This window comes from Thermoplasmatales archaeon (genome assembly GCA_026127925.1).
GTDB lineage: Archaea > Thermoplasmatota > Thermoplasmata > Thermoplasmatales > Thermoplasmataceae > JAKAYB01.
The window spans coordinates 57,672-111,071 of sequence record JAJSLM010000006.1; the positions used below are offsets into that span (position 1 = coordinate 57,672).

The 53,400-nt window shown below is 39.5% G+C and carries 61 protein-coding genes and 2 tRNA genes (1 of these 63 cut by a window edge); 19 read left to right on the top strand and 44 right to left on the bottom strand.

What is annotated here, in order from left to right; genetic code table 11:
• The 3 genes in view from LVQ96_06525 to LVQ96_06535 are tightly spaced (at most 12 nt apart) and all read right to left on the bottom strand, a layout consistent with a single transcriptional unit that may run on beyond the window.
• A protein-coding gene (locus tag LVQ96_06525; GenBank protein MCW6170810.1) for a tRNA pseudouridine(54/55) synthase Pus10 crosses the window boundary here: on the bottom strand, positions 1 to 90 show its start. 1,068 nt of this gene lie to the left of the window's left edge; the window shows 90 of its 1,158 coding nt (coding positions 1-90); its start codon is at positions 88 to 90; its stop codon lies beyond the left edge, outside the window.
• A gap of 12 nt (positions 91 to 102) precedes the next feature.
• On the bottom strand, positions 103 to 234 hold the full coding sequence (locus LVQ96_06530; protein MCW6170811.1) for a DUF1922 domain-containing protein: 132 nt from the start codon (positions 232 to 234) through the stop codon (positions 103 to 105).
• Complete coding sequence (locus LVQ96_06535) at positions 227 to 487, bottom strand: 50S ribosomal protein L37ae (protein MCW6170812.1); 261 nt, start codon at positions 485 to 487, stop codon at positions 227 to 229. The genes LVQ96_06530 and LVQ96_06535 overlap by 8 nt, the downstream gene beginning before the upstream one ends.
• 357 nt (positions 488 to 844) lie before the next feature.
• Between LVQ96_06535 and LVQ96_06540 the strand changes: the two genes are divergently transcribed.
• The 3 genes from LVQ96_06540 to LVQ96_06550 all read left to right on the top strand — a co-directional run bounded on the left by LVQ96_06540 (position 845) and on the right by LVQ96_06550 (position 3,371).
• Positions 845 to 1,441 (top strand): IS607 family transposase, encoded by a 597-nt coding sequence (locus LVQ96_06540; GenBank protein ID MCW6170813.1) that lies wholly within the window; start codon positions 845 to 847, stop codon positions 1,439 to 1,441.
• Between the two features lie 214 nt (positions 1,442 to 1,655).
• Positions 1,656 to 2,666, top strand: coding sequence for a transposase (locus LVQ96_06545; protein MCW6170814.1), 1,011 nt, complete (start codon positions 1,656 to 1,658; stop codon positions 2,664 to 2,666).
• A gap of 57 nt (positions 2,667 to 2,723) precedes the next feature.
• Positions 2,724 to 3,371 carry a hypothetical protein gene (locus LVQ96_06550; protein MCW6170815.1) on the top strand — a complete coding sequence of 216 codons (648 nt, stop codon included), beginning with the start codon at positions 2,724 to 2,726 and terminating at the stop codon, positions 3,369 to 3,371.
• 118 nt (positions 3,372 to 3,489) lie between these two features.
• Here LVQ96_06550 and LVQ96_06555 read toward each other — a convergent pair whose 3' ends face one another.
• The 11 genes from LVQ96_06555 to LVQ96_06605 form a co-directional block, all read right to left on the bottom strand.
• A complete protein-coding gene (locus LVQ96_06555; protein MCW6170816.1) occupies positions 3,490 to 4,284 on the bottom strand; it encodes an exosome complex protein Rrp42 in 795 nt (264 codons plus the stop codon).
• A complete protein-coding gene (locus LVQ96_06560) occupies positions 4,284 to 5,030 on the bottom strand; it encodes an exosome complex exonuclease Rrp41 (GenBank protein ID MCW6170817.1) in 747 nt (248 codons plus the stop codon). The genes LVQ96_06555 and LVQ96_06560 overlap by 1 nt, the downstream gene beginning before the upstream one ends.
• Positions 5,031 to 5,702, bottom strand: coding sequence for an exosome complex protein Rrp4 (locus LVQ96_06565; GenBank protein MCW6170818.1), 672 nt, complete (start codon positions 5,700 to 5,702; stop codon positions 5,031 to 5,033).
• Between the two features lie 272 nt (positions 5,703 to 5,974).
• A complete protein-coding gene (mtnC, locus tag LVQ96_06570; GenBank protein ID MCW6170819.1) occupies positions 5,975 to 6,712 on the bottom strand; it encodes an acireductone synthase in 738 nt (245 codons plus the stop codon).
• Between the two features lie 5 nt (positions 6,713 to 6,717).
• A complete protein-coding gene (locus LVQ96_06575) occupies positions 6,718 to 7,281 on the bottom strand; it encodes a cupin domain-containing protein (protein MCW6170820.1) in 564 nt (187 codons plus the stop codon).
• Positions 7,282 to 7,396: 115 nt separating this feature from the next.
• Complete coding sequence (mtnB, locus tag LVQ96_06580) at positions 7,397 to 7,972, bottom strand: methylthioribulose 1-phosphate dehydratase (GenBank protein ID MCW6170821.1); 576 nt, start codon at positions 7,970 to 7,972, stop codon at positions 7,397 to 7,399.
• Positions 7,973 to 8,221: 249 nt separating this feature from the next.
• Entirely contained in the window at positions 8,222 to 8,914 is a 693-nt protein-coding gene (locus LVQ96_06585; protein ID MCW6170822.1) for a hypothetical protein, read from the bottom strand.
• The gene (locus LVQ96_06590) at positions 8,889 to 9,725 is read right to left on the bottom strand and encodes an ABC transporter ATP-binding protein (protein ID MCW6170823.1); all 837 of its coding nucleotides are present in this window, start codon (positions 9,723 to 9,725) and stop codon (positions 8,889 to 8,891) included. Before LVQ96_06590 ends, LVQ96_06585 begins: the two co-directional genes overlap by 26 nt.
• Positions 9,726 to 9,730: 5 nt before the next feature.
• Positions 9,731 to 10,555 (bottom strand): hypothetical protein, encoded by an 825-nt coding sequence (locus tag LVQ96_06595; GenBank protein ID MCW6170824.1) that lies wholly within the window; start codon positions 10,553 to 10,555, stop codon positions 9,731 to 9,733.
• 41 nt (positions 10,556 to 10,596) lie between these two features.
• A complete protein-coding gene (locus LVQ96_06600; protein ID MCW6170825.1) occupies positions 10,597 to 11,118 on the bottom strand; it encodes a hypothetical protein in 522 nt (173 codons plus the stop codon).
• A 497-nt stretch (positions 11,119 to 11,615) separates the two neighbouring features.
• Positions 11,616 to 12,314 (bottom strand): ribosome assembly factor SBDS, encoded by a 699-nt coding sequence (locus LVQ96_06605; GenBank protein ID MCW6170826.1) that lies wholly within the window; start codon positions 12,312 to 12,314, stop codon positions 11,616 to 11,618.
• Positions 12,315 to 12,668: 354 nt separating this feature from the next.
• Here LVQ96_06605 and LVQ96_06610 point away from each other — a divergent pair, with 354 nt between their 5' ends.
• A complete protein-coding gene (locus LVQ96_06610) occupies positions 12,669 to 13,241 on the top strand; it encodes a hypothetical protein (GenBank protein ID MCW6170827.1) in 573 nt (190 codons plus the stop codon).
• Positions 13,238 to 13,990 carry a nucleotidyl transferase AbiEii/AbiGii toxin family protein gene (locus tag LVQ96_06615; protein ID MCW6170828.1) on the top strand — a complete coding sequence of 251 codons (753 nt, stop codon included), beginning with the start codon at positions 13,238 to 13,240 and terminating at the stop codon, positions 13,988 to 13,990. Before LVQ96_06610 ends, LVQ96_06615 begins: the two co-directional genes overlap by 4 nt.
• Before the next feature lie 170 nt (positions 13,991 to 14,160).
• On the opposite strand, the gene psmA is transcribed toward LVQ96_06615, so the two are convergent.
• The 6 genes from psmA to LVQ96_06645 form a co-directional block, all read right to left on the bottom strand.
• Positions 14,161 to 14,871, bottom strand: coding sequence for an archaeal proteasome endopeptidase complex subunit alpha (gene psmA / locus LVQ96_06620; GenBank protein ID MCW6170829.1), 711 nt, complete (start codon positions 14,869 to 14,871; stop codon positions 14,161 to 14,163).
• Between the two features lie 141 nt (positions 14,872 to 15,012).
• The gene (locus tag LVQ96_06625) at positions 15,013 to 17,721 is read right to left on the bottom strand and encodes an AAA family ATPase (GenBank protein ID MCW6170830.1); all 2,709 of its coding nucleotides are present in this window, start codon (positions 17,719 to 17,721) and stop codon (positions 15,013 to 15,015) included.
• Positions 17,708 to 18,925 (bottom strand): exonuclease SbcCD subunit D, encoded by a 1,218-nt coding sequence (locus LVQ96_06630; GenBank protein ID MCW6170831.1) that lies wholly within the window; start codon positions 18,923 to 18,925, stop codon positions 17,708 to 17,710. The genes LVQ96_06625 and LVQ96_06630 overlap by 14 nt, the downstream gene beginning before the upstream one ends.
• Positions 18,864 to 20,396 (bottom strand): ATP-binding protein, encoded by a 1,533-nt coding sequence (locus LVQ96_06635; protein MCW6170832.1) that lies wholly within the window; start codon positions 20,394 to 20,396, stop codon positions 18,864 to 18,866. Before LVQ96_06635 ends, LVQ96_06630 begins: the two co-directional genes overlap by 62 nt.
• Positions 20,377 to 21,408, bottom strand: coding sequence for a DNA double-strand break repair nuclease NurA (locus LVQ96_06640; GenBank protein ID MCW6170833.1), 1,032 nt, complete (start codon positions 21,406 to 21,408; stop codon positions 20,377 to 20,379). Before LVQ96_06640 ends, LVQ96_06635 begins: the two co-directional genes overlap by 20 nt.
• Positions 21,409 to 21,472: 64 nt before the next feature.
• Complete coding sequence (locus tag LVQ96_06645) at positions 21,473 to 22,558, bottom strand: site-2 protease family protein (protein ID MCW6170834.1); 1,086 nt, start codon at positions 22,556 to 22,558, stop codon at positions 21,473 to 21,475.
• Between the two features lie 327 nt (positions 22,559 to 22,885).
• On the opposite strand from LVQ96_06645, the gene LVQ96_06650 reads away from it, so the two are divergent.
• Positions 22,886 to 22,958, top strand: a tRNA-Val gene (locus LVQ96_06650).
• A 222-nt stretch (positions 22,959 to 23,180) separates the two neighbouring features.
• Here the strand turns inward: LVQ96_06650 and LVQ96_06655 are convergent.
• Positions 23,181 to 23,591, bottom strand: coding sequence for a hypothetical protein (locus tag LVQ96_06655; GenBank protein MCW6170835.1), 411 nt, complete (start codon positions 23,589 to 23,591; stop codon positions 23,181 to 23,183).
• A 169-nt stretch (positions 23,592 to 23,760) separates the two neighbouring features.
• Here LVQ96_06655 and LVQ96_06660 point away from each other — a divergent pair, with 169 nt between their 5' ends.
• Positions 23,761 to 24,282, top strand: coding sequence for a hypothetical protein (locus tag LVQ96_06660; protein MCW6170836.1), 522 nt, complete (start codon positions 23,761 to 23,763; stop codon positions 24,280 to 24,282).
• A gap of 72 nt (positions 24,283 to 24,354) precedes the next feature.
• Here LVQ96_06660 and LVQ96_06665 read toward each other — a convergent pair whose 3' ends face one another.
• The 9 genes from LVQ96_06665 to LVQ96_06705 form a co-directional block, all read right to left on the bottom strand.
• Positions 24,355 to 24,516 carry an AbrB/MazE/SpoVT family DNA-binding domain-containing protein gene (locus LVQ96_06665; GenBank protein ID MCW6170837.1) on the bottom strand — a complete coding sequence of 54 codons (162 nt, stop codon included), beginning with the start codon at positions 24,514 to 24,516 and terminating at the stop codon, positions 24,355 to 24,357.
• A gap of 258 nt (positions 24,517 to 24,774) precedes the next feature.
• Entirely contained in the window at positions 24,775 to 25,323 is a 549-nt protein-coding gene (locus LVQ96_06670) for a hypothetical protein (protein ID MCW6170838.1), read from the bottom strand.
• 335 nt (positions 25,324 to 25,658) lie between these two features.
• The gene (locus LVQ96_06675; protein MCW6170839.1) at positions 25,659 to 26,555 is read right to left on the bottom strand and encodes a site-specific DNA-methyltransferase; all 897 of its coding nucleotides are present in this window, start codon (positions 26,553 to 26,555) and stop codon (positions 25,659 to 25,661) included.
• 2 nt (positions 26,556 to 26,557) lie between these two features.
• The gene (locus tag LVQ96_06680) at positions 26,558 to 28,012 is read right to left on the bottom strand and encodes a phospholipase D-like domain-containing protein (protein MCW6170840.1); all 1,455 of its coding nucleotides are present in this window, start codon (positions 28,010 to 28,012) and stop codon (positions 26,558 to 26,560) included.
• Between the two features lie 93 nt (positions 28,013 to 28,105).
• On the bottom strand, positions 28,106 to 28,414 hold the full coding sequence (locus tag LVQ96_06685; protein MCW6170841.1) for a hypothetical protein: 309 nt from the start codon (positions 28,412 to 28,414) through the stop codon (positions 28,106 to 28,108).
• Positions 28,415 to 28,520: 106 nt separating this feature from the next.
• Positions 28,521 to 28,868: a hypothetical protein gene (locus tag LVQ96_06690; protein ID MCW6170842.1), complete on the bottom strand. Its 348-nt coding sequence runs from the start codon at positions 28,866 to 28,868 to the stop codon at positions 28,521 to 28,523.
• 56 nt (positions 28,869 to 28,924) lie between these two features.
• Positions 28,925 to 29,092 carry an AbrB/MazE/SpoVT family DNA-binding domain-containing protein gene (locus LVQ96_06695; GenBank protein MCW6170843.1) on the bottom strand — a complete coding sequence of 56 codons (168 nt, stop codon included), beginning with the start codon at positions 29,090 to 29,092 and terminating at the stop codon, positions 28,925 to 28,927.
• 535 nt (positions 29,093 to 29,627) lie between these two features.
• A complete protein-coding gene (locus tag LVQ96_06700; protein ID MCW6170844.1) occupies positions 29,628 to 30,587 on the bottom strand; it encodes a hypothetical protein in 960 nt (319 codons plus the stop codon).
• 248 nt (positions 30,588 to 30,835) lie between these two features.
• Positions 30,836 to 31,417, bottom strand: coding sequence for a methyltransferase domain-containing protein (locus LVQ96_06705; protein ID MCW6170845.1), 582 nt, complete (start codon positions 31,415 to 31,417; stop codon positions 30,836 to 30,838).
• A 147-nt stretch (positions 31,418 to 31,564) separates the two neighbouring features.
• Between LVQ96_06705 and LVQ96_06710 the strand changes: the two genes are divergently transcribed.
• Positions 31,565 to 32,077 (top strand): DUF4382 domain-containing protein, encoded by a 513-nt coding sequence (locus LVQ96_06710; protein MCW6170846.1) that lies wholly within the window; start codon positions 31,565 to 31,567, stop codon positions 32,075 to 32,077.
• 597 nt (positions 32,078 to 32,674) lie between these two features.
• Positions 32,675 to 32,917 (top strand): sulfurtransferase TusA family protein, encoded by a 243-nt coding sequence (locus LVQ96_06715; GenBank protein MCW6170847.1) that lies wholly within the window; start codon positions 32,675 to 32,677, stop codon positions 32,915 to 32,917.
• 122 nt (positions 32,918 to 33,039) lie between these two features.
• On the opposite strand, the gene LVQ96_06720 is transcribed toward LVQ96_06715, so the two are convergent.
• The 3 genes from LVQ96_06720 to LVQ96_06730 form a co-directional block, all read right to left on the bottom strand.
• A complete protein-coding gene (locus tag LVQ96_06720; GenBank protein ID MCW6170848.1) occupies positions 33,040 to 33,300 on the bottom strand; it encodes a hypothetical protein in 261 nt (86 codons plus the stop codon).
• Between the two features lie 26 nt (positions 33,301 to 33,326).
• Positions 33,327 to 33,569 carry a winged helix-turn-helix domain-containing protein gene (locus LVQ96_06725; GenBank protein ID MCW6170849.1) on the bottom strand — a complete coding sequence of 81 codons (243 nt, stop codon included), beginning with the start codon at positions 33,567 to 33,569 and terminating at the stop codon, positions 33,327 to 33,329.
• A 125-nt stretch (positions 33,570 to 33,694) separates the two neighbouring features.
• On the bottom strand, positions 33,695 to 34,696 hold the full coding sequence (locus LVQ96_06730) for a hypothetical protein (GenBank protein ID MCW6170850.1): 1,002 nt from the start codon (positions 34,694 to 34,696) through the stop codon (positions 33,695 to 33,697).
• 267 nt (positions 34,697 to 34,963) lie between these two features.
• Between LVQ96_06730 and LVQ96_06735 the strand changes: the two genes are divergently transcribed.
• Positions 34,964 to 36,199 carry an MFS transporter gene (locus LVQ96_06735; protein MCW6170851.1) on the top strand — a complete coding sequence of 412 codons (1,236 nt, stop codon included), beginning with the start codon at positions 34,964 to 34,966 and terminating at the stop codon, positions 36,197 to 36,199.
• A gap of 57 nt (positions 36,200 to 36,256) precedes the next feature.
• Here the strand turns inward: LVQ96_06735 and LVQ96_06740 are convergent, their stop codons facing one another.
• Positions 36,257 to 36,409 (bottom strand): hypothetical protein, encoded by a 153-nt coding sequence (locus LVQ96_06740; GenBank protein MCW6170852.1) that lies wholly within the window; start codon positions 36,407 to 36,409, stop codon positions 36,257 to 36,259.
• Positions 36,410 to 36,520: 111 nt separating this feature from the next.
• Here LVQ96_06740 and LVQ96_06745 point away from each other — a divergent pair, with 111 nt between their 5' ends.
• Entirely contained in the window at positions 36,521 to 37,012 is a 492-nt protein-coding gene (locus LVQ96_06745; GenBank protein MCW6170853.1) for a GNAT family N-acetyltransferase, read from the top strand.
• A gap of 39 nt (positions 37,013 to 37,051) precedes the next feature.
• On the opposite strand, the gene LVQ96_06750 is transcribed toward LVQ96_06745, so the two are convergent.
• The 3 genes from LVQ96_06750 to LVQ96_06760 all read right to left on the bottom strand — a co-directional run bounded on the left by LVQ96_06750 (position 37,052) and on the right by LVQ96_06760 (position 39,182).
• Positions 37,052 to 38,644, bottom strand: a complete 1,593-nt coding sequence (locus tag LVQ96_06750) for a long-chain-fatty-acid--CoA ligase (protein MCW6170854.1) — start codon at positions 38,642 to 38,644, stop codon at positions 37,052 to 37,054.
• Positions 38,645 to 38,756: 112 nt separating this feature from the next.
• Positions 38,757 to 38,930, bottom strand: coding sequence for a hypothetical protein (locus LVQ96_06755; GenBank protein MCW6170855.1), 174 nt, complete (start codon positions 38,928 to 38,930; stop codon positions 38,757 to 38,759).
• Between the two features lie 18 nt (positions 38,931 to 38,948).
• Positions 38,949 to 39,182, bottom strand: a complete 234-nt coding sequence (locus tag LVQ96_06760) for a hypothetical protein (protein ID MCW6170856.1) — start codon at positions 39,180 to 39,182, stop codon at positions 38,949 to 38,951.
• Between the two features lie 218 nt (positions 39,183 to 39,400).
• Here LVQ96_06760 and LVQ96_06765 point away from each other — a divergent pair, with 218 nt between their 5' ends.
• Positions 39,401 to 39,931 (top strand): hypothetical protein, encoded by a 531-nt coding sequence (locus tag LVQ96_06765; GenBank protein ID MCW6170857.1) that lies wholly within the window; start codon positions 39,401 to 39,403, stop codon positions 39,929 to 39,931.
• Between the two features lie 99 nt (positions 39,932 to 40,030).
• Positions 40,031 to 40,423, top strand: coding sequence for a hypothetical protein (locus LVQ96_06770; GenBank protein MCW6170858.1), 393 nt, complete (start codon positions 40,031 to 40,033; stop codon positions 40,421 to 40,423).
• A gap of 320 nt (positions 40,424 to 40,743) precedes the next feature.
• Here the strand turns inward: LVQ96_06770 and LVQ96_06775 are convergent, their stop codons facing one another.
• The 3 genes from LVQ96_06775 to LVQ96_06785 all read right to left on the bottom strand — a co-directional run bounded on the left by LVQ96_06775 (position 40,744) and on the right by LVQ96_06785 (position 42,332).
• Entirely contained in the window at positions 40,744 to 41,202 is a 459-nt protein-coding gene (locus tag LVQ96_06775; protein MCW6170859.1) for a MarR family winged helix-turn-helix transcriptional regulator, read from the bottom strand.
• Positions 41,203 to 41,214: 12 nt separating this feature from the next.
• The gene (locus tag LVQ96_06780; GenBank protein ID MCW6170860.1) at positions 41,215 to 41,664 is read right to left on the bottom strand and encodes a hypothetical protein; all 450 of its coding nucleotides are present in this window, start codon (positions 41,662 to 41,664) and stop codon (positions 41,215 to 41,217) included.
• 104 nt (positions 41,665 to 41,768) lie between these two features.
• Positions 41,769 to 42,332: a dihydrofolate reductase family protein gene (locus tag LVQ96_06785; protein MCW6170861.1), complete on the bottom strand. Its 564-nt coding sequence runs from the start codon at positions 42,330 to 42,332 to the stop codon at positions 41,769 to 41,771.
• Positions 42,333 to 42,492: 160 nt separating this feature from the next.
• On the opposite strand from LVQ96_06785, the gene LVQ96_06790 reads away from it, so the two are divergent.
• The 5 genes from LVQ96_06790 to LVQ96_06810 all read left to right on the top strand — a co-directional run bounded on the left by LVQ96_06790 (position 42,493) and on the right by LVQ96_06810 (position 46,386).
• On the top strand, positions 42,493 to 43,686 hold the full coding sequence (locus tag LVQ96_06790; GenBank protein ID MCW6170862.1) for an acetyl-CoA C-acetyltransferase: 1,194 nt from the start codon (positions 42,493 to 42,495) through the stop codon (positions 43,684 to 43,686).
• 1 nt (position 43,687) lies between these two features.
• On the top strand, positions 43,688 to 44,815 hold the full coding sequence (locus LVQ96_06795) for an acyl-CoA/acyl-ACP dehydrogenase (GenBank protein ID MCW6170863.1): 1,128 nt from the start codon (positions 43,688 to 43,690) through the stop codon (positions 44,813 to 44,815).
• Positions 44,812 to 45,849 carry an acyl-CoA/acyl-ACP dehydrogenase gene (locus LVQ96_06800; protein ID MCW6170864.1) on the top strand — a complete coding sequence of 346 codons (1,038 nt, stop codon included), beginning with the start codon at positions 44,812 to 44,814 and terminating at the stop codon, positions 45,847 to 45,849. Before LVQ96_06795 ends, LVQ96_06800 begins: the two co-directional genes overlap by 4 nt.
• A 43-nt stretch (positions 45,850 to 45,892) precedes the next feature.
• Positions 45,893 to 46,081, top strand: a complete 189-nt coding sequence (locus tag LVQ96_06805; GenBank protein ID MCW6170865.1) for a division/cell wall cluster transcriptional repressor MraZ — start codon at positions 45,893 to 45,895, stop codon at positions 46,079 to 46,081.
• A 146-nt stretch (positions 46,082 to 46,227) separates the two neighbouring features.
• A complete protein-coding gene (locus LVQ96_06810) occupies positions 46,228 to 46,386 on the top strand; it encodes a hypothetical protein (GenBank protein MCW6170866.1) in 159 nt (52 codons plus the stop codon).
• 710 nt (positions 46,387 to 47,096) lie between these two features.
• Here LVQ96_06810 and LVQ96_06815 read toward each other — a convergent pair.
• On the bottom strand, positions 47,097 to 47,588 hold the full coding sequence (locus LVQ96_06815; protein ID MCW6170867.1) for a helix-turn-helix domain-containing protein: 492 nt from the start codon (positions 47,586 to 47,588) through the stop codon (positions 47,097 to 47,099).
• 1,180 nt (positions 47,589 to 48,768) lie between these two features.
• On the opposite strand from LVQ96_06815, the gene LVQ96_06820 reads away from it, so the two are divergent.
• A tRNA-Ile gene (locus tag LVQ96_06820) sits at positions 48,769 to 48,842 on the top strand.
• 220 nt (positions 48,843 to 49,062) lie between these two features.
• Here LVQ96_06820 and LVQ96_06825 read toward each other — a convergent pair.
• The 3 genes from LVQ96_06825 to LVQ96_06835 form a co-directional block, all read right to left on the bottom strand.
• A complete protein-coding gene (locus LVQ96_06825) occupies positions 49,063 to 52,038 on the bottom strand; it encodes an N-6 DNA methylase (protein MCW6170868.1) in 2,976 nt (991 codons plus the stop codon).
• Between the two features lie 543 nt (positions 52,039 to 52,581).
• Positions 52,582 to 52,731 (bottom strand): hypothetical protein, encoded by a 150-nt coding sequence (locus LVQ96_06830; protein ID MCW6170869.1) that lies wholly within the window; start codon positions 52,729 to 52,731, stop codon positions 52,582 to 52,584.
• Positions 52,728 to 53,051 carry a hypothetical protein gene (locus tag LVQ96_06835; GenBank protein MCW6170870.1) on the bottom strand — a complete coding sequence of 108 codons (324 nt, stop codon included), beginning with the start codon at positions 53,049 to 53,051 and terminating at the stop codon, positions 52,728 to 52,730. Before LVQ96_06835 ends, LVQ96_06830 begins: the two co-directional genes overlap by 4 nt.
• Between the last annotated feature and the right edge of the window lie 349 nt (positions 53,052 to 53,400).

Below are 53,400 nucleotides of genomic sequence, written 5' to 3' on the forward strand. Positions count from 1 at the left end.
TCCACGTTCTAAATTAGATTCACCATGCCCTTCTAGAGCAAAACAGCGCCCGAAGCATCTTTTGCATATTTTACGGTAATTCGATGTCAAGAGATATGCTGATCATTTTGTGTATACTACTTTCTCTATGCTTGGTCTTTCCTTAACAAAAACTCTGGAACCACATTCGCATTCTATATCGGATGTCCCGTACGACTTTTCCAGCGGGCGGCCACATCTGATACACTTATACACTCTCTGCCACCTCTTGTTTCTTCGGTGCCTGGATAAATTCAGGAGTATAAGATCCACCGGCGAATTTGTATCCGCAATGTCTGCATTCCCAAATGCCAGAAGACAATCTCTTCACCTTTTTCTGCTTACACGATGGACACGTATAAGCAGCGATTTTCTGCTTTTCGATCTCATTCCACGCTTTTCTTATCGTTACTCCGTAGCGAGGACCAAAACGGCCAGAAGCCCCTACCTTAATAGTTCTTTTAGACATGTAAGCCACCATCGATCTAAACGATTGCGTTCAGATTCAGGAAATACTGAAATTGTTACAAAGATTTAAACATGCCTATGGACGACGGTTGTTCATTTTAATTCGGTTAGAAGATTTCTATAGATATATTTTCTAATGGAATTTAAAAACAATTGATTTTCCGTTCCTCCCTATTTCGACGGAGGTCGAGCACCATGGAGCCTGTTAATGGTAGGGATATATTAAATCTAAGAATCGCGTATAAAATGTTCCTGAATTCGATAATGAATTGTTAGCGTGATTTTGCTGATGCAAAACAGGTCTATGATAGCTAATTAAGATAACTATTTATACAGATGATGTGTTATGTTACTAACTATGAAAGCAAATGAGGTATTAAACCTGTTGCGTATTTCCAGAAAAACGCTTCATGTATATGCATCAACAGGCAAAATAAAATTTACAGTTATGCCTAATGGCCATTATGATTACAATGATGAGGATGTTTATAAATTATTGAATAAAGATATTAAAAGAAAGACGATCATCTATGCAAGGGTATCAACAACAAAGCAGAAGAATGATCTCGAGAACCAGATACAGCAGTTAAAACAATGGTGCTTTATGAATGGTTATACTATCAATGCGATATATTCAGATGTCGCGTCAGGAATATCGTTCAATAAGAGGAAAGGACTCTTTGAACTGCTCGATGAAATTATAAATTATAGAGTAGAAAAGGTAATAATAACATATAAAGATAGATTAAGCAGAGTTGGCTTTGATTTATTTAAGCATCTTTTTGCTAAATTCGGTACAGAGATTGTTGTTATTTCCGATGTAGGTAGTATAAAATTAGATTCAGAAGAGATTTTTGAGGACATCATAAGTATGCTTCACTGCTATTCCATGAAGATGTATTCAAAGAGAAGAAAGAATTCAATTGAGGTTGGATATGAAGGTAACGAGGACTGAACAGATCTTTATCCGAGACAATGGCACAGTATCTGAAATGTGCCATATATCGAAGAATCTCTATAATCAGGTCAATTACATTCTGAGAAACCAGTTCTTCAATAAGGAGAAGATGTCTTCTTAGAAGGAACTTGCAAGACAATTCTCAAGGCCATCTGAGATAGAAGAAAACAACAACTTCCAGAAGCTCCCAGCACAGACAGCACAATGGACAATAAAGAAGGTAAAACAGTCATGGAATTCATTCTTCAAAGCCATGAGATCATGGAAGAAGCATCCGGAATTATTCAAGGGAGTTCCAAAACCACCAAGATACAAACATAAGGATGGAGAATTCATTCTCGTATTCACCAATCAGCAGTGTAGTATCCGCGATGGTATATTGAGATTCCCAAAAATAATGAATCTGGAGGTTAAGACGAGACTAAAAGATGTGAATCTGAGAGAAGTGAGAATAATACCATTGGGGATCGGTTATAATATCGAGATAGTGTATGTGAAAGAGATAACAGATACTTCTGAAATAAAGGCAGAGAGGATTATGGGTATTGATATCGGTGTGAGAAACCTCGCAACCATCGGTAACAACATTCCCGAACAGGGAATTGCTGTAAGGGCGGGATTGATCAAGTCAATAAATCAATACTTCAACAAAGAACTTGCAAGATACAGAAGCATAAACGATCTACAGGGAAACGAAAGAAAGGACACAAAAAGGATACGAGAGCTCTTCATGAAACGGAACAACAAGATCAAAGACGTAATGCACAAGGTATCCAGATCAATAATAGACTATGCAAAGTCGAAGAACATCGATACAATAGTCATAGGGCACAACGATGGATGGAAGCAATCGGTTAACATGGGAACGAAGAACAACCAGAATTTCGTTCAGCTCCCCTTCGATACATTGATCCATCAGATTAAGTACAAAGGGGAAGAGATCGGAATTAATGTAATTGTACAGAGAGAGGATCACACAAGCAGGTGTTCATTCCTTGACAATGAAACAATAGAACATCATGACACATACATGGGAAATAGAATAAGGAGAGGCACATTCAGATCGGCTAACGGAACTCTCATCCATGCGGATCTCAATGCATCATACAACATAATAAAGAAGGCAATCCCTGAAGCTTTCGCGAACGGGATAGAGGATATCGGGTTATACCCAAGAAGTTTAAGCATCAGACAGATGATAACTTCCAAAGGTGGATGTTAACATGGTTAACGGAAATCATAACCTAGTGCGAAGCAATTGTGGTTATAGTGACATAGTTTGTTCAAAGACAGAAAGGAAGCTGGGATTAAACTTGTCAATATCCTCTCAAAAACTGTTCATGCTCCGTGTGTTATTTACGCAATTCCAAGAGGGGGTGTTCCAGTTGGTTTCGAGATAGCAATGAGAATGAAATGTCCTTTGGAGATCATAGCTGTAAAAAAAATAGGAGCACCTGGTGATGAGGAATTGGCTCTGGGAGCAGTAACCGAAGGCAATCCAAAGGAACTGTTCCTGAATGAATATATTATAAGACAATTTCACATCGACAAAGCTCAGTTGGATAGCATCATCAACAGAAAGCATCATGAGGCTGATGAACTCGGAAATATATACCGTCAAGGAAGACCAATGATTCTAAACCGCGATGCAGTATCAATTGTGGTCGATGATGGGATTGCTACAGGTGCAACGGTTATAGCTGCAGTGAACCTCCTGAAGAATCGTGGGCAGGAAAGAATCATAATAGCAACACCTGTTGTAGAGGAAAGTACCGCAGGGCGCCTGAGATCAATGGTCGATAACCTTGTCTCGGTGGATTTGCCCAAAGAAATGTATTCTGTTGGTGAGTTTTACCAAAATTTTCCGCAAGTTACGGATCAGGAAGTAATAGTGGCGATGGATAATTCAAGATATTTTATGAACTAGATTTAACGTCAGAAAATTCTCATCACTTTCGGATGCCAGGAACATCCGACTTCAAAACATTTCAATTTCCGAAACGCGTTAGAAATTCTGTCAAAAAAATTTTTTTTGGACCAGCCCCTTATGCTGGTTCTTCCGAGAAAAATTTCTCTCTCAGGGTTTTACCGACCTGAAGAGAATTGTTAATGGCTGTTTTGACCTCATCCATCGTGAGATAACCTACCTCGCCTTTCTGCATGGCCCTGATATGCCCATCTTCCGTTGTTGTCACAGTAATCCTTGTAGAACCCATCTGCTCTTCCTCTGTATCGGGATCACATACCAGGACATCACCTATTTTTGACATGGTAACCGATATCGGAATATGCTTCAGAACAAGCTTTGTATCTTTCCCACCCTCTTTCGAACCAGGAATAACAGCATTCCTCAGGGCGGATACAGCTGCAAGTGTGCACGCATCGATGAGGTTCCCGTCAAAGTCCAGCACATCAATATCAACAAATACGATCCACACTTTTTCTCCGGGAGTTATGACGAGGCTATCCATGTCTATCATTTTACTCTCTCTGATTCCACGATCTACGACACGGGCAAGTTCAATTGTACCCTCACCTGGAGGTCCAGATTCAAACGTTGGGAACGCCATAGGAAGTAACTCTACATTCGTAGTCAAAACACCACTGTCCGGGGTGTCGGGAAAAGGCTCTCCAGATTCTATTTTGACACCGGCGACAACTTTTGTCTTTCCGAGTTCAACTCTGGCAGAACCAGAAGCCCTTGGTACGTAACCAGGAAAGATCTTTATTTCCCTGAAATCAAGAGGTGATCTCCCATCTCCTCTCTTTCCCTCTTTCAATCTATTGATTATGTAACTTTTCTTGATCTCAGATAATACCCCTGCTTCATCTTTCGGCATTATTCACCACCTTCCTCAAGTGCTATATCTCTGTATTTCCCTGCAAGGGCTTCCCTCTGGATCTCGCTGATCCTTTTTATGGCATCGTCTATCATTTCGGTTGCCTTGTTGAATTCTTCAATCGTCAAGTCTCCATCCATCTGCATCAGCACTATCTTCCCGGATTTCACCAGCTGCGCTATCGGGAGATCCGCTTCACCGAAGTTATCCTCCTCCTTGCCAAGATCCAGTACTATCTGTCCTGCCACCTTCCCGGCTGTACATCCCGCGACCATATCCCTCATAGGAATGCCAGCGGCAGCCAGGGCTACGGCCGATGCTGTAAGGCCTGCTATCCTTGTCCCTGCATCTGCCTGGAGAACCTCGATAAAAACATCGATCTGGGTTCTCGGGAACTGCTCAGCAAGAATTGCAGTCTGCAGAGCTTCAGATACAACCTTTGAGATCTCTATTGATCTCCTGTCAGGTCCAGGCCTCTTTCTTTCGTCGACTGAGAAAGCTGCCATGTTGTATCTCGCTTTAACTACTGCCATATCCATGTTCTGCGTGTGCTTAGGATATGCTTCCCTTGGTCCATACACGGAGGCAATAATCTTGTTGCCTCCCCATTCAATCATCGCTGATCCATCAGCATTTTCTAATACGTCCGTCTGTATCTTTATAGGTCTAAGTTCGCTGGGAGACCGGCCATCTAACCTGAGGCCGTTCTCGTCTATTAACTTTAGATCTGTTTTTGCTCCACCCATCTAATTTCCTCCTTTCAATCCTTTCAAAAAATTCCCAACTCTATCTGTCAATCCATTTGTGTGCGCTTCCCTTTCAACCATCCTAATTGCAGAAACTGCATTCATTATGTTCTCAGGACTTCCGTCTATCCAAATTAGGCCGTTTTGTCCAAGTACGATTCTTGTTGATGTCGCATCTTTTATCATGTTGACCATATTTCCACCCTTTCCTATGATCCTCGGGACCTTTGGGGAAGGAACGGATATAATGTGTCCACCTTCTAATTTCCTCAAGCCGACATCTCTCAGAGTGATCCAGCTCTCCTTAAGCTCGTTAACTGTCATAACTTTTGCATACACGTAGTCCCCCATGGAAAGGTATTTCTTCAGTTCGCCACTGTTTATGCGCCATGGGCTGTCATTTGAATGCAGCATCGTAAGGTATGCTGAATTGATATCTATCGTCCACATGGAAGGTCCGATGTCTATGACTTTTCCAATAACCTTGTCGCCCCTTCTTGGCACATATCTTCCATAAAATGGAACTACGTCTACGAAACCATTTCCCGTTTGGACTACACCAAAATATGAGGAACAGAAATTATTCTCACTGCATTTATAGATCCCGTTTCTTGGTCTGTCCTGAGTTATCTCAATTACGTCTCCGGGAACCACTATTCTTTTTGTGTCCATTGTTTGTTCACCTGTCAAGTATCAAGCCAATTGCGCACTCAGAATCCAATGCATCCATAACGGACAGGACACAACTCCCGCCTTAAATATGTCTGGATGGAGTGATCAACTGGATATTTTTTACTCTCTTTTCGGTCTTATATGATACCTGACTATTTATTATTTATTTAACTCCATCTGATGTTCTTGAAAAGAGGTGACTTGGAGTCGAAGTATCGGCCTATGAATCTAATTCGGACACGGTAGAAGCTGTTGAATCCAAACACAGGCACTTACGGAATCACGCGGCTGTCCTTGAAATCTTTGATAAATCCCTCAGAGGTATTTTTCGAATCCGACGTAGGATTTCTGTTTATAAGAATGGCATTCATTCCAGATTCCCTGGCAGCCCTGATCTCCTTCTCAGAGTCAGATATGAAGATCAAATTTTTCTTATTTTTTCCTATTTTTTTAGCAATTCTGCTATAACTCTCAGGGTCTGTTTTCTTCCCAACGGACATATCGAAAAATCCATCTATGTACATCGCCAGGTCTCCGTACACAGTTGTGCTGAAAAGAAGTCTTTGCGACAGGGCGCTTCCTGATGAATATATGTATATCCCTATGCTTCCACCCCTCCATTTTTTAAATGCCTCAGGTACGTCATCGTATACCTCGCCTCTTATGGATCCATTTCTGTACCCTTCTTCCCAGATGAATCCCTCTATCTCTTTCAATGGAGCTGTCTTACTGTCCTTTTCCACCAGGTATCTTATTGCAGACGATACACGATTGAGAAAATTTTCTGTAGCATACTTATCTGCTGGAACAAATTCTAAAGGTAGATCTGGGAGTATTCTAAGTCTTTCAATACAACCAGCAATCTCAGGCCTACGGTAATTACTGTGCAAAAACGTTGCGACGTTTTCCTTGACGTAATCAAAAAGTGTGGAGTGAACAAATTCAATTGGGGTAGTAGTTCCTTCAATGTCCAGTATCACAGAGTTAATGCCAATATCCACCAGACCCATTAAGATCATCTTCGCTTTGTTGTAGGTATATACGAAGGCCCAAAACATACGGGCTCATATGATTGCTCCTTTCCACTTCCCGTGTAATAAGGAGTCCAGCCAGCTGGGTCCTGAAACAGCCTTATAGCCTTGATCCTTTTTTCGTTGCATAGATCAAACCAGTGTCTCGTTCCCCTGGGTATGCGGATAAGATCGCCTGTCTCAACCTCTACTGAAACAACTTCATCCGTTTCAGTATGGATATAGAATATACCTCTGCCCTCTATTGCGTACCTCACTTCGTCTTCGCTGTGCGTATGTTCCTTCCTGAACTTTTGAAGCATAGAATCAAGATCAGGGGTATCTGGTTTCATATCAATTACGTCTGCCGTTGTGTAGCCACCTATTCTCTTGAGTCTCCGCACATCTTCATCGTATGCTTCAAGAATCTTTTCTGGATCGGTTTCATCACTGCTTAATTTGCCAGTATCCCACCTTTCGTAATGTATCCCTATATTTTCCAGAAAAACTTTTGCCTCTCCACTGCTTTCAATCTTTATACCTTTGTCAGGAACGCTTATAACTACCATTGAATCATCACCTTTTTCTCTTAAATTACATTCCGGAATTAACAAGCCTTCCATGGACCTCCAACAGGAACTCTAAGACTTCAGTATGCCTCTTTGCAGCCTCAACATTATTCCCTCATACATACAGGCCATGGCCGGAAAGAAGGAAACAATGTAGGTTTTTATCATTTTTGAGTAAATCGTTGACCTTAGCGGAAAGGGAGAGCATGTCCTGCGAATTTTCTAAAACCGGGATCCATTCGGAATGATCGTGAGATACTACGTTTTCAAGTCCTTTGAGCATTTCATATCCCTCCATCTGAAATCCCCCATCCTTGAGGTATTTCTTTGAGAGAATTGTTCCCCAAATAGAGTGAGTGTGGAACACGGCGCTACAGTTCCTCTGTTTGATCGCAGCAACATGAAGCAATGTTTCACTTGATGGTTTTCTCTCCCCGGAGAGGATTCTTCCAAGATCATCAACGTAAACTATGTCTCGCAAGTTCAACATGCTTTTGTCAAGGCCGCTTCCCGTAATGGAAAGAACAAATGGAGATCTCGAGATCAGTGCACTCAGATTCCCGCTTGTGCCAAAAAGCCATCCTCTTCTGTAGAATTCGTACGCAATTTTTATTAGATCGAGTGAGACGTTAAGATTTGCTTCCCGAATCCCCTGGTTTCCTACATTTACTTCCTGCAATTTATTTGTCACTCTAAGGTCCGATTAAGTCATGCTGTTTTAATTTTTTGTGCTAATTTATTACCATTGGTAATTTACATGATCCAAGCTAGTGTAATATAATTGCCCTATCGTAATATTAGAAACGGGCCGATCCAATGAAGATATTAAGGAGTGAAAAGACTTGGGTTGACTTGATGGTTATAAGCAGTAGAGGACTATTTGCTTAATTCTAATCCAAATGTTTCTGTAGGAGAATCTTTAGTTGATTTTGATATAAATCTATGGCTTAAATTCTTGATGCTGAAATAAGTAGATGTAAGAAATGACCATTATTATTGCTAGGAAAGAGGCAGTGGCAAGGCCAAGAGAAGGATCCACGTTAATAATCCCCTTCTTATAATATTCGAAGCTAGTTAACGGGGTTAAGAAATAAAGTATCATCCCCATGGGCAATCCCGAGGTTATGCCAAGGCTTACATAATTTTCAATCAATTCTACTGCAGCAATAGGGATCAAAAGAATAAACACTATACTGATCATAAATGCATTCAACTGAGAAGGCGATAGAGAGGATAAAATGGAAATCGACGCATATACCAAAAGAGAAATTAAAATTGGGATAACGAGAAACGTGTTTTTTGTGATCAATAATATGGATACCTCTGTTACTATGAATGGTAAAAGGCCCAGTGCAAATACTATAAGTTTTGAAATTGCTATTCGTTTCCAACTTCCAAGGAAGGAAAGTTCGAAAACGGTCATAAGTTTATTACGAGTAAAGTGTGATCCGACAATTAAAATAATAAATGGAATCAGCAACATCTGAGTCAGCAATGAAAATTCCACAAGGCTCTTCAGATATTCAATAGTGTATAATTGTGTAAGAATGATCATAGACAATATAGGAACATATATTGGCAGAGGGAATACCCCTTTTAGATACCACTTAACGGTCATTGTCAAATTGGCCATATATTCTGCGCACTCCGGATTTTCTGAAACCTATTATTACGCCACTCTCTAACAGCTTCGCAAGTTTTTTTATGTCCGATTTAACAAGACAAATATCACCATACCTGAACAAGCATTCCATTTTAATCTGTGCGCTTCTGGTCATGTACACTTCAAAAATGTCTGATGAAAATAGGTCACTTATTGTTCCGTTCCAGACTGCTCGTCCATTGTTAAGAATCACTATGTAGTCGGCTAGAGTTTCGGCTTCTTCAGGGACATGAGTTGAAAAAATCAAATCTCTATTCATACGGTACATGTCGTTCATTACATTTCCTGTCCTAGAAATGTCAATGTGAGTGAACGCTTCATCAGCTATTATTCTTGAAGTATTCCGTGAGAAGGCACTTAATAGAGTCATGAGTTGCTCTTGACCTGACGAGAGCTTAAATAGCCTTTCGTCATAAAATTCTTCAAGATCTAATTGTTTAAGCATGGGCTCAAAATCAGGCCCCAAATCAGGGGAACGGCGAGCAAAGTTAATAAATTCTTTTACTTTCATCCTGTAGGATAGTTTAGGCTTTTCAAAGAGAAATGTTGAACTTTTAAGTGCTTCGGCTCTGTTTTTATACGGTTCGATTCCGTTGATCTCCAGAGAACCTGTTGAGGGAGTCAAGATACCTGCTATTATAGAAAGAACTGTTGTTTTGCCACTTCCATTTTGTCCTAAAAAACATAATCGGTTTGTTTCTACCTCAAGATTTAAAGTATCCAAGGCTTTTTTTTGCTCGCCAAACTTCTTTGTCAAGTTTTTGGCCTTTAATAAGAACATTGAATTCAGTTCGCCTTCCTATAGACGTATACAGCCAGAATTGCAGAAGAAAGCAATAATATTATGTTCAAAGGGAACGCAAAGCCAAAACCATAATATATCCACCCAAACCAGTCTTGGGCGGGAACACCGTTTCCTGTACCAAGGTTCATAATCGTTAGGCCAGCTACATGTATAGCGCTCATGTTGAAAGTGAAGCTTGGAAATATATATGTGAGTAAGTTTATCGTGTTATTTGATGCTTGGGTTAGAAACGCGGACATTGCGAGTTGAGAACCGAAGTGTACGTAACTAACCTCTATGTTTGTAAAATTAGGTTCGTTAAAATAATAATCTGGAAATCCAAGGTAGCCACTTGGGTTCATGTTTTCAGCGGAATGTGATATAGTAAAATTTAATATGCGATCACTGACCGTGTTTCCGTTCGGAAACAGCATATTAATAAGACTGTATTCGCTTCTTGTAAAGTTTCCAGAATAGTTGGAAATCTCTACAACAGATGAACCATAAAATGGTGGAGCAGGAAGCAATTTAGCATTAAATCCCGTGCCTGTTGGTGAAGGATACACTTTATAGAGTTTCGAGTCAACGTGGTAATATTCAGTTTTCATTTTCGTTATATTTACTGTTACCCCTAAATCGTACATTGTATAGTTCTTTTTCACAACCGTACCAAAAATACCGTAGTACTCCAGTGAGATCCCCGAAGAAAAACTATCCTTGTATTCTTTATGTATGTATGTACCAAAAGTATATGTTGATGCAGGGATGAAATTAACAGCGACTCCTATGATCACAAGTGCGAGTATAACTACTGTCAACTTTTTCATTCATATCCACCAAATGAGAAAAATAATATATATTATTATATCTATGCGTCAAAAGTTACGTCAAAATCAATTGGTATGCCACCAACACCTGATTGATAGTAGCCGGTGCCGTAAATGTACACGTAATTCACGTACTGTCCATTACCCACATATTCCATTTGATTTACCAAAGTACCTGTCAAATGTTGGCCAACGGCACTGTTTAAACTGTAGTCGACACTACTAGAAAGATCCGTTGAGCTTTCATGACTAGATGTACCCGTGATAGATCCACCGTCAGGCCAAACTCCACCGCTATTTGTAACTAATTTTGTATTCGTGTTCAGCTGAAAATCTCCATTGTTATAGGTAGCAAAATACTGCCAGTTATTGTTAACCCATGCCATGTGGATTCCGAATATGTCTGTGGCATAAACCTGGCTGTACGCATGGTTGCCATAAGAGTCTGCGTGGGTCACACCTGAAATCACCAATATAAGCAAAAGCCCAAACAATACTGAAAGTGTTGTTACGAGCAAATGCCACTTCTTTTTACTCTTTTGTGTTTTCATTATGTTGCTCACCAAATGGTTCATGTCATATATATATATAATTTTCGTTTAAACTACGCCAATTATAAACCGCTGTTTCAACTTTTGTTGCAGTTTGAGAAATAACCTAACATCAACTCGTTGCTGTATGGACTATCCAGAATGTAATCCTTATCGACGAGAATGACTATCATTTTCCTTTCCATGTCTTATCTCTCGAAGACGATATTTCAGTATCTATGATTGTTCACATTCTGGAAGCGTATGAGTGTTTCTCCGTTTTGTGAAATTACATTAACCGTCACAATATTGCTGCGCCCCCCTCCTTGTGGAATAGTATACTCATATTGCTGTTTGTCCCATCCATAGTCACTTTATGGTTCTGTGAAAAGACACTGGTCCTCTCTTACAGAATCGACTGGTAACAAATTTCGCTGATAGGAATATACATTATGGATTTACATAAATTTCTCTTGATAAAAGATACTTCTATGAAAATTAACGTATTTATTAATCTAGGGTTGGAGTGGCTAACGCGGTTTTACGATCCGTATTTCCACGTTCTCCCTGGACTTCCTTGAAAGCTGACTCATTATGTCTCCAACAATTCCAGCAGGTACCTCCAGAAGGCCCATCCATGAGCCATCTTTACCCCATTCTTCCTTGATCAGATAACCCGTTCTCAGAATATCGCCATAAACCTTTCCATAGGCATCTCCCGTTAGTTTCACTGCAAGTTTCGTCTTATCCATTCTAATGGGCAGTATTGGCTTTATTGCCTTTAATATGGTCTGAAGTTGATCCCCTGCGCTCTTGAAAGGGTCGACATGAACTTTTGCCTCTTCCATAGCCTGTGCAATCCTTACCGCAGGGTGTGGTGTATTTGTCTGCGGGTTTATGGATTCACGTACGATTAGTTCTATAATCTGTTTCTTTCGGCGTTCAAGCAGTTCTCTTCTCTGGTCTGTAGTGAGTTCAATTTGTCCCTTTCTGACAATCTCGGTTGCAATTTCCTTGATGTCTGCGGTTTTAAAGACTTCTTTTATCGCTTCTTCTCCTGCCTTTTCTCCTTTACGAGCGTCTTTGTAAACTTCGTCTATTGCGAGGTCCTGGTCCGCGTCTATCTTTCCTTCCTTGATGCGATCTGTAGCATCCGGATCGACGAATATCTCGAACTTATGACCGTGTGATTCCAGTCTAGCAATTATCGCATCTTCCAACCTGACCATACGATCCGTTATTTTTCTATAAGAGAAAAAATTTGCGTATATATTAATTCTGAAAAAAATAGGTGGAATCAAGTTTAGGAAAATTAAAAAGCGAAGATGAATGAGAACAAAGCGTCATGTTCCAGACTCAGGAATTAGAGTTTGATTTGCAAAGTTTATGGAATGTGTAATTTATTCATCTATTCTTAATGATTCGTTTACAAAAAGTAATAGCGTGGCCATCACTGAAGAATCAAGCGGCATTTCGATGAGTTAAAAAATTTAAAAATATAGGGCATATACTTGTTGCAATAGATCTATAAGTCTTATATTGTCATTCACTATTAACAATATTGTAAAACTGGACGGATAATAATGAAAGAACTTACACTTTACAGAATCCGGGAAATGGCGCTAGAATCGAAAAGGGCAGTTTATACAACACCTCAGTTGTCTAATCTGATTGGCAAAGAATACACTACCGCGTCCGTTTATATGACAAGGCTCTGGAAAAGTGGTCTTGCTAAACATTTGGTAAGAGGAAAAATTTCTTTCATAGATAACGACTTTGTGAATGCATCTCAGCTAATTGAACCATCTTACATATCCTTATCCTCTGCCTTATTGTTTTACAATGCATCGCAGCAGGTTCCACGTAGGGTTCAGTCCGTAACTCCTGTCAATTCTATGACGTTCGAAGACCTTGGTTTAGAATATCATAAGATTCCTCCAGGACTTATGTTCGGTTACGAACGTCACTTAGTAGGGGGAAGTTACTGCTTTGTCGCAACTGTGGAAAAAGCTCTCCTTGATGGGTATTATCTCAACTATTTCTCAGCAGGGGATCTTGATTCGTATGTAGGGAGTAAAAGAATGAAAGAATTCAGACCTTATTTGGACAAATTTAAGGGCAAAGGAAAATTAAAGCTGCTCGAGGTGGTCAGATGATTGATTCAAAGAAGATAATGGAAATTTCCCAACTATCACACTTGAGGCCATGGCAGCAGGAAAAGCATTATCTGCAGAGTTTAATCCTCACAACCATTTCGGACTATCCTCTCGTGTTTAAAGGGGGAACATATCTATGGTTTTTTCACGGGCTTAACAGATTTTCTGAGGATTTAGATTTCACCGCAAAAGGCCTATTCAAAAGAGAATTGCCTGAATTTGTTTCAAGATCCTTGAGACTATACGGTTATGAAAACAAGTTAAAGATCATAAATGAGAATAATTTCAATGTATCAGCAAGATTCATGATCGATGGTCCCCTGCACACGAATGAAAAGGATAGATGCATAGTGTACGTTGAGATCAGCATGAGGGAAAAGGTCATTCTTCCAGGTATACCATTGAGTATAAATCTTCCCCAATATGATATTCCTGTTCGAACAATCACCGGAATGAACCTTGATGAAGTAGGAGCAGAAAAAGTCAGGGCAATTCTTACACGAAACAAGGACAGAGACGTATACGATTTATTTTATCTCATTCGTCTAAAGAACATTCTGTTCGATCAGGAATTAATCAACAGAAAGCTCGACTATTACAATAAAAAATTTGACCCTGCTGAATTTCTCAATAGATTAGGCCAAGCTCAAAAAACGTATAAAAAGGAATTAAGGCAAACAGTTCTGGGCGAGCTACCTGATTTTGATGTAGTCCGAGCCTATATAGAGAACTGGGTGAAAGGGGGATAAGGAAATATTTTTGAGAATTGCATTTGATTAAAGCAGAAACAACTTTACTTGAATTTCTTACATAAACGTAATTTGTTACCACACTTCTTCCGTATGAACTGCTGCATAGGAATGTTGATGTAAGCAATATATCTAAAAAAAATTGGTATTGTCGAGAAGCTCTCGAATCTTTATGCTTCCTTGAAGACCTTATCAACTTCTTCCTTTGAATAGATGTGGAATTTCTTCCCTTTAACTATCGTCGCGACCTCGGGACTCCTTATCTCTGATCCTTCTTCACTTACAGATTTAAGTGCCCTTATGCCCAGCAAAACAGCTTCGCTTTCTGACATCCCTTCCTTGTATTCTTTCTCAAGGAATGCTGTAACCTGATCCTTAAGCGCGCCTATGATCACTGCCCTGTACTCATTGATAGTTCCCGCGGGATCGCAGTCAAAAAGTTTTGGTGCAATACTGTCTATACCGGCGAAAATCATGGATACACCATACGGTCTTACGCCTCCGTACTGTGTGTATTGCTGCATCTGATCGGCAACTCTCTTGACAAGGTTCTCAAGGTTCACGAGAGACCCATATGTGATCTTCTCCTGCTGTGCCGCAACCCTTGCAAAATCAACAAGAACTCTCGCATCAGCAACAAGGCCAGATGTAACGGTTGCAACATTATCATCTATGAGCTGGATCTTTTCCATCGAATTCTGCTCAACCAGTTTACTCTTGAATTTCTTATCAGATATCAGTGCCACGCCATCTCCAAATTTTATTCCTAAGGCAGTCGAACCTTTCTTAACAGCTTCCCTTGCATACTCTACCTGAAATAACCTGCCATCAGGGGAAAATACAGTTATAGCTCTATCATACGCCATTTGGGCTTGTTGCATTTAATTCACCTTTCTATTCAGTAGGATAATCGAATAATAAATGTTTTCTACAAATTTTCCTGACGTTATAAAACCTTTTTGTAGTTACCTTTTCATGAATCCAGGTGCAAATTTTGTTGTGAGATGCGGAAAAAATTCCGCTCATATTACCGATGATACCATTGAGTTTCCATTCTGCTTCACAACCTCGAATACGTTATCTGCAGCCGTGTAAAGATCGGTGTGATGTGTAACTATGATCATCTGTGGAACAGGAGTATCCTCGCTGCTAAACGTGTACTGTATTATATCCTTCAAGTTGCTCCTTCGATCCTGATCCAGGTAAGTGGTTGGTTCATCCATGATCATTGTTTTTATGTTTTCCATAACGTATTTTGCAAGTGCTAGTCTCAGGGCAATCGAGAGTGCTGTTTTTTCTCCGCCACTCAGCATATCTACGCTTTCTGTCTGGCCATTCTGGGATATCTCTATGTTCATGTCCTCGCTGACTTTAACGTCATCAAAATTAAGATTGAAAGAATCTGCGTAATCCATTACTTTTAAGGTTAGAAATTCCGCAGAATCCTTCCTTATTGCTTTCTGTATGCCGTCACGATCAAAGCACTGCCTGAGTTTTTCCATCTCTGTAATTGCATCGGCCAATCTCTCAAGTTTTTCCTGTTTAATTTTCAGATCAGATATTTTCACATCAAGTTCTTCGATCTGTTTTTCATAAACCTCTTTTCTTGTCTCTAATTTTGAAATATTTCCTAAGGCATCCTCATGGTTTTTTTGTGAATCTACTAACATCTTGTCCGTGTTCTTGAACTCGGTTTGGATACTGGGGTAAGATGCGACCGACTTATAAAGTTCCTCGATCTCCTTGTTCAGATCTGATAATGACGCACTATCTGCTTCTACCCGAGCTCTCACGGATGTAACGTCTGTCTTTATGCCCTGGATCTTTTTATCAAGTCCCTCCATTTTTTGAATTGTTTCTAACGTAAAACGACCCGGGATAAAACCCAGCTCCAGCTCTATTGTCATGAGATCCTTTTCAATCTCCTCAATGTTTGATACTAAGGCACCAGTTTCTTCCTGGATTTTTCCTATATCCATATGAGATAGGCTAATCTTCAGGGATTCATATTTCTGGTAGCTCATTTCCAAATTTTTGAGCTCTTCTTTCTTCAGATCCTTCTGTTTCTGCTTTTCTGTATAACTCAAATATTCGAATTCAAGTTTCTTGGTATCGTCATTTAATTTCTCGTATTTTTCTCTGTGAGACTTCAGGTTCTCTGTATCTCTGTAAAAATCGTTAATCTTCCTGCTGTTGAGGAAATCGTTAATTTTGTTAAGTTCTTTCAGTTCATTATTAATTTTTTTTACCAGATTATTGTTATCCCCGATCTCGCCATCTATTTTAGAGATTTCATTATTATAGCCTTCCAGGATCACAGCCCTATGTTCGTCGGTTATTGGTTGCTGGCATAGGGGGCATGTAGTGATGCCTGATATTGTCCCGATTTTCTCTTTAATTATTTTTACCTGATCTTCAAGGCCTCTTATTTCGGAATCTAGGACCGATTTTTGTTTCTGGTTCTCCTGGAAAAGCTCTCTCTTCTGATTTACTATATCCTCAAGCTTTTCACGGCTATCTATCTCTACACCCAGTACTGCCTGAATCTCAACTTTCTCGCTAGAAATCCGTTTTTCTATCTTATCTATCTCTTCTTTCTCACTCGATGCGAGTTCCAGTTTCCTCCTGTAATTTTCATACGCATCTTTCAGTTCGTCCAATTCCGCTTCAATGGAATCCATCTCTTTTTTGAGAATCAGGTATCTTTCATGCGGTTTTTCGAGTTGTTGAAGTTCGGACTTCATTTCATTGTATGAGTTAATCTGCTCTTCATTTTTCTTCAGGCGTTCCCTTTTGTCGCTGATCTTATCCTTCTTGCTTAAGTATTCATTTACTCTATCTTTCTTCTGCAGAAGGGCGCGATCGATGTTCTTCTCGAGGCTATCAGCTCTGGAAGAGAATTCCTCTGTTTTCTGTAAATCTTCCTTGATTCTTTTCTCGAGCTCTAATCTTTTGTTCTTTTTCTGCTCCAGGGTGTCTGAATCCGCTTTAATTTTATTCAGCTTGCCGAGAAGTCCGTCCCTTTTCTCTTTTGTAATATCGAGCTGCGCCTTAATATCTGACGCCTTTTGTGTCGCGGTGGCCAGTTCGGCTAAAGTGTCCTGTACGGACTGATCGATATCGTTCCTTTGATCCTTGGTTAATTTCAACTCATCCGGTATTCCAAGGAGCAAACTCCTTTTCAAGTCAAGGTCCTTCTTTAGCGTTTTAAGTTCGTCTGCATATTCTGTGAGTACGTCAAGACCAACAATTTTTCCGAATATCTTTTCGCGCTCAGATTTCGCACTTGACACCAGAGCGTCTATTTCTCCCTGTTCAACAAATACTGAATTAAGGAATACTTCTTTATTTATTCCCACGTAATTAGGATCTTCTATGGCTTTGTCTACACCGGAAACATGCCGTGCGATCTCTATTCCGTCCCGAACAAGAACGGCGTCCCTATCCTTAACATTGCCGTTTTTTCCTATGCTCATCTGCCTTGTTATGAGATAATTGTGATTTCCTATAGTAAAATCCAGAGAGACAGAACAGTCTGTTTTTCCCCTCTTTACAAGATCCTCTATTTTAGATCCCCGACGTTCGCCAAGGAAAGCGAATTTCATTCCGTCTATTATGCTGCTCTTCCCGGCTCCATTCTTTCCTATGATTATGTTTACGCCTTTCTCCAGAGATATTTCGGTGTCGTTGTGGGACAGGAAATTATGCAGCTTCAGCCTATTGATTATCATCGTCCTCCACTCCAAGGGTTCTCTTGAGCCATTTTATTCCATCTTCCTTGGTATTTGCATCCCTTCCGCCCATGTTTGCATAGAAATCCACTGCAAGTTTCGCAGTTTCAGGACTGTCTGAAAAATAGGAGTTGATGTAATCGCTTATCTTTTCCATGCCAGGTTTTATCTCAACTGTACGCTCTATGCTGTGAAATTCTGGATTCCTGAAAATTATGTTATCGTAGGTTGCGAGTTTCTCCTTGACTGATTCCCTGCTTCCCTCTCCTGTTATCCTCACCGAGACTACAGGTTTCTTTGTTTCAAAGTTCATCGAATATTTGTTGATCATGGTATCAATGTCACTGGCATAATTGGAGAAATCAGAATCTATCCTGTACTGGAATCTCACGCTCTTCAGGATCCTTCTCTCAACCTTTACGTTTCCATCGTCCATCGTCACTATATTTATGGATTTCCCGTTCTTGAGGAAGCCAGAGATCTCGTTTGTGGATTTCATCTCTGTCGATCCAGCATATGAAAAAACGGGGTAGGTGCTGTCCCTTAATGCCCAGTCGTGAACGTGGCCAAAGGCGAGGTAGCTGAAGTGCTGCGGCAGTTCCTCGTACCTGGCCTCACAGGCCTCATCATAAAGAAAGCCCTCTATAGCCTGGTGTGACATCAGAATTGAGTTCTTATAACCTAAAGCCAGTTTGTCGGCCTGCTGATAAGCCTCGAGTAGTTCAGGTTTTCTCATACCCTTGAGGTTAGATATGCCGGCAATCAGGACTTGTTCATCGTTGATCTCTACAACGTGGTGCTCCAGGCTATCCATTCCCAGAAGCTTGATTCCAGCGAAGTCAAATATGCGCGCAGCTGGATAATCCTTTCTCTTCGGGCGGTCGTGGTCACCGAGGATCAGGAAAAAAGGGATCTTGCGTTCCATGATCGGAAGTATACTGTCTTTGAACTCAGTAAGCGCCCTGTTGCTAGGGCTCCAGGTATCAAAAAGATCCCCCGTATGAATGATGAAATCAACATTTTCACGAAGAGCTATATCCATTGCTTCACGGAAAGCATCGTAGAAGTCCTGTTCCCTCTCATCGATCATGTACTGCCTGCTTCCAAGGTGCGTATCAGAAACATGCATGAACTTGAGCATCCTAATCACCAAGTATTCTTGAGACGCGCTTGAGGTCTTCCTGTGCAGATTTCTTCTTTTCACGCTCTTCCAGGGCTTCTTTAAGGAGTGGAACGAGGTTCACATCGCCTCCACCTTCCATGCTCTCCCTCTGCCTTATCCTCACGTTCACAGGCATCTTAACAAACTGTCCAACTAATATCGCTTCACCTATATTCAGTGATGGCAGATCCTGCAGAATCGATTCGCTTATGCTCTCACCGCTCTCTATTATTGCATTTTGATCCAGAGGGTTTGTTACTCTTAGTATTATTTCGGAATTGCACTGGCTGAGGATATCCTGATCAATCTTTCCGGGTCTCTGCGTTATTATCACAAGAAACAGACCGAATTTCCTGCCCTCCGATGCGATTTTTCTAATGATCTGTGCTATCTCCGTCTGAGACTTTGGAGGTATGAAATTATGTGCCTCCTCTATGAAGACGAATATAGGGTATTTGTACTGGCCTGACATTTTCGCTTCCATCATGGCTGTAAGTACCCTGAGGGAGAAGTAGTTCGCCAGGAACTGGTCGAGGCCAGAGAGATCGAGAACGGACATAAGTCCGGGTGAAAGATAATCGGTCATGTCGGTCGTTCTTTCTGAAAATATGGATTTTACCTTGGACAGAAATCTCAGTCTTCCAGCCAGCTTCTTATAATCCTCTGGATCAAGGTTTTCCACCGTGTTCATGAACTCCTGGAAATCCTTCCTACCATGCATTTTTGAAAGTGCGTTCTCAACTGCTTTTCTCAGTGAGACCCATGATTCCTTTATGCCCATGATCTGGGACAGATCATCTGCGTCAAGATCCGAGAATTTCAGGGTGAACTGATCCACAACACCGTTCTGGATCGTGTCGTACCTCCCGGTGCTAAGAGGAGTTCTGAATACCTTTATATCGTTCTGGTAGTGTTTCCCAGAGCGGTCCCTCCTCATTAGGACATAATCTGCATGTGGATCTAGAACGACTATAGATGCACCCTTCTTGAGAAGTTCCTCCATGATCACGCCTGCTGTGTGGCTCTTTCCTGCCCCGGTCTGTGCAATTATTGCGACGTGCCTTCTCATACCGTTTATATTCACCGATACTCTGACATCCGGCCTGTCAGCAAGATAGCCGATATCCAGGGCTTCTTCATCCGATGTTCGGAATACCCTCTCAAGCAGATCGGAGGGAGCACGGTAGACAGGCGTTCCGGGCTTTACGAGTTCCCTAGAGAGTTCTATATTGTCTCCATCCACTAGTCCTAAAGTTTTCGCAATACACACGCTTGTTGAGTACTCAAGGTGTGTGGAAACATACTTCGAAACACTTTCGTAGTCAAGTCCTTCATTCAGCAGGTCGCTCTTCGACTGTATCCCCTCGATCCTTCCCAGGATCTTGCGGTCCTTAAGGTCGATGTATACGTATTCCCATTTTCTCACGTTCAAGTCCTCTGGAATCACGAACCTGAAGGAGTCCGAAGTGTTAATGCCAACGACGTAGCCCAGCTTATATTCTGATTCTTGCACGTCTCTCCCCCCTGGTTTCATAGAGGCTTATGCCTATCTCCTTTTCAAATGCACGCATAAAAACATTCTCCGTTTCTTCGCTCCTGAATTTTACTAGATCATCGACCCTTGAGAGCCAGATATTGTGTACCTTAAGCCCGCCATATCCCCAGAATAGCAGGCTGCGTATATCCTCCCTTAGATCTTCATTTCCGTCGTTTTTTGATGCAACGATCTCCACCTTAAATGGTAAATCCCTTGTATCCGGCAGTATGTGTGTCGTAATTATAGGGATCTCCATCTGTCGATCGCCAGTGGCAAGCTTCATAGTGTGGGATACTGGAAATGAATATCCGGGATAAGTGGCCATGGACTTTATTATGAAATGGTCAGTGCTGCGGCTCTTCCTCTCAAGATCGATTTTTTTACCTTCCGCCTGCACCTGGGACAGAAGGAAATTCCTGAATATGGAACTGTCAGAACTCTTTGCTATAAATATCAGGGGTATATTTTTTCTAACAGCAAGATCGACCATCGTTAAGAGCGACGTGAAATATTCATTCCTAAACTCCTTAAAATCATCAGCATCTATGGCAATCTCTTCCGAAAATATTCTTCCGCTTAATGAACCATCCACCAAAATATAATCCGGACTCTCGTTTTCAAGCATTTTCAGTATGCTCAGGTGTTCGGAGTGCTCCATGCTCATTATGGTGTATCTCTGCACATCCTCACGGGCGACAACCTGCAACTTTGTCAGAAAACTTTCGTAGTTTTTGTTCTGGATGCTTGTAAGGGAGCGGAAAAGCATCAGTTTTTTTCCATTGTATAACTCTCTTATGATTTCAGAGCTATCCGTTGCTGAGATCATGCCATGTGGTTCGGAATAATTTGGCATAGGGAAGAAATACTTGTCGAAGATCTCGGAATACAGTGATCTTCTCCAGGAATCTTTTGGTATCATCAGGTCGCCTTTGATCTGCTCCCTGTTCTTTCGTAAAAATTCAACATAATCGTAGAATCCTGTACTCATTTCTGCAATGATTATGAACACCACGGTTATAAAGTGTTCTCTGCATACTCAGCACAAGGCGAGCTCAAGGAAGTGCGCTAATAGGGATTATAGTGAATGTTACTGCAAACATTAGAAGCGCTATAACACCAAGGGCAATGTCTCTGGACTTTATGTTTGAGTAATCGTCAAGCGCCGGAGGATGTGTGAGTCCCATCAGTACTACCAGAATCGCGATGATCCACCACCCCGTATAATAAAACCCCGCAATAAATAGAAAACCAACAAATATGTAATCTACGTAATTCGCCTTCTTTCCCAACAAGCCTCTTATAACGTGGCCACCATCAAGCTGGCCTGCAGGTATGAGGTTCATGGCGGTAGCAAACATTCCTACCCACACCGCAAGTACCATTGGAAACACAGGCCTTGTCGATATGTAATGAAGATGGAAAAGGGAATAGATCAACGGGTAATTTATCACAAATGGATATGGAGACGGAATTCCTGGAATTGGAGCGTAGATATGGGAGAAGTAGTTAGCAACGAACAGCAGTGGAAGAGCTGTGACAAAGCCAAATATGGGGCCTGCTATTCCTATCTCAGTCATCACCTTTCTGTTAGGCATTGGATCTCTCAGCGAAATGAAAGCGCCAAAGGTTCCGATTTCATATGGTATGGGTATAAAAAAAGGGAGAGAAGCTCTCACCTTATGGAGTCTCGCTACGATAAAATGTCCGGTTTCATGTATGCCAAGAATCGCCATAATGGGGAGGGAGAAAAATACGAAACCGTAGAATATCCTTGACTGTAAACCTCTGAAAAATGGTTCGGCCCACAGAGTGCCGACATAAATGGTAGATGCAAGTGTTGCTATAAGCAATATGATGTTTATAATCACGCCACGAAAGTGAGTTTCAGGCCTTCTTGTAACTTCTAGGAAGTGCTCCTGACTCTCGTTCAGGAAAGGTACGTAATTCTTTGGAACAAGCTCCTTCCTTATCTCGTCAAAAGCTTCGGTAAGATCAAGATTGTCGCTATTGAAATAATAAAACTTTATTGAAATCGGGTCAACTACCACATCATATGTAACAAGTTTTGATTTCACAAAATCTACAACATACTCAAGATCATCGCTTTGCACCTTAATTTGACTTGTTCCTGCTTCCATCAGACACCTTTAATGATTTAATTTTCCCCAGTTTAACGAGAGCTAATCACGTTTCATAGTTCTACTGACCCCTGGGGAATTTTTCGCCCACCGCTGATCGAGTGATCACTGCCTGGATTTCGGCCAGCTGCTGAACTCGAGGCCCATGGTTGGGCGAATTTTATTCCCATGTCGTCATATGTGATCATGAATCACACATACTATTTTATGGGACAAATACCAGAGCGTAATCGCATAATAATAATTTACCCCAGTCAATCAAGTATATCTATTAACGATAACGAAGAAAAATTATAATGATAATAACTATGTCGTCTGGTTGAAAAGGGGCTTGTGGTCTAGCGGTTATGACATCGCTCTCACACAGCGAAGGTCGCCGGTTCAAATCCGGCCAAGCCCATTCTATATACGGTTTAGTTTTTTACAATATTACCTAAAATACTAGACCTGCAATCAACTAAATGGTACATGTATCAAGGAGTATTTTCAGGTTTGCTTATATACTCACGGTTTACATTTTGAAATATAATAATGGTCGAATACAAGGACACAGAACATTAAACATCACCAGTATCTTTTGTTTCATCGTGTGTCCTTTAATAGCCTATTAGGTTATTGAATACTAACTTCTAAAATTAGGGAACTTACCCCTGTGATGCAGTTCAAATTGTTTCTTTGGAGGTTCAGTTTTTTGGTTGGTGTTATATTTAGGTTTATTCTCATAAATTAACTGCTTCTCTATTTTGAATGCAACGTCCTTTGGCACCTCTGTTATGTAAACTGACTTTCCTGTCCCTTCCATACATGCATCTAAAACTGTCCAGTCATGGTAATAACGGGCTCTTATACCTCCTGCCCACAATTTTCCATCCTTCTCTCTTTGTTTTTGAGTGGTGGCACCGATGTAAAGCGGTACATTATTTGAATCCGCAACCACATATACGCAAGGGAATTCATATTTCCCTTCATCATTTTCTATTATTTCCTTCCAACTGGAAAACCTCAACCACTTCAATTCTATCCGAGCTGCCACTGACTGTTCAATATTCTTGAGACATATAAATCCTTCCTCTTAAAATAGGACCAAAATCTAATAGCCATTAACATAAGCGTTCTCGGATATATTCCTATCATTAAAAATAAGCAGACACATCGGTTGCGTCAATAACCAATGAATAAATAGGTTCATAAGATTCATTTGCATGGAAGCTTCAGAGAAAGTAGTAGAAAGTTATTTCAGATATGTGAAAGGATACTTCACAATTCCCAATCTAAGATGTAGGGGTCAAAAAGAAGTTGACCTAATAGGAATGAAGGAAAGTGATGGAAAAATTCAAAGAATTCATGTAGAAGTGAGCGTAACAACATCCGGTGAATTCAATAAAATAAACGCTAAGCCTTATTCTGAAGCTAAGAAAAAAACTAGAGGTGGATCTGCATCGGAGAGAGTTAAGATAGGTTACTTCACCGATAGCAAATTTAACGATTCAAATGTGTTGTCGACGCTAAAAGGTTATGGATTTTCAAAAGATAATTACGAAAAGATAATTGTATCATGGGACTGGGAACCGGCAGTAGAACCCATTTCTAAAAAAAAGGAGATCAAGCTCCTAAGATTTAAGGATATACTGAAAGAGATGATGGATGTATTTGGAAAGAAGGAATCCTATTTCTCAGATGATACGGTCAGATTGCTGCAACTTCTAAAAAAAAGCAGGGTTTAATTGAAAGACCTTTGTGAAATTTAGCTTCTTCTTATATGATATGAGCAGGATTAATATTACTTCAAAAGAAGGTCACTCAATCTTCCTAACCACAATCTCCCCTTTAATTTCATAAAATCCTATATGTTCCGATTCTGAAACATTCAACTTCTCTGCTATCTCTTTTGGTAAAGTGATCCTCAATGATGAGCCCCTGGAAGATGTCTTCGATACTGCGATTAGTTTATCTGACATTGGGAGGGTAATAAATTAAACTTTTCATTAAAATTTTTCCAGTAAAAAGTAGTTTCTACACTTACCTATTTAGAGATGGATGAAGAGGTTCCATTTTCTTAGGTTCCTCTATTTCCAAGATTGTCTTAAGGAAAGACCAATTTAGTTCAAAAATAGGCGCGGCAGACCATGAACATAGAAATTATCATGAAGGTTGACGCTTTATTGACAAAATTTATGTTCAGATACCGGACATGTTCATGGAAGGTTACCTTAATCTTACACAGAATTATGGAAACTACGATCATTCTTGAATGAATTTATCCAGTTATCGTAAATGTTCTTATTTATTTGCTTAGGGGAGTCAACTGATCGGCAAACATAGTATTCGGATTCTTTGTGTTTTCCGATGTAAAACTGTTTTTTGTTCATATTGTATTGCTCGACTTCTTCTCTACGGAATAAGAAGATCTTGGTGTCTATCGATATTCTTGAATTTTCTCCTTTTTCTCCTTTGGGGATGAAAGGGAAGTACACAGTAAGAACAAGGAAATCTAGGTGTTGATCGATTTTGACAGGTTTGCTAAACCAGCCATGAAATTCTACTTTGTATTTCTTTTGATCTGATGGGGATGTATCATAAGACCTTGAACTTTTTATCTGAAAGGTTACACTTTTTCTGGTTTCTATATTGAGTAATGCTACATCAAAGTACTTCTGTTGCCTGCTGGTCGGAATAACCACAGAATACTTATCTTTGTCGAAGCTCTTTGAGAGAGTATCAGCAAATTCAAACTCAGAATACTCTAAAGTAAAAAATGGCTTCAAGAGAATGTTCTCCCGTATTCTAACATATCAACAGTCATAATGTTTAGCAATTTAACTCTTCTCATACCCTTATCTTACGTTGACCTGAGTAAGAAAGTAGGCTTATCTTTCCATATAACTGGCTTTCATTGGCAAAATGACATTGGTGCCCTAATGGACCATTTTACTCTTTTATTTATTACAAACACATACTGATAGGACATTAACCATAATTATGTGTAGGACTAACGATACCTCTATTTTCTTCCAATATCAAGAATATCGTTGAGTTTCCTACATTCTCTAATGGCATTTTTACAGTTTCTATTCTTTTTACGATACGATTCTTAAAGGCATCAAGTGGATATGTTCTCTCCGTTTAAATTCTTACTAAATAAAAATTCTCTATCTAAATCTGCATTTCGAGGAGTCCACAAATTATTGAGATTTTCAGTGAAATAATAATCCCTGCGGTATTTATCTATGCTATCGCTTGGTCTTAATTCCCTTAATCTTTCTTCTATCTTTTTAGTATTTACTGGGTCGATTTCAATTCCAATATACTTTCTCGATAGCTGTTTCGCTACCACTAGAGTCGTACCCGTCCCTGCAAACGGATCAAAAACCAAATCTCCAATATTGCTGGAAGATAATATTATCCTCAGCAGAAGAGCTACAGGAGATTGTTGTTTGTGAAATCTTTCACCATTTTCCATCCTTAGTGCTTCATCACCAGCAAAATATCCTGATGTTAGTTCCCTAATATCATCCCATACGTCAGTAACATACATACCATTTGGTCTCTCATACCTTTCCGTAATTAATCTTGGTGGATTTATCCTAAGTTTATTAAAAACTCTTGGTTTATCGCCCTTTGTAGCAAATACAATTATTTGATAATGCAATCCAAATTTGTTATTCTGTGGAACAGCAGACGTTTTCTTTTTCCATATAATTAAGTTCTGGTAAGTCCAGCCGGTATCTTCAAGAACCTTCATTACTCGAGCTGTATTCTTCTCTCTTTGCATAAAATATATTGAACCACCATCAGAAGTCCTATTATATATCAATCTGCAAACCCTTTTCATGAATATCCAATATTCCTCTTCCGGGATATCATCATCGCTAACTCTGTAATCTTTTCCTTGATTGAAAGGGGGGTCTAAAAAAGATAGATCTATTTGAAGGTCTTTTTTTGGAGTTTTCGATAGAAACTTTACGCAATCGTCATTAATTATCATGTTTTCCTTCATTATCATGCCTCACCTAACAACGTTTTTAAGTCTAACTTGAAGAATTCTCCCTCTTTTATTATCAATTTATACTGTAATAGCTTTTCAATTATACTTTCACCGTTTGTCATAGGAAATATTTCTGAAAGCTTTTCCTTTAACTCTGGTTCGGTATGTTTCCTATCAGACAGATAATAAAGAACCATTGCACATAGAAAGTCAGAAGTTTCTATAACGTTCTTGTTTTTATTGAATTTTTTTATCAAGATAGAGGCGTATCTCCCTATTTGATAAAGATTCCTTTTTAAATTTATGTCGCTTCTCACTATCACTCTGCTAAATAAATTCCTCACATCCTTATCTGGCTTGACTCCGTATACCTTGAAAATAGATACAGCATAATCTTCTTCTTTTTCAGATAAATAATTTAGCAACTGGATAGAATCGTCAAAAATATTGTCATAATCAGCTTGAGCTTTTCTAATGACGTCCAAATTCGATTCAATAGTTATGGTTTCAGTATTTGCTCTCCAAAGAGCCTTCTTCTTGGCATATCCTAAATTCATCTTATTGAGATTCACCGAGCTTACAACGACTCTCTTTTCAGTAATTATAAGCTTTGCATGAAGGGGATGCTTTGGTTTTCTTAGTTCAATGTTATTAGCCATCAATCTTGGGTATAGTTCTCTTATCCGTTCATTGAAATCTTGGCTTTCGCTACCTGTAAGTATTTTGATTGTTTTACCCTTTATAGAATTAGTAATCAAAAATGGTATGATTGCTGTATCTGTGAAACTTTCCGTGGATATATAAACATAATCAGAGGCTTCGCTTATTACCATCTCCCATAAATCTCTGGCTTTGCACTCAATAGGTGCAATGTAAACCTTGTCTTCAATAGATGTAATGTTCTTACATATCTCTGCGGGATAATCCCTAATCCAATGTAACTTCACTTCCGGTTCGGTTATTGTCCTTGGTGCAACGAACAAAGCTTCTTTACTGTCATATGTCGTCTGCTCTACTAAATTCTTAATACTCCCTTCTCCAAATAATGCCAATAAAGTCAGAAATTTTTCATTAAACTCTTTGATTTTTCCTTCTTCTTTGTATATTAGCATGGCGTCTAGTTCCGGTTCTTCCGTAAGATTGGCAGATAAGGATATCGCTACGTTATCCGTTACTAAAAATTTACCATGAAATGAATACCACCGACCTATCGCCGTTGTTGTTCTCTCAGGGTCTCCTATTCCCCATTTTGAAAAATATACCTTAGCTCCATTGGTCTTTATTCTTTCAATCCTGTCCTTTACTTTGTCCCTAATATCCTCATTTATACTATCGTATGGTAAAGTAAAAATCTCAACTTCGATACCCTTTGTCAAAATGCTGTCAATAGCGTCATATATAAATTCATTATGAATTTGAAATACAGCTATCCTAACGTATTTTTTTGCCTCTTTAATCTCTTTAACCACGCGGTCAATCACATCTAGACTAAACTCGAATTCCATTGTTATCCCTTTATCTATTGTTTTTACAATTAATTGTAGTTAAACTCGATGATACGGTTACCTAGTACAAGATTTCTTAATATAGTATGTTTCAGACCTATTTACTGTCTCAACATAACGAGTTTCTATTTTACTATCAGAAACCATACTATCTAAAAGCTTACCAAAAGAGAATCCTGTCATTAACGCGTCAAACATTTTCCAACCTATAGTATCTCTAGGCTTTGTAAAAGACAAATTTGCGTTCAGTGCCATTTGTATTTCTGTCTGAGTCCGAGCTTTGCAATCACCAAGTAATTTTTCAATAGCGCCCTTTAAAGTGGTTTCAGTATATCCTTTCTTAAATTCGTCAGAACTTATTGCCATGAATAGCCATAACATTATTAAATAAAATGCTTACTTACGATGCTTAATACAATTTATTTCCCTTTGAGGTTGTCTCCAAAAATTATATCAGCACCAGAAAAATCTTTCACCAATCTTGGTCATCATCCTCATCATCAGAGCCTAGATGGTCGATTATCCATGCTAACCCCTTCGCAATATCCTTATTCTTCTGCCATTGAAGTTTTTCCTTTTCCAATTCAAGTTCCATTCGCTTAATATCATCTGACCTTGCCTTGCTTAGATCTGTGTCAGTGTTTAACTTCATATTAGACGTTCTTTTTTCTCTTTTCCTTTTTGTAGTATAAGGTAATGTTTTTATCATCACCTCCAAGAGTTTTGTCCTCTTTCTGCCTTCCAATAAACTCACAAAAGCTACTATGACTGCTACTGCGCTGATTATTGATGAAATAATAATATCAAGTGATATGACCATTAAGTTCGTTATTTTAGAATGCTATAATAGGCTATTGAAGTAAGAAAGATGTTTTACTACGTGATTCTTTCAACTATGACCTTGTCTCCTTCAACGTAAAACCCTACAAACTCGCCTTCCTTGATTGATAGTTTCTCCGCTATTCTCTTGGGTAAAGTAATTCTTAACGATTCCCCACTCTTTGATGTTCTGCTAATATCAATAATTTCACTTTTGGTATCCATGTGATTATTGAAATAGTGGCATTAGTATAAAGTTATTTAATTATAACAGTCATATTTAAATATTCATCTCTCAAAAGGGAGAGAGGGGGAGGGAGTATTAGAGCCGCCTACCAACATTATCGTTATGTGAGTATTTAAATACAAAAACATAATAAACAGATCACGAAAGTGTATCTTTCAGGAGGTGATTTGAATTAATGAACTGAAAAAGTATAATGACAGCCGACCAGTACTAGTCGGTATGGGAACAGGAGCTACCATTGGCGCGCTTATAGGTGGTCCAATAGGTGCACTCTTTGGTGGGTTATTCGGTGGACTCTTCGGACTAGGAGTCAGCGAAAAAAATAATTAGAAAACTACTAGGATCTGCCTTGGAGCAAAGGTAGATCCATTATTTTTTTATAAATCTTTCTATCGTCAACAGTTAAAGCGGAAGCTTTGTTTGTGAGCTAAACTACGCTACTACCAATAATTTTTTCTGACTATTATTAAAAGTTATGTTATTACTAGATTCATAAAACAAAAGGCATGCATTTTATTTTAGCATCTTTCCCATAAAATTAAACAACAAAGCCGTTATAAATAAAAAAGTCATCGTACTCTCTCTATCCCCAACGTAATTGAACGGAATAGTTCCTTTATCATGAGTGGTGGCAGTATGTCCAATTTGATTTGATATTTTCTCCAACCCTTCCATTACTTTAGATAATCCATCCATCATTCCATCCGAAGCTTCATTAACTCCAGAACCTGAAAATAATTTATTGAACAGCAACCCTTGAAGTGGGTTTTTATTTCGCTCTGTAACACTTTTTAACTTATCAAAAACCGCTTTTAACTCTCTAGCGATTGTGGCAAAGTCATCGGGTTTTTCCGCTACCTCAAACTTTCTCATCGCTTTTTCAACAATCCCTGCCCTATCCGACATCATATTTTTCCACTCATTAACTTCGTCTGGAACTTTTAGAAATATACTACTGCTTACATTAGGGATATTTACCAAATATCTTTCTTCGCCAGAGATTTTACTCCAAACATTATCATTAAAATCACTCATGGATACTTTTGTATCTGCCCGACCCATATTTGATATATCGACAACTGCCAAAAACGGATTAACATTAAGCTTGTAACCGATAAAACCCAACCAGTTAAGATCCCAATTAATTTGTAAATCACTTCCTAACAAATTATCACTTATATATTTTAGTTCTGGTTTACTAATTTCCGCATCAAAGCAAGCCGATTGGTTAACAGTTATGTGTGAATTTATACTGCTAAGCAAAAGCTTCAATTCTTTATTATTCCGTTTATTTGTTAACACGATAGAAGAAGGTTGTAATTCAGAAATTAGATACACTTCGTTTATATTTACATCGTTAAATTTATCGATAATAAAACAGAAACGAATTCCTTTCCTCCCAGATATTATACCTTCTATGCCTTCTAAATAAGTCAATTTTCCTTCTGCATTAGCAAACCTGGGCTTAATCACATTTTTATATTCATTTGTAGTATTAAAAAGTATGTAATACCGAGATAGTGTACTGAATCTGCTGCAAAATTTAAAAGGTTCTGCACAATTCAAATTTGAAGAGGCGAAAATATGCAGGGCCAGTTAGATCTAGCGAAAAAAGTAATAACTAATATATTCTGGTCTATTTTGTCTGCCAAGACTGGTAAATTTTGCTTGGACAAAAAAAGAATTTGTGAAATTATTGTTGAATGGAATAAAAGAACGATCTACTTATTTCTGAGCAGCATAATCGAATACTGATCTGGCATTTCACTTATTCTAGTCTTTTCTGCTAACATGGTAAAATGATCTCTTAGAAACTTTTTATCTTCTGCTTTCCAGAAGAAGTCTCCAAGAACAAAAAACCCGCCTGGTTTCAACACTCTGCCTATACTCAAGTACGCATCGAATCGTTTCTTCCCTAGATTATGAAAGACAAGGTTCGATACCGCAAGATCAAAGTGTTCTTCAGGAAAATCTAGATCAGTGAGATCAGATTTTATAAAGCGTACTCTATCGCCCACACCCGCAGCCTTCATATTCTCTTCTGCCAATTCTAAGTCTCCCTCAGGAAGACTTTCTGATCCGAATAGATCAACGCCGGTTACTGAAGATGTTCTGAAAAAGTAAGCAGCAAGTTCAGAGAGGTATCCGAGTCCAGAGCCCGCATCAAGAATGCTTTTAATGGTTTCTGGGTGCCCAGTCAGTCTAAAAAGGTCAAAAAAAGTTTCTCTCAGAACTCTTCTTATCAATTCGGATTGTTCAGGCGAAGTATGGTGGTACGTGCCATAGTAAGGAAGTTTCTGCACGTTATTTATATAAAATTTGACTATAAAAGTATTTTGTAGCTCGAAATCTTCAGAATTTCGTCGTTCGAAACTTTTTGATCTCGTTTGAAATAGAAGAGCGTAATGGTTGTACCAGAAACCTTAATAATCTATCCTCAATAAAAAGATGTGAAAAACAAAATAATCATAGCAATTGTTATAGTGGTAGTAATTGCCGCTGGTATAGGTGGTTTCCTGTACTACAACAGCACCGCATCAAACGGCCATATGGCAATATCGGTTGCAGATGCCCCAGCTATGTTTGATGTCCGTGCGGTATATATCTCGTTTAGTTCAGTGGAATTGCATAGCAATACGTCTGGATGGGTAAACTACTCGGTTCCATCCACGACAATAAATATACTTGGTCGAACGACGACAAATGCGTCTTTGCTGACAAACATAACCCTACATTCTGGGAAATATACAATGATAAGGCTGTTCATAAAAAATGTGACAGTTGATGTCCTAGGTGCGAATGTGACTTTCACTTTGGCGTCTCACTTTGCATTTATTAACCACCCATTCAATGTAACTGCACACTCAACAACTGGAATCATAATCGACTTTAACCTGAAACAGAATCTCAATCTGAACTCTAAGGTGTTCACTCCTAACGTTGGGTTTGTTGTGACCAGCTGATCTACACTTTTATTTTTTTAAACTTTATTTCTTCAACTGGTAGCAGATAATCCCCCAGAACAGAGTTTCATTATATTGTTTGCAAAGGGTTATGAAAGATCAATCAGTCATGTGTATTGTCAGGCTATTTTGTGCTTCAAAATAGTGCATTGGGAAACTAATGATAATTCCGTGAAAAGCAGACAAATGTTTTGACCATCTGTTGAGGGTTTCTACTGCGTAGGGTTGGTTAGTCGAAATAGCTTTTGTCGTACTTACTTGAAAACCAGAAGAAAACTTTCGATTGCATGCGTAAGTCATTTCATTATCGTACCCCTAGACTTTCTAGCAAGTTTGATTGTTTTTAAGAAGGCTGATGGGGGGGGGGGAAAATTTTGGGGACTTTCTGGCGTGCGATAAATCACTTATTGTTTATCATAATTTATTCTCATAGTGCTGTGAAGCGAAAAGCGTTAGGTACCGAAGATAAAAACGAAACATACAATGAAATGGCAGATAAAAATTAAACCGGAATTTACATTCAATGAAGATTTAGCTTTGTTTATATGCGTTATTGAAATACATGCCATGCAGTAAAATTTATTGGATGTGAATGAAATGGCAAAGAAATTGAAGCCGGCAAAAATTGTGGACGTTCGCGGAACTATTTGCCCTGGTTCTCTTTGGGAGATGTTGATAGCTTATAAAGATGCTAAGATCGGAGACATAATAGCAGTTTATTCCTCGGACCCGGATATAAAGAATGATGCTCCGGAATGGATCGAGAAGTCTAAAAATGAACTTGTAGGGGTATATGACCGAGACGGATATTACGAAGTTCTGATGAGGAAATCCAACTAGATGAAATGACTAGTCAGTAAATCTATGTTAGGTGATAGATTTTACTATTCCTAGTTCTCATTTTTATCTAGGCAGATTTTTTGTTTTCACATCTATAATCTTTGGTAAAAGAATCAGGAAACTCAGATCTGTAGTGCTTTATAGAGCATAACATACCCACCAAGTGAAATTACATTTATGACGAGCAAAAGTACAGCCAGACTCGAGCCAAAATGCATAGAGAGTGAGTAATATATGACGAACGCTAGGATGCTCTGGACCATAAATATAGAACTAAACGCAATTATACTGGTGAATGAACCAGCCTTTAACCTTAGGTAGCTTCTGACATAGGACACAGTAATTACTGCGAACACTATAACAGATATTGATATTATAACCAAGTTAGCTATCCAGAATGGCCCCAGAGTCAGATCCCCTCCTTTATGCCCGCTGAAGTGAATATTTCCTGTAGCATTTTAATATTTCTCACGATTACCTGATCAGGAAAATAAACTTTGCCATATCCATCTCCCTGAACGAGAACAAGATGGTTTGAGATCAATACTTTCATGTGATGCTCTATCGTCCTGTAGTTTACGTTAAGGTTCAAACTAAGCTTATTGGCGTTTTTCGGACTTTCTAATAACGATTTAATTATCTTTATTCTCATTTCCCCTCCTCTTGTTGATACGAATATCCACCAAAAGAGTCTTTCGATCGAACTCTGAAAATCATTGGTTGTCAAATTCCTTTATAAATTAAAAAGGGTGAAATAAAGGTTGTTGAAAGTTTCGTTCAGATTTTATTTATTGTGTTGCTCCCTGTTATGTGGAATATCTCATTGTATATCATGAACTGCGGCATCCCGTTTGAAGATGTGAAACCGGTGTTGTAATACATTATGTCGTAAGATACGTTGATGTATTTGAACTGCGATGTATTTGCCGCATTCTGGACTATGAACTGTACTGTCGCATTGACGTTTGCTGTTCTACCTGAAATTGTTACTATGGGAGGTGATTCGGAATAGAACCATACTGCAGACCACAGTCCAAAGAACTTGTTCCAGGTTGTGTTTATTTTGGCAAGTCCTGAATATGTTCCATTCAAAGGACCCCCTATCCAGTGGAGAGTTGCGTTTGCCTCGTACTGTTCCATTACCGTTGTATTATTTTCGATTGCTATGTTGTTCCAGTGGCTGAATGCCAAACTATTCACGTAGTTCTGTTCTACAAACTGCTGCGACGGAGAAACAAAGCCTGCCCCAACAATGTGCCATGTTTCATGATATATCATCCAATTGTTTCCTGACTCCATGTATTTCAGAGTGTAACTTACGTTTAGGTACTGTACCTGCTGACTACTGCTTACTGGTGTCAGGACAAACTGGTTACTTGACACTACGGTAGCTGTACTTCCACTAACGCTGACAGTTGGGGGAGTTACTGTATAATACCATACTGCTGACCAGAGGCCGAAAAATTTGTTCCATGTTGCGGTTATATTTGTGATTCCTGCATATGTTCCTGCGAGAGGCCCACCGATCCAGTGTAAAGTCGCATTGCTGCTATACTGCCCTTTGAGCAAAGATACGTTCTCAATGGATATGTAGTCCCAGTGCGCATATGCTTTATCAAGCACAACCTTGCTCTGTTGCGTAGCATAGTTTGTTTGAAGATTATTGTAGTTGCTCTTTTCCTTTCCTGCGTTAGAGTATTCAAAAACAAAAAGTCCTGCCATAACTACGGTAAGGACTATGAATACTGCTAACACCATCTTCAGGTATTTTTGATTCATAATTTATTATTTCATCTTCGTTTATCGATTTTTTTCAAATTTCATTGCACATTATATGCAAATCTTTTGCAAATCCAGGTCTGCAATGCTGTATAAGGGATTTTATCGAGGCGATGATGTGTGATTCTGATCCCAGTTCCAAATAAGATTGGAGTTGTTACGATTTCGCTTTGTGCTCTTCGTCTTAGGCTTTCGGGAAACGAAATAGGAACAGCGATAGGATTTCGGTTTATTTGATGTTAAATATGATGCAAAGATTAAGTCCAAGTGATTGCCGAACAGAAATCTCCATACAGATGGGTCATGGCAGCGATAGCAGGTTTGCTTATGACTACAAGTTTCATCTCCCTTACGGCATTCGGCATCTTGTCTTCAAAGATGGCCACGTATTATCACGTGAGTGTAAACGAGTTGACCATCCTTGGCATAGATTCATTTTCAATAGGCCTTTTTGCAGCGTTTTTTCTCGGCAACGGTGGTGTTTTCAACACGCGTCTCAAGACCGGAGTACTTCTTGCTCAATTATTCCTAATAGTCCCGCAGTTTCTGATACCGATTTTCAATAATATTGTCGTTCTCATCATACTCCGTTTCCTTCAGGGACTTATGATCATGATGCTTGCCCTCTTCTCGATACAGCTCGAAGGATGGTTTGCCCCGGATGAAAGGGCAAAGTCTCTTGCTTTCACTCTTGGTGCCATCAGCCTTGGAAGCGCCGCTGGAGGTCTTTTAGGTGTAGCGTTCAGATCCTTCAGCTGGCAAGAATCCTATTACGTAACCGGCGTACTCATGCTGGTTGGGGCAATCATCTATTTTGCACTCGCCAGGGATTCACCTGAACAGAAGAAAGAATTCATGCAGGAAGAAAAGGTCAAGCATGAAAGCGCCTGGAAGAATCCAATGACATGGGTGATGGGCGTAATTCAGATACCATTGAGCTGGACACTCTTCAGCATTGGTGGATATCTCTCTACGTATTCTAGATTTCTCGGATATTCGATCTCTGAATCTGGAACACTTGTAATTGCGTGGGGTCTTGCCGGCTTTGCAGCTGCATTTGTCGGTGCAGTTCTCGGTGATCATTTGACCAGGAAGGCAAATACGAACAGGGGGATACTAAGGGCTCGATTAAAGGTGATGACTCTGGCGGATGTCCTGATGGCAGTTGGCATAATCCTCATGGTAGCTCTCGGGCATCTATCTTTCTATGCTCTGCTCGTGGCAGTTATAATAAATGGATTTCTAATGATGTTCCCTCCGAACTACTGGGCTCTTCCTGGGAACATATTTCCTCTTGTGATTGTTACAGAGGGTGCATTCGGGATGGGCTTGATTTCAAATTCAGCAGATGCAATAGGTCCGCTCGTCACTTCCTCAATCATCTCCACTATTGGATGGACAGGAGTTTTCATGATCATGCTTGGCCTTGCCCTCCTTGACATTGCTCTAAACGTTTTCCTTGCGAAGTCAAAAATTGAGGTCCCTGAAGGAAAACCCGAATGAAAAAAACTGCATCTCTATTTTTAGACTTTCGGGTGTGCGGATAATTTCTAAATTACTTTAATGAATTTTCTCAATTTTTTTCCGAAGCTCTTCTCGTTCCTGCTGAAGGGTCTTGTCAAGCGGAAATTTCTTGATCTTGGCATCTAGTTCATTTATCCTCATTTCCAGGCTTTTTTTCTTTCTCGTTAGATCTCTCTTACTTAGCCCCATATTGGAGAGTCATACTGTTGTAGGACTAATATTTATCTAATTGTTGTTTGAAACTGTTGTTTCAAGCAAATTCGTGCAAAAAATTATACGATGCATGGGAATTTGTAATGGTTGAACGTCGAGATCAGAGCGCTTATAGAAAGCGATGCTTCCTCTGTTAGAGAGGTTGCCATTGAATCCTGGAACTGGGCTTACGAAGAAATATACGATAAAACCTACATCGACGCATGGATCGATAATAATTACTCTGTGGACTCGTTAGTGAATTCAATTAACCGGTCAAATAGGGGAAATGGCCTGATATTCATAGGCGCATTCGAAGGGAATGAACTTTGTGGATTTCTCCAGGGAATCCTTAGGAAAGACCACGGTGAGATTCTCAGGCTCTATGTGAATCCATCGAAATCAAGACATAGCATAGGTTCACAGCTGTTAACCGAATTCGAGAAATCCACGATAAAAGGTAGGATCGCAACGCTAAAAGTTGGAGTGCAGGAAAAGAATGTTATCGGCATCAATTTCTATGCAAAACATGGGTTCTACAAAGCTTCTAAAGAAAATGATGAACTAATAATGTCAAAAGAGATTAATGACGTTGATTGATCCCATCCACTGTAGGACAAAATTTTGTTTCCAGTGGATCTAAAGCATCTCCCTTAGAACCTTTTTGTCTATCTTTCCGGTGCTCGTCTTCTGGAACGACTCAACAAGGCGGAATTCATCCGGGATCCAGAACTTGGCAATTCTTCCCGAATCTACAAATTTCATGAGGTGTTCCCTTATCTTCTTTTCATCAAGTTCCTTAAGTCCGGATATGAATGCTACCGGGCGTTCCTGCCATTTCGGATCAGGTTTTCCTACAACCGCGACTTCCCCGACACCAGGATACGTGCTTATTGCATCCTCTATAACCACAGTGGGTATGAACTCGCCACCGGACTTCACAGCATCCTTCTCTCTGTCGACTATCGACACGACCCCATATTTGTCAATGACAGCAAGGTCACCAGTGTGCATCCAATCGTCTTTCCAGAGTTTCTGTGTACCCTCAGGGTCCTTAACATATTCCCTTGTAAGCCAGGGTGATCTGACAATAATCTCCCCGATCTCCTTTCCGTCATTCTTGACATCGTTTCCTTCTTTGTTCACAACACGGAGATCAACAAGTGGAATCGGAATTCCAGCCCTGAGTGAAAGATCCAGTTTCTGATTTTCGTCGAGTTTGAACATGTCACTTGAATACTGACCAAGAGTGAGTATAGGGGCGGTTTCAGACATACCGTATCCAGCGTTGGCCGTGATTCCATGTTCCTTTGCAAGTTGATAGAGTCCTTTAGATAGGGCACCTCCACCTATGACTGTCCTGATTCCTAGATCCTTAATTTCAACCGAGTTCTTTGAATTGATGAGCATGTAAAGGACTGATGGAACCATGAGACTCACAGTGACCTTTTCATTCTTCATCACCAGCGGTATTGTTTCAAAGTTGTACTTTCCTGGCAACACATATTTCATACCCTTCATTATGACGAAATATGGCGTACCCCAGCTATGGACGTGGAACATCGGTACGAGAGGCATAATGACATCAGTGCTCTTCATGCTTATCGGTGGATCTGCAAGAGCTGATGCTGAACTTAGGGAGTGAAGAACCAGCTGTCTATGGCTGAATTCCACACCCTTTGGCATTCCTGTTGTTCCGGAGGTATAGAAAGTCGTTGCTAGATCATTCTCATCAATTTCTGGAAGTACGGCATTGGCTGAGCCCTTCATGAGGTCTGAAAGTTTTGTTGCACCTTCTATCATCTTCGCAGGTTCTGCTGCATCCGAAGATACTATCCATCCCTTGACAAATTCAAAAAGAGGTATGCTCTTCTCAATAATAGGTACGAATTCATCCCTTATTATCACAAATTTGTCGTCAGCATGCTGCATTGTATAGAAAATCAATTCCGGAGGGTACCTTATATTTACCGTATGCAAGACTCCACCTGAAAGTGGGACAGCGTAATACAGGTACAGGTAATTCATCGTGTCATAGTCAAAGACAGCAACTCTGTCTCCCTTTTTAATGCCCATGGAGACAAGGCCCTTGGCAAGTCTGTATACATTTTCCTTGAAGCTCGCATACGTTTCCGTCTTAACACCGCTGTACACTATCTTCTGATTCGGATTGTTCCTGACAGAGGATGTCAGAAGCTTGTCTATCGTAAGTTGATACTTATCCTGATACATGAATGTTCATGGTTTGGGACGAAATTAATTTTGCTATAACAGTAATTTACGACTTATTCAATTGTGTCAAGATGAATATTTCAACTTTTGTGCATTCAGAGAGGAATTGTTTCTATGGGATCGGAGAATGTGTTCTTACATAGGGACTTAATTTCTTTAGTAGTTGTAGCTTGTCGTAATTTACTACAGTCATGAGTGAGAGGGGCATGAAATGTAATCTCTGTGTGGCAAGATAAAAAGCTACCGTCAGATTTAACCTGAACTTTAACCACTCGAATTTGTTCATCAGATTGCTTTTGAAAATTTATTTATCTTTAGATTCTAAATTGTTCTTGAACCAGTAAAGAGTCTTTCTTATCCCAACTTCATAAGGTGTGTATGTGAAATATGGGAATACGGCCTTGAACTTGGAATCGTCAAGGATGTAGGGATCTTCGTATTCATAGAGTAGTTCTATGAGACCGCGAGCATTAAGGTAATCAGGAAAGCAGTCAAGATGGTTATTGAACAGCACATTTACATCGCAGATACAATTCAACTTTAAACCTGCATTGAAGCTGGTAGTGTACCGTCCTGCTCTAGGGGCTAAGAACTTAATACAGTAACCGAGAAGCTTGGCATAGAAACAACTCTGTGATCGCTTCACTATCTATTCTTTTTGTTTTTCGTCAGGAATGCGATCATACAACAATGATAATACAACCGCGATAGCAGATTACATAAGGTATGTATATAACGATGGAATATTATTTCACTATGGTTTCAAAAAGTGATTTATTACTTTCCTTCATCTACGCGTGGGGTAAATCGAAGAAGAACAATGAACCGATCCCTTCAGTTACACATTTACAGAAAGAGATTTTTCTCCTCTACAGAAGAATTCCATTTGCAGATATGAAAGATATCTACCATTTTGAACCTCTTTGGTATGGTCCATTTTCAAAAGAACTATCTGAGGACCTTACCTATTTTCAATCAAGAGGTACAATCTCATTTGGTGAAATGAAACTTACCAGCGAAGGATTTAAGATTGCCGCTTCAGTCTGGAATGACTTGAATGAATTTGAAAAACGACAGATACTTGATGTCAAGGCTACATTCAATTATATGAGTTTAAAAGAATTGCTTGATACCGTGTATTCAAGGTACCCGAAATTCACTAAGAGATCGGCTCTCAAGAAAGAGGTAGTCGATAAGTACTTCGCTGATTTTCTGCAGGAAAATGAAATAACTGAAGAAGATGTAGTTTCTGCTGTTAACTTGGCTAAGAAGGCAATGAGATATTAGATGAGACTCGTAATAGATACGAACGTTGTATTGGCCTATCTAATATCTGGCTCTACTCATTCCTCAAATTCTATGGTGTGCAAAAGAGTTGTAACCTGATTGGACGAAGCTTTTACTTGCGATATACTCTACGGTGAGTTGAAAAGGCTTCTTGATTTAGATCCAGATCTTATTGAGAAGATCTCAATGAGTGGGAAGAAAGAAGGGAACATATTTCGTGCATTGCATGATGTTAGAACTGAGTATTTGAACTCAAGACTTGATCCTTACGTTACGCAGCTGAATTTCATAAAAACCGAGAATCTTACGATAGATTCTACAGCAATAAAAGATGTGGGAAACGATTGGTACATGATTTCAATAGCCAAATCTGTCAGTATAGACTATATTGTCACATGGAATACTCAGGATGTTCACAAATATGCTGCCGAAAATGGCATAAACGTAAACAGAATATTAAAACCACCAAAATATTTAGAACTACTGAAATGAAAGACAACGTGTTCACAGAATATCACAAAATGTCAGTCTTTATTGATCATCTCTTTCTTTTTGAGAATTTAGTATTTACTTAAAACTTTAATCAAATCCCGACCGATTCATTCTCCATTTTCATAGGTTTTGAAGGGATTCTGAAACAACTCTTGCTTACCTTATCCTTGAAGCCCTGACAACTGCGATTTTAGTTTCTTCTATGAGGGTACTTATACCCAACTGATAGGGCTTGATCCCAGGGGTTGCATTATAGGCCGTACATCCGAAAAGAAGGGCATAGGAGGTTTATCTGCGCGGCTAAGAGATGATCCTAAAAGTCAATTAGAAGAGATCAGTTTTCTAAGCATTCCAGTGAATTCACTCACATTATTGTCTAATATGGCAAAGAACGCACTATCAGTATCTTCAACGACTCTTATGGCTTTTTCAACCAGATTTCTCCCCTTTCCTGTCGGAGATACAAGATGAGCCCTTGTGTCTCCAGAATTTTTTAACCGCAGAACTAGACTCTTTTTTTCAAGAGAACGCAGTACCTGGGACACCATCATAATGTCTGCGTGTGAAAATCTCGCGATAGCTACCTGCGTGGCCTCCATACCATGATCATTTATCCAAACAGTGGAGGCTAGAAGAACAAACTGTACATGTGTCAACCCCGATTCTCTTAAAGCTGCTCTCATTCTCCTTTGCCAGAGATTTGTAGCCTGCCAAAGTAGAAAACCCGGACTCTCATCTGGTTTCTCAAATTTTGTAGGCATATTATGTGGTGACGACATACACTTGAACCTTCATTGAAACTTGCATATTTTTTCCATGAAAATTGCCATTCGCGCTATATTTTCCATTGTTTTTGGCACTCCGGAAGATATACCATCTCCTATTTCCTTTTCTATCTCTTCTTTTCCCGGGCAGAGAATTATTATGTGATTAGTGAGTCTGACTTTTCTATCTGGCAAACTCGAAAAAGTGTGAATGAACTTTATTGTGGCCATCAAATCATCAATAACAGTTTCATCGGAGAAACCCTTATCTGGGTCGGCTAGAGTAATCTTATAACTCAAAAACCCCTGTCCTTCTGGTTTGATTTTCCCGTGAGCTCCTTCTTTGAATTCTCCCTCGAGAGATACGTCTTCAATTCCATGATCCCATAGCGGCCAAGATTCAACGTTACTGTAGAGAGCCCAAATTTCTTCTTTCCTCGCATTGGTTAGGATACTGTGTTCAAATTCCCATGTCATTATATCATCATAGGAGAATGATATGCGCATATATAATAATTGCACTTATTATTCGAATTCTACTCTTCCGTTAAAAGAAATATTCTAACAACTTATAGAGGATGTTAATCGGCGGGCTCGTAATGCAGAGCGACTACGCCGTTGCTAAACTCTCTGGAAGAAACCAATCTGAGCTTATGCCTCTTTTGATCATCCGTGAAAAGAGGTTTTCCTGCACCTAATGTAATAGGCCGAATCCGGATGCGATACTCGTCGATCAGGTCGTTTCTTGAAAGTGCGGATACGAGGGTCCCGCTCCCGACGATCACCATGTCTCTTCCGGATTCTCTTTTGAGCTTAGCCACTGCCTCTACTGGGTTTTCACGTATCAGAACTGCAGGGCGCCATTTTGCTTCCTGGAGCGTACGAGAGAATACCACCTTCTGAAGTCCATTTAGCTGCTCGATGATCTCTGAGTCGAAGCCGTCTGGGCTTGGAGATGCTTTCGGCCAGAATTCACTGAATTCTTGATAGGTTATTCGACCATAGAGCATAGTGTCAACTCTTCGAAGAATCTGCTTAGACCATTCAATCTCCTCTTTGTCGAATTCGAACCAATCAATTTCACTCTTTAGACTCGTGTAGTAACCGTCCAGCGAAATTATCGTGTCCAGGATTACTTTTCGCATCTCTTTCTATATGAGACTAATATATATACCTACGTCCTCAGGAGATTTACGTTTTATGGATCAACGAAAAATCAACTCACAACGATCTTTGGATTCATTACAATGAACTAACAAACGGCAAAGAGTTATGAGTATCCGAGAAATAAAGTAATGTGATAACTTGAGTGAACTAAATCAAGTATATTTGGTCGAATATAAAAGAAGCGCATTCTCTAGAGCAAGGCCCAATGATCCCGACAGAGACGTGTTCAATTCAATTCGCATGGACGAAGTTCTGGGGATGCTGATAAAGGATATAGTGAATTCTTCCGGTGTGAAGACCGATGACATAAATGACGTAATCACCGGTTGTGCCTTCCAGACCGGGGAGAACTGGCTCTACGGTGGGCGGCACCCAGTTTTCCTTGCGGGGCTCCCTTTCAACGTCCCGTCCATGTCCCTTGATCGTGCATGCTCGTCTTCCTTGAATGCAATCGCCATCGGGGCCATGGAAATTATGACCGGGAAATCCGAGGTTACTATTGCCGGTGGAATGGAGCACATGACACACATACCTATGGCAAACAACCCAAACCTTAAAGCTAATATGAAACTCCTTCTCAGGCCTGAGTACGCGAAGTACAATATGTCTACAGCGTACAACATGGGACTGACAGCTGAGAAACTGGCTGGTCTCAGGGGTATCTCCAGGAAGGAGATGGATGAATTTTCAGCAGGAAGCCACAAAAAGTCAGCAGAATCCATGGATGGCGGATTCTTCAAGGACGAGATTCTTCCTGTTACGGTCGAGATAAATGGTGAGGAGAAAGTCATAGATACAGATCAGAGTATAAGAAGGGATACAACAGTAGAAGCCCTTTCAAAACTCCCCCCGTCATTCAAGGCTGATGGGGTTATAACTGCAGGCAACTCTTCTCCGCTGAATGACGGTGCATCTGCTGTCATGGTCATGTCGGAGAAGAAGATGAAGGAGTACGGACTGAAGCCCCTTGCAAGGATCAGGGGGTTTGCCTGGGCTTCCGTTGATCCGTCGATAATGGGCGAGGGTCCGGTACCCGCTACACAGAAATTGCTAAGGCAGGAAAACCTCTCTGTTGATGATGTCGATGTCTGGGAGATAAACGAGGCTTTTGCTGTCGTAGTCCTGAACGCGATCAAAGAACTTGACATAGACCCGAGCAGAGTGAACATCCATGGCGGAGCTGTATCTATCGGTCATCCACTGGGTGCTTCCGGTGCAAGGCTTGCCGGGACACTTGCACGCATTATGAATGAAAAGCAGAAAGACCTTGGAGTCGCGACACTATGCGTTGGTGGCGGGCAGGGGTATTCTATGCTGTTGGAGCGTGTGTAATATGGATTTTGATTTTCCTGAAGAAGCACAGGCTGCGCGAAAGAAGGTAAGGGAGTTTGCACTTCGAGAATTCACTCCGGCCATAGCGAAGGAATCCGACGAGCTTGAAACGTTCAGGGATGATATAAGGAAGAAGATGGTTGCGGAGAATATCATAGACGTGAACAGCCCATGGTCCCTGGTTGTTGCGATCGAGGAAACCTGCAGGGTTGATCCTGGAAATGCCATAGCTTCTACAGCTAGCATGTTTGGGGCAGAGATACTGATGCTCTTCGGTTCTGAGGAACAGAAGGAGAAGTTCCTTTTACCGACGCAGAGGGGCGAGAAGATCATGGGTCTTGCCGTCACTGAACCTGGAGGGGGCAGCGACGTAGCAGGCCTGAAGACAAAGGCAGAGAGGCGTGGGGACAAGCTGATACTGAACGGATCTAAGATGTTCATAACAAACGGAACCACCGCCGATTTTTACCTCATGCTTGTCCGTACTTCGACACCTGATGAAAAGAAACACCACGGTCTTTCCGTTGTGATCGTTGAGGCAAACACTCCTGGATTTACAAGGAATAAACTTACAGGAAAACTTGGAGTGAGGGCAACAAGCACAGCAGAATTGATACTTAACAATGTTGAGATCCCGGCAGACAGGATCGTTGGTGAGGAGGGGAAGGGATTCTATTATGTCATGACGTTCTTCAACATAAGCAGGGTCTACGTTGCCGCTCAATCCATAGGAATAGCGCAGGGTTGCATGGACAGGACGCTGGAATATCTCAAGCTTCTGAAAGAAAAGGGGAATGGACAGATACTGGAGGATATACAGTTCTCTGTCGTTGATGTTGCGACGCGCATTGAAGCTTCGAGGCTGCTGACTTACAAGGCTGCTTCCTACCTGTTCCAGTTCAAGCCTAATCCAGCGCTGACGAGCATGGCCAAGTCTTACGCTTCTGAGACAGCAGTGATAGCTGCACAGAAGGCGCTTGAAATCACTTCTGCCTACGGCATCAATTCTGACATAGAGAGATTTTTCCGGGATTCCAAGATCATGGAGATATGGGAAGGAACGAGCGAGATAGAGAAACTGATCATTTACAGATCGATGGAGAAATCTCTGGAAGGTGAGGCAAATTGAGTTCTGGAAGCGAAGAGGATCTTCTTTCATCCGCGGTGGAGGAGTTTTCTGTAAGAAGCATCGATCCGGTGGCGCTTAACATAGAGAGAAGCGGAATAGACGCGAACATGATTGGGATGCTCGCTGCACAGGGATTCCTTGGCGCAATGGCATCGGCTGAGAGCGGAGGCGCTGGCCTCGACAAGTTCGGATACTCCAGAATTCTTCTTGGCACCGCGTCTCATTCACCCTCTGTTTCAGCGCTGGTCATGATCACGAACTCGATCTTCACACCGTTGATACAGAATGTTGATCCAGAACTACTGAAGCGCGTTGTGTCCGGAGAAGAAAGGTTCTGTGTCGCTATCAGCAATGATAAACTTTCTGGGAATGAACTGTCAGTGGAAGGGAACAGGATATCTGGAAGGGTTCTAGGTGTGGTCAATCCGTCGGAAAGAAATCTCATAGTGAACATAGGGGAAGATATTTTCCTGGTAAGAAGCGGTTTCAAGATCACGGGGACCTCAAAGCCACTCTCCTTCAGGGGTCTTGGATCTGGAACGGTCACTGTGGATTCTTCAGATATCATAAACCTGACAGAGAAAACCGGTATAACGAGTTCATCGATCCTTGATTCTCTAGACTATGAAGTATCATGCATTGCTATCGGTATGTCTAAGGGCGCCATTGATAAGGTCTTGGATTATGTGAAAGTTCGCAAGACATTCGATAAGCCACTGAAGGATTACAGTCCTGTTGCCAACACTCTCTCAAGGTTGCTCTCAGAAGAGACTCTTCTCATGGACGAACTTGACAATATCGATCCTGAAGACAAGCGTAAGGTGCTTATGCTAAAGCTTAGATCGGAGGAATTTTCGAAAGAGGCGGCGAAGTATTCAATACAGTTCCATGGAGGTTATGGCTTCTTTGAGGACTTTGGCGTTGAAAAATTCTACAGGGACTCCTTTGGTCTTCCGATACTGTTCAGCAACTATGAGGGAGACAAACTGAGACTATCAAGCATGGTATTCGGCGATAAATCTGGATACATTTGAATAATTTTAAAAATAATTATCTATCACTTTATAATTACATTCAATGGCTGGAGAATTATTGGAGATAGATAAATTCGGGAGAATATACATACCAGCACGCCTCCGCGCACACATTAACACTAAACTGGTTGCCTCGAAGATCGGGTCGCAGTTGGTTATCCTTTCCCTTCCAGAAGGACTCAACGAGGTCGAGACCACTCTGGAAGAATCTGCATTCAAGAACCAGACTTAAGAACTTTTTAAAGCGATCGGATCGTAGATTGGTACGGATAGAAAAAGTATATTATCTAGAAAGAAATAAATATTTTAACGTCCAGCCTCCTGATATCTGTCTTGATGGGCAAGACAATTCCGCTGGATTGAGTGGTGATGTTTAGCATGAAGACGGCAAATTTGAAGGAGCTTAACAGAAAGGAGATTAAGGCGATTAGGAAAATGGTTAGGAAGGGAGTTGAAGTTCCGGACATCTGCAAAGAATTTGACATCCCTCCGGAAGAGTGGAGAGAACTGGCAATAAAGTATGATCTCTTGAAATAACTCTTTTTTTAGATAACCAAAGGTTCTTAGCCTACAACCTCCCGCAGTTCAATTCACAGTATTTCCGAACCGAGTTAAGTTTTTAGACAGCAATAGCTATCCTTATTCGGAGAAAAGGAAAAAGTGGCCGTCCGCCCACAGTCTTTATTCAGGACTGTTTGCGGGTTCTTTCCTTTCTCTCTACGTTATTCACCATCACGGTACATGATTCACTCAACTCTATGAGATACTTCTTGAAGCTCACCTTCTCATGATAAAAAAGATACCAGATTGTTACAGATCCAGTTACGTTCAGACAGCATGAGCATGGAGAAAGGTTTAAATAGGGTGAGAGTCCAGAGAGAGGGATTTTTTAACCTCTTTCCAGTTCATGAGGTGATGATATGGTAGGCAATGATACGTAAAGGACAAAGGAGGAGAAAACAAAGATCGTCATGGCGGTCCGGCAAACTCATCAAACACAATGTGGCGTCCTCTACATTCGAATGGAGGGATGAGTTCATCTCTGCCGGTACATCCGCAATGGAATAGGGCAATTCGACCAAGATACTCATACGCGCTATCTACAGTGGCCCAAACTCCTTGTGACTCGCACTATTATCTACTTTCCGTGATAAGAACAGTTTATGTTGCACGAATCCCGGATTATCAAAAAAGTCTTTTCCAATAAGAGCTTACGCAGAATGACGTTTTAGTATACCTGTTCTGCCTCATTTGTCACCTTCCAACTGCTTCAATTCCTTCATTTCTTTTATGAGTTCCAGATTCCCAGGGCGTATTTTTTTCAATTCAGCTTCTTCGACCTTTTTCATATATTCCTCTACCGCATCCTGGTACAGATTCTCCACAGCGACCTCTAGAAACTCGAACCAGTCCATTCCCATTTTCTCCACGCTTCTCCTGTAGATAGTTTCTATCGGTCTGTAGCTCTTTGCGTTTTCGATGAGCTGATCTGTTTCCCGTACCATACTAGTAGAGAGATGCTCTGCCTGCTTTTTGATGTATTTTGGACTGGCCTGTGCGAGGATCGGATCCACTTTCCCTTTCTCATCTATCTGCTTATCTATTTCGATGTCGGCCAATATTTTCCGTATAGTTTTCGTTGATATTCCTGTGTCGCTTGCAATCTTGTCCACAGTTTCCCCAGCCTTGAAAGCGTTTATGATGTCCGCCTTCTGTTTCTCGGAAATGATCTTAGGCATACAGACATGAATGAAAGGAGGTTATATTATAATTTTCATTTTATATACCTAGTTTATTTCCCTAAGTTTATTTCCCTAGTTTTCGGTTTATTTCCCTTTATTTCCCTAGGTCTCTCACTTTTTTGGATTTATTTCCCTTTATTTCCCTAAATCTTTTATTTCCCTAACTAAATAATTAGCTATTTTCCTATCTTTTGCTACACTAGGGAAATAAACTATTTTTATTTCCCTAAGTTTATTTCCCTTTATTTCCCTAGTCATACTTCTATTTCCCTAACTAAATAATAGGCTATTTTTCTGCGTTCCTGAGTAAAAAAATTATATGGGTGTATTTTTATTTCCCTGTTTATTTCCCTTTATTTTCCACTTTATTTCCCTTTTACCTATATACGTAGTATAATGCACCCTTTTTTCCCGACATAAGATTTGCAGTTTCTGGAAGTTTGGATCGGAAAAAAGTAGTGGGGAAATAAAATGTAAAAACATAATGGTTCAAAGGTTAAGGAGGAATGAATTCTCATATCAGAACGAGAACATAAAGAACACCAATATGTCAAACCTTCCTTATCCTTACATGTTCGCTTTGATTCCATTCTTCACCATAGTTAAGAGATCAGACTCGTTCAAGTAAGGTCTCTAGACCTACTCTTTTCTCTCAAATAGACGAACTATTGACTTACCCGTAATTCTCTCTTATAACTGATTAAGCTCTGCTCGAAGATAGAGATCGCACCTTTTCCCATTCTCAATGTTCTCCATTCAGTTTTCCTTTTTTAAACACTCGATAAATATTATTTGTACGCTCACTTAAATGATTGTGCAGATCGTCAAGAATTCAAATGTGAATGGAGAATGTGCGACAGACGGAAATGAAAAATCGCCACCGCAGAATCACTGTCCCTCGAGATAGTTCAGGAGTCAATTGTGATGTTTGTTTCCTTCATCCTCCATGTACGATCGTGAAGAGACATTTACAGTTCGTTACATTCATTGGTATCTTTTTCATTAGATATCAAATGAATTTCTATAAACCATAGATAAATATTTCGGCCAATTAGGAAGGGAGCTAAGAATAAATTATCGTATTATTCAGATAATTATCTTCGGAGATACTGATTCACGGAAAAAAAAAGATTTATCAGTGAGTACGTTATCAACTATCCCAAACAAAAACTATCGGGGGGCTGTAGCTTAGCTAGGTAGAGCGCCTGGCTCATAACCAGGCGGTCACTGGTTCGAATCCGGTCAGCCCCATTTCACACAAGGGGATATAGATAAGACGAAAAAAGTTTACCCTTTATATACTTAAATATAAATAATAAAATATTAATGACCTGTGTTTGTCTTACACACCTTATATAGTTCAATTAATATTTTAACAATCTTAGTTTTTGGGTTAAGTCTTGATCCAGTCCTTATTTTATCCTTGACTTTCCACAAAGCCATTTTTGATATTCCCTTATCCTTAACATCCTTAGGCTTCGATTAAATCTATTTCTTCTTGTGTCAGACCATAAAATGAGTATATCTCGTGGTCTATCACCTTATTTATCTTGTTAATTTGGTCTTCAATCTTACTCTGTTCAACTGTTCTCTTATCATGAATTTCTAACAATTTCCTGTTGAGTGAGAGAATGTCTTTTACTAGACTGATCACCTTTTGATACTTTTCAGTGCTCTTTGAATCCTTCAGGTCCAATTTTGGGAAAGGAAAAAATTTCAAGAATTCAGGAGTTAAGCGGTAAGTATTACCTCTCAGTACGGTGCTTGTCTGAGTTATAAAAAACCAGAAAATTTTAGAATTCAGCGTGGCTAAATAAAAGAACGGGTTGACATCCTTTACTAGCTCATTAAACAATACACTATGAATTGCAGGTCCATGATAAAAAATTCCCCTTTCATCGTAACCTACTCTGTTCTGAACCAACATATCTGGAATCATTATTTTTGGTTGTTCATATTCTGCCAAGCTCCTAGGGGCTGAATATTTATAAAATTCATTATCTTTCATTTTAACTTTACGCTTGAATAATTCGTTCTTTGCCTCTTTGAGATATTTGAACGCTCTAGGATACTTTGATTCCATCAGTTCCGGTCGTATTAGTGCTACCTTTCCTTGAACCGAAAAATACGGAAACAGCAGAACCTTATGATTAATTGGGTCTTGGTATTTCCTTATATCTTCGCCGTAAAGAAAAGGCTTTAAAATTTCATTTTCGATTTCAATGTCGCCATCCAAAAATGTCGAATGAACGATGGTGGTGTGATTTCCTTTAGTAACGATATCTAGCAAGAAAACATCGTCATTACCAGTAGATGAACCTTTGAAAATTTTATGTGTAATATCTTTAAAGCTAATCCCATTTGCTTTAATTTTAGATAATACTTTTGAGATTTGTTTTGTGTTAAAATTCCATGGCTCGGCACTTAACGCCTCCACATCTTTTTCCTCATAGTTCAAATTATCAAGCACTCTAAAGTTTTCTCCCATTTTGAACTCTTTGTAATAGAACTTTTTATTAGCCCTCCTACTCAGAAACAATAAGCAAGTGTAAGTAGTTGCACCATCAAAAATTTGGTTAGAGCCGAAATGAACTATTCTATCCAACGATTTAGAATCGGATATGAATTTTCTAATTTTCCAACCGTTTTGTCCTTCGAAAAACTTATGAGGCAATATAAGACCCAATTCTCCCCCCTCCTTAAGCAATTTGAATCCTTTTTCAATGAAAAGTATATAGATATCATAGTTTCTTTCGGGCGAGTAATAAGTATTGTTGAAGGATTCAACTTCCTTTTTATTGAGATTTTGAATTCTCACATACGGCGGGTTTCCAATAACAATATCGAATCCGCCATCCATCATAATTTCTGGGAATTCCTCTTCCCATTTGAAGGCCCTATCACTCACGGTAGGGTCATCAATCAAGCTGTTACCAACCTTGATGTTGTTTTGAAGTATGGGCAATCTCTGTTTTCTTTCAGATATCTGCAATAAGAGGTTCAGTTGGGCTATTTCCACAGCCTTAGTGTCTAAATCTACCCCGAATATGTTATTCTTTAGGATATCAACCTTTTTTGAATAGAATTCCTCGCTATCCAAAGTAAGCTGAGCAAAGTCAGAATTCTGTTTCCAATAATTTTCCAATTCCTTGTATGCCCTTATCAGAAAGCTTCCAGAACCACAAGCTGGATCAAGAATCCGAACCTTTTTTATTTCCTCAGGTGTATGAGTTTTAATAAATTCTCCAACGGTGTTCTTTACTATGTAATCAACTATGTAAGAGGGCGTATAGTAGATGCCCTGTTCTTTCCTGTGTGTCTTTGATTCCTCAAGCTTTGCTCTCTTAGGTGTTGACTTGAGAATGTTTCCCAAATACTGCTCATATATGTTTCCCAAAACATCCGACTCAATTATAGAGAAATCATAGCGATATGAATTGTCCTTTGACTGATTAAGACCTTCTATGACTTCTTGTAATGCTTCATTGTCGATGTAAAGATCATCACATAAATGGTGAGCAAAGAGTTTGCTGTTATATTTATCATCATAATCTTTGTATATTTTTGAGATTTGCTTTAAAAGATGACCTTTGCCTTTATCGTACCATTGCCTAACCGCGGATTGGACTTTATCTCCTTCTAAACCCCTGTCCTCGGCATTCCTTATGAAAATTAAACGGTCAAGAATTCTCTGTACGGATTCATCTATATCATCCTGATTAAGATGTTTGTCCTGATTATTCCTAACAATATCCTTTGAAAGAACCTCACGAAAGTGAATCATATCTTGTAAAAGTTGTTTGTTTATCGGGTTCTTTAACTGTTTCTTTCCATATCTAGATGCTATCTTATCAAGTTCATTATTCTCGAAGGCCTTCTTTGAAAGATAGGTAAATCTCTTATCTGTTAAGAAATCATTCGGATGTAATACAAAGAATAAGTTATTTCCATAATTTGATTCTTTCCAGTCGGCGTTATAAATGGCAATGGTTTCAAAATTACACAGTATTGCCCATGAACAGGATTTCATCCAAGCGTAGTCTATGGCCTGAATTACATACTTAGAGTTTGTCTGGATGTTCTCTTCTTTTAACGATTTGGCTTCAAGGAAAAACTGTGGAATTCCACTTATGCGGAATCCATAATCCACTCTCTTCTTTGATATTGTTTCCTCTGCACTCACTGAACTGTCTTTATTTCCTTTGTTATATACATTCCAACCTAAAGCTTCAAATAAGGGTAGTATGAAATCCTTCTTTGTTGATTCCTCATTATATCTTTTGATTTCACCTGATTTCTTGATTTGTTCGTATTTCGATATTAGCTCTGTGATTCTTTCGAAATCGATATTGTAATCTTTACTATTCACTACTTCAGTCGTTGAAAGTCCACCTTGCCGTAGACCGCTTTTATAATCTTCTGGCAAAAGTCCAGAAATTTTAACCAAGCATTAATGTCTGATTTTTGCTTTATGATTTCCGGTTTAGAATGCATAATTCCAATTCTTAATTTATTATATGATCTGATATGTTGATCAGAAAGCTCAATATAACTGCCAAATTCTTTAAATTGGTCAGGATTAAGTTTCAACTTAAATAATTCCCTTAACAAAATAAGCTCATCATCTAAATGCAGCTCATCAAATAAATCTGTTTGAGTTTGGGTTTTCAATTTTTTACGAAATTGTTTAATTGCTCTTTCAACATTTATTTTATAAGTATCAGGTATATTCTGGTTTATTTTATATAAAAAATTTTCAATTCCGTTCTGTGGAATATTGCTATAATATGCCCTAACAAAGTTTCGGACTGCAATTTCAGAGTAAGATATTTGTGTGTATAATGGGGTTAAGACTAATGGACTGTTTAGGTCTGAGTAATGAACTATATGAGTAATATCATTTCCACTAAGGACAAAATAGAAATCCCTTCTCGATAGATAGCTAAGAGTTTCAAGAATACCGGTTGATTCAGATATTACTTCTTGTGGTTCAATTTTCTTTTCTGAATTCCAATTTTGAATTAATGTTAATAGCTTCAGTAATATCCTTAGCAGTCACTAATTCTTTAGCAATGTCCTTTACTTGGAATGTTTCATTTAATCTAAACAGCACATAATCAACCGGTATATCTTTATTCATTCAATCCTCACCTTTGTTTTATTATACATCTTAATGCTCTTTCCTTCTTTAATCTTCCTTTGTTGATACCACAATGTGGATTTGTTTATCTTCAATTCTTTCCTCTTTTCAGGATCAATTGACATTATCTTTTTTCTGATATCTATAGTGTCATTTCTTGAGATTTCAATATCTGGTGTTCTAAATTCCAATGTCTTTACCTTTCCTGATATGTATCTGCTCAATTCCCTGATATTTACAAACATTATGTTCTCAAGGGTATATTGCTTATTCTTAAACTCATAACGCTTATTGAAATTATTCCTAATCTTCTCAATCAATAACTTTAGAGTACCTAGTTCCAAACGGATACATTGATCTTGTCAGCTATTTCCTAATTATATATTTCAGATACAGCATCGATATCTTAATGTTTTTTTAATCTTATGTTCAATATGTTAGTTGATATTATTTAAGATCTTTTACCCATATTCTGAAGTTTTTTGATCCGTTATTGTTTTGTTATTTGTTATCTAAGTACATCTTGATCATAGCTTTCTATAATGGACCGGTCGGTATTCGCTTAAAACATTAAGATGTCAATGAAAAAAGTTCTTAGGAACACGCTATATGACGATGTAGCGTGAGAGTCGGAGAGGCAGCTGCAGTATTCGCTGACCTGTGAGGTCG

What these genes read in the sequence shown, in the direction of transcription:
- psmA (MCW6170829.1), bottom strand. Translation starts at nt 14,871, where the DNA reads ATGCAACAAGCCCAAATGGCGTATGATAGAGCTATAACTGTATTTTCC.
- LVQ96_06795 (MCW6170863.1), top strand. Translation starts at nt 43,688, where the DNA reads ATGGATTTTGATTTTCCTGAAGAAGCACAGGCTGCGCGAAAGAAGGTA.
- LVQ96_06730 (MCW6170850.1), bottom strand. Translation starts at nt 34,696, where the DNA reads ATGAATCAAAAATACCTGAAGATGGTGTTAGCAGTATTCATAGTCCTT.
- LVQ96_06560 (MCW6170817.1), bottom strand. Translation starts at nt 5,030, where the DNA reads ATGGGTGGAGCAAAAACAGATCTAAAGTTAATAGACGAGAACGGCCTC.
- LVQ96_06740 (MCW6170852.1), bottom strand. Translation starts at nt 36,409, where the DNA reads ATGGGGCTAAGTAAGAGAGATCTAACGAGAAAGAAAAAAAGCCTGGAA.
- LVQ96_06775 (MCW6170859.1), bottom strand. Translation starts at nt 41,202, where the DNA reads ATGTCGTCACCACATAATATGCCTACAAAATTTGAGAAACCAGATGAG.
- LVQ96_06535 (MCW6170812.1), bottom strand. Translation starts at nt 487, where the DNA reads ATGTCTAAAAGAACTATTAAGGTAGGGGCTTCTGGCCGTTTTGGTCCT.
- LVQ96_06830 (MCW6170869.1), bottom strand. Translation starts at nt 52,731, where the DNA reads ATGAATAAAGATATACCGGTTGATTATGTGCTGTTTAGATTAAATGAA.
- LVQ96_06590 (MCW6170823.1), bottom strand. Translation starts at nt 9,725, where the DNA reads ATGTTCTTATTAAAGGCCAAAAACTTGACAAAGAAGTTTGGCGAGCAA.
- mtnC (MCW6170819.1), bottom strand. Translation starts at nt 6,712, where the DNA reads ATGGGTCTGGTGGATATTGGCATTAACTCTGTGATACTGGACATTGAA.
- LVQ96_06810 (MCW6170866.1), top strand. Translation starts at nt 46,228, where the DNA reads ATGAAGACGGCAAATTTGAAGGAGCTTAACAGAAAGGAGATTAAGGCG.
- LVQ96_06695 (MCW6170843.1), bottom strand. Translation starts at nt 29,092, where the DNA reads ATGGATACCAAAAGTGAAATTATTGATATTAGCAGAACATCAAAGAGT.
- LVQ96_06725 (MCW6170849.1), bottom strand. Translation starts at nt 33,569, where the DNA reads ATGAGAATAAAGATAATTAAATCGTTATTAGAAAGTCCGAAAAACGCC.
- LVQ96_06805 (MCW6170865.1), top strand. Translation starts at nt 45,893, where the DNA reads ATGGCTGGAGAATTATTGGAGATAGATAAATTCGGGAGAATATACATA.
- LVQ96_06755 (MCW6170855.1), bottom strand. Translation starts at nt 38,930, where the DNA reads ATGAACAAATTCGAGTGGTTAAAGTTCAGGTTAAATCTGACGGTAGCT.
- LVQ96_06540 (MCW6170813.1), top strand. Translation starts at nt 845, where the DNA reads ATGAAAGCAAATGAGGTATTAAACCTGTTGCGTATTTCCAGAAAAACG.
- LVQ96_06665 (MCW6170837.1), bottom strand. Translation starts at nt 24,516, where the DNA reads ATGTCAGATAAACTAATCGCAGTATCGAAGACATCTTCCAGGGGCTCA.
- LVQ96_06575 (MCW6170820.1), bottom strand. Translation starts at nt 7,281, where the DNA reads ATGGTAGTTATAAGCGTTCCTGACAAAGGTATAAAGATTGAAAGCAGT.
- LVQ96_06690 (MCW6170842.1), bottom strand. Translation starts at nt 28,868, where the DNA reads ATGGTCATATCACTTGATATTATTATTTCATCAATAATCAGCGCAGTA.
- LVQ96_06675 (MCW6170839.1), bottom strand. Translation starts at nt 26,555, where the DNA reads ATGAAGGAAAACATGATAATTAATGACGATTGCGTAAAGTTTCTATCG.
- LVQ96_06565 (MCW6170818.1), bottom strand. Translation starts at nt 5,702, where the DNA reads ATGGACACAAAAAGAATAGTGGTTCCCGGAGACGTAATTGAGATAACT.
- LVQ96_06785 (MCW6170861.1), bottom strand. Translation starts at nt 42,332, where the DNA reads ATGCGAAAAGTAATCCTGGACACGATAATTTCGCTGGACGGTTACTAC.
- LVQ96_06585 (MCW6170822.1), bottom strand. Translation starts at nt 8,914, where the DNA reads ATGGCCAATTTGACAATGACCGTTAAGTGGTATCTAAAAGGGGTATTC.
- LVQ96_06815 (MCW6170867.1), bottom strand. Translation starts at nt 47,588, where the DNA reads ATGCCTAAGATCATTTCCGAGAAACAGAAGGCGGACATCATAAACGCT.
- LVQ96_06615 (MCW6170828.1), top strand. Translation starts at nt 13,238, where the DNA reads ATGATTGATTCAAAGAAGATAATGGAAATTTCCCAACTATCACACTTG.
- LVQ96_06685 (MCW6170841.1), bottom strand. Translation starts at nt 28,414, where the DNA reads ATGGCAATAAGTTCTGACGAATTTAAGAAAGGATATACTGAAACCACT.
- LVQ96_06660 (MCW6170836.1), top strand. Translation starts at nt 23,761, where the DNA reads ATGGAAGCTTCAGAGAAAGTAGTAGAAAGTTATTTCAGATATGTGAAA.
- LVQ96_06610 (MCW6170827.1), top strand. Translation starts at nt 12,669, where the DNA reads ATGAAAGAACTTACACTTTACAGAATCCGGGAAATGGCGCTAGAATCG.
- LVQ96_06645 (MCW6170834.1), bottom strand. Translation starts at nt 22,558, where the DNA reads ATGGAAGCAGGAACAAGTCAAATTAAGGTGCAAAGCGATGATCTTGAG.
- LVQ96_06715 (MCW6170847.1), top strand. Translation starts at nt 32,675, where the DNA reads ATGGCAAAGAAATTGAAGCCGGCAAAAATTGTGGACGTTCGCGGAACT.
- LVQ96_06780 (MCW6170860.1), bottom strand. Translation starts at nt 41,664, where the DNA reads ATGACATGGGAATTTGAACACAGTATCCTAACCAATGCGAGGAAAGAA.
- LVQ96_06765 (MCW6170857.1), top strand. Translation starts at nt 39,401, where the DNA reads ATGGTTTCAAAAAGTGATTTATTACTTTCCTTCATCTACGCGTGGGGT.
- LVQ96_06640 (MCW6170833.1), bottom strand. Translation starts at nt 21,408, where the DNA reads ATGAGTACAGGATTCTACGATTATGTTGAATTTTTACGAAAGAACAGG.
- LVQ96_06750 (MCW6170854.1), bottom strand. Translation starts at nt 38,644, where the DNA reads ATGTATCAGGATAAGTATCAACTTACGATAGACAAGCTTCTGACATCC.
- LVQ96_06555 (MCW6170816.1), bottom strand. Translation starts at nt 4,284, where the DNA reads ATGCCGAAAGATGAAGCAGGGGTATTATCTGAGATCAAGAAAAGTTAC.
- LVQ96_06605 (MCW6170826.1), bottom strand. Translation starts at nt 12,314, where the DNA reads ATGGTCAGGTTGGAAGATGCGATAATTGCTAGACTGGAATCACACGGT.
- LVQ96_06595 (MCW6170824.1), bottom strand. Translation starts at nt 10,555, where the DNA reads ATGAAAAAGTTGACAGTAGTTATACTCGCACTTGTGATCATAGGAGTC.
- LVQ96_06625 (MCW6170830.1), bottom strand. Translation starts at nt 17,721, where the DNA reads ATGATAATCAATAGGCTGAAGCTGCATAATTTCCTGTCCCACAACGAC.